Origin of the sequence: Bradyrhizobium sp. 2TAF24, from assembly GCF_052115025.1 — a bacterium.
In the GTDB taxonomy this organism is placed as follows: Bacteria; Pseudomonadota; Alphaproteobacteria; order Rhizobiales; family Xanthobacteraceae; genus Bradyrhizobium_A.
In genome coordinates this window covers 1-57,671 of the sequence record NZ_JBFRFW010000025.1, presented here as the reverse complement: position 1 = coordinate 57,671, position 57,671 = coordinate 1, and the positions used below count along the sequence as shown (strand labels likewise).

General features: G+C 66.5%; 46 protein-coding genes and 1 pseudogene (1 of these 47 running past the window's edge). 30 read left to right on the top strand and 17 right to left on the bottom strand.

Going from position 1 to position 57,671, the window contains the following annotated elements; all coding sequences use genetic code 11:
- The 11 genes from AB4Z37_RS29110 to AB4Z37_RS29060 form a co-directional block, all read left to right on the top strand.
- Positions 1 to 72, top strand: partial view of an EAL domain-containing protein gene (locus tag AB4Z37_RS29110; protein ID WP_441520202.1) — the end only. 1,368 nt of this gene lie to the left of the window's left edge; the window shows 72 of its 1,440 coding nt (coding positions 1,369–1,440); its start codon lies off the left edge, out of view; its stop codon occupies positions 70 to 72.
- A 155-nt stretch (positions 73 to 227) separates the two neighbouring features.
- Positions 228 to 830, top strand: coding sequence for a MarR family winged helix-turn-helix transcriptional regulator (locus AB4Z37_RS29105; RefSeq protein ID WP_441520201.1), 603 nt, complete (start codon positions 228 to 230; stop codon positions 828 to 830).
- A gap of 143 nt (positions 831 to 973) precedes the next feature.
- Positions 974 to 1,489, top strand: coding sequence for a flavin reductase family protein (locus tag AB4Z37_RS29100; protein WP_441520200.1), 516 nt, complete (start codon positions 974 to 976; stop codon positions 1,487 to 1,489).
- 19 nt (positions 1,490 to 1,508) lie between these two features.
- A complete protein-coding gene (locus AB4Z37_RS29095; protein ID WP_441520199.1) occupies positions 1,509 to 2,984 on the top strand; it encodes a 4-hydroxyphenylacetate 3-hydroxylase family protein in 1,476 nt (491 codons plus the stop codon).
- A gap of 23 nt (positions 2,985 to 3,007) precedes the next feature.
- A complete protein-coding gene (locus AB4Z37_RS29090) occupies positions 3,008 to 3,388 on the top strand; it encodes a cupin domain-containing protein (RefSeq protein WP_441520198.1) in 381 nt (126 codons plus the stop codon).
- 103 nt (positions 3,389 to 3,491) lie between these two features.
- Positions 3,492 to 4,364 (top strand): branched-chain amino acid ABC transporter permease, encoded by an 873-nt coding sequence (locus tag AB4Z37_RS29085; protein ID WP_441520197.1) that lies wholly within the window; start codon positions 3,492 to 3,494, stop codon positions 4,362 to 4,364.
- Entirely contained in the window at positions 4,364 to 5,215 is an 852-nt protein-coding gene (locus AB4Z37_RS29080) for a branched-chain amino acid ABC transporter permease (protein WP_441520196.1), read from the top strand. Before AB4Z37_RS29085 ends, AB4Z37_RS29080 begins: the two co-directional genes overlap by 1 nt.
- On the top strand, positions 5,212 to 5,982 hold the full coding sequence (locus tag AB4Z37_RS29075; protein ID WP_441520195.1) for an ABC transporter ATP-binding protein: 771 nt from the start codon (positions 5,212 to 5,214) through the stop codon (positions 5,980 to 5,982). The genes AB4Z37_RS29080 and AB4Z37_RS29075 overlap by 4 nt, the downstream gene beginning before the upstream one ends.
- Positions 5,982 to 6,740, top strand: a complete 759-nt coding sequence (locus tag AB4Z37_RS29070) for an ABC transporter ATP-binding protein (protein ID WP_441520194.1) — start codon at positions 5,982 to 5,984, stop codon at positions 6,738 to 6,740. The genes AB4Z37_RS29075 and AB4Z37_RS29070 overlap by 1 nt, the downstream gene beginning before the upstream one ends.
- A 40-nt stretch (positions 6,741 to 6,780) precedes the next feature.
- Positions 6,781 to 7,953: an ABC transporter substrate-binding protein gene (locus tag AB4Z37_RS29065; RefSeq protein WP_441520193.1), complete on the top strand. Its 1,173-nt coding sequence runs from the start codon at positions 6,781 to 6,783 to the stop codon at positions 7,951 to 7,953.
- A gap of 173 nt (positions 7,954 to 8,126) precedes the next feature.
- A complete protein-coding gene (locus AB4Z37_RS29060; RefSeq protein ID WP_441520192.1) occupies positions 8,127 to 9,014 on the top strand; it encodes a DMT family transporter in 888 nt (295 codons plus the stop codon).
- Between the two features lie 43 nt (positions 9,015 to 9,057).
- Here the strand turns inward: AB4Z37_RS29060 and AB4Z37_RS29055 are convergent, their stop codons facing one another.
- Together AB4Z37_RS29055 and AB4Z37_RS29050 are read right to left on the bottom strand one after the other, a co-directional pair.
- A complete protein-coding gene (locus AB4Z37_RS29055; RefSeq protein ID WP_441520191.1) occupies positions 9,058 to 9,945 on the bottom strand; it encodes a dienelactone hydrolase family protein in 888 nt (295 codons plus the stop codon).
- Between the two features lie 121 nt (positions 9,946 to 10,066).
- The gene (locus AB4Z37_RS29050) at positions 10,067 to 11,062 is read right to left on the bottom strand and encodes a GntR family transcriptional regulator (protein WP_441520190.1); all 996 of its coding nucleotides are present in this window, start codon (positions 11,060 to 11,062) and stop codon (positions 10,067 to 10,069) included.
- 228 nt (positions 11,063 to 11,290) lie between these two features.
- On the opposite strand from AB4Z37_RS29050, the gene AB4Z37_RS29045 reads away from it, so the two are divergent.
- The 7 genes from AB4Z37_RS29045 (at position 11,291) to AB4Z37_RS29015 (ending at position 19,544) form a co-directional block, all read left to right on the top strand.
- Positions 11,291 to 12,436 (top strand): ABC transporter substrate-binding protein, encoded by a 1,146-nt coding sequence (locus tag AB4Z37_RS29045; RefSeq protein ID WP_441520189.1) that lies wholly within the window; start codon positions 11,291 to 11,293, stop codon positions 12,434 to 12,436.
- Positions 12,437 to 12,520: 84 nt separating this feature from the next.
- Positions 12,521 to 13,396: a branched-chain amino acid ABC transporter permease gene (locus AB4Z37_RS29040; protein ID WP_211966930.1), complete on the top strand. Its 876-nt coding sequence runs from the start codon at positions 12,521 to 12,523 to the stop codon at positions 13,394 to 13,396.
- Complete coding sequence (locus tag AB4Z37_RS29035; RefSeq protein ID WP_441520188.1) at positions 13,393 to 15,168, top strand: branched-chain amino acid ABC transporter ATP-binding protein/permease; 1,776 nt, start codon at positions 13,393 to 13,395, stop codon at positions 15,166 to 15,168. The genes AB4Z37_RS29040 and AB4Z37_RS29035 overlap by 4 nt, the downstream gene beginning before the upstream one ends.
- Positions 15,168 to 15,899, top strand: coding sequence for an ABC transporter ATP-binding protein (locus AB4Z37_RS29030; RefSeq protein ID WP_441520187.1), 732 nt, complete (start codon positions 15,168 to 15,170; stop codon positions 15,897 to 15,899). Before AB4Z37_RS29035 ends, AB4Z37_RS29030 begins: the two co-directional genes overlap by 1 nt.
- 32 nt (positions 15,900 to 15,931) lie before the next feature.
- The gene (locus AB4Z37_RS29025) at positions 15,932 to 17,020 is read left to right on the top strand and encodes a malate/lactate/ureidoglycolate dehydrogenase (protein ID WP_441520186.1); all 1,089 of its coding nucleotides are present in this window, start codon (positions 15,932 to 15,934) and stop codon (positions 17,018 to 17,020) included.
- 66 nt (positions 17,021 to 17,086) lie between these two features.
- Positions 17,087 to 17,863 carry an HpcH/HpaI aldolase family protein gene (locus tag AB4Z37_RS29020; RefSeq protein WP_441520185.1) on the top strand — a complete coding sequence of 259 codons (777 nt, stop codon included), beginning with the start codon at positions 17,087 to 17,089 and terminating at the stop codon, positions 17,861 to 17,863.
- A 157-nt stretch (positions 17,864 to 18,020) separates the two neighbouring features.
- Positions 18,021 to 19,544, top strand: a complete 1,524-nt coding sequence (locus tag AB4Z37_RS29015) for a UxaA family hydrolase (protein ID WP_441520184.1) — start codon at positions 18,021 to 18,023, stop codon at positions 19,542 to 19,544.
- Positions 19,545 to 19,597: 53 nt separating this feature from the next.
- Here AB4Z37_RS29015 and AB4Z37_RS29010 read toward each other — a convergent pair whose 3' ends face one another.
- Positions 19,598 to 21,655: a pentapeptide repeat-containing protein gene (locus AB4Z37_RS29010; protein ID WP_441520183.1), complete on the bottom strand. Its 2,058-nt coding sequence runs from the start codon at positions 21,653 to 21,655 to the stop codon at positions 19,598 to 19,600.
- A gap of 224 nt (positions 21,656 to 21,879) precedes the next feature.
- Here AB4Z37_RS29010 and puuE point away from each other — a divergent pair, with 224 nt between their 5' ends.
- Together puuE and uraD are read left to right on the top strand one after the other, a co-directional pair.
- Positions 21,880 to 22,815, top strand: a complete 936-nt coding sequence (gene puuE / locus AB4Z37_RS29005; RefSeq protein WP_441520182.1) for an allantoinase PuuE — start codon at positions 21,880 to 21,882, stop codon at positions 22,813 to 22,815.
- Between the two features lie 11 nt (positions 22,816 to 22,826).
- Positions 22,827 to 23,714, top strand: a complete 888-nt coding sequence (gene uraD, locus AB4Z37_RS29000) for a 2-oxo-4-hydroxy-4-carboxy-5-ureidoimidazoline decarboxylase (protein WP_441520181.1) — start codon at positions 22,827 to 22,829, stop codon at positions 23,712 to 23,714.
- A 230-nt stretch (positions 23,715 to 23,944) separates the two neighbouring features.
- Here uraD and AB4Z37_RS28995 read toward each other — a convergent pair whose 3' ends face one another.
- Positions 23,945 to 25,342 carry a nucleobase:cation symporter-2 family protein gene (locus tag AB4Z37_RS28995; RefSeq protein WP_441520180.1) on the bottom strand — a complete coding sequence of 466 codons (1,398 nt, stop codon included), beginning with the start codon at positions 25,340 to 25,342 and terminating at the stop codon, positions 23,945 to 23,947.
- Between the two features lie 307 nt (positions 25,343 to 25,649).
- Here AB4Z37_RS28995 and AB4Z37_RS28990 point away from each other — a divergent pair, with 307 nt between their 5' ends.
- Both AB4Z37_RS28990 and AB4Z37_RS28985 read left to right on the top strand, forming a co-directional pair.
- On the top strand, positions 25,650 to 26,399 hold the full coding sequence (locus AB4Z37_RS28990; protein WP_441520179.1) for an SDR family oxidoreductase: 750 nt from the start codon (positions 25,650 to 25,652) through the stop codon (positions 26,397 to 26,399).
- 16 nt (positions 26,400 to 26,415) lie between these two features.
- Positions 26,416 to 27,063: a hypothetical protein gene (locus AB4Z37_RS28985; protein WP_441520220.1), complete on the top strand. Its 648-nt coding sequence runs from the start codon at positions 26,416 to 26,418 to the stop codon at positions 27,061 to 27,063.
- A gap of 254 nt (positions 27,064 to 27,317) precedes the next feature.
- Here AB4Z37_RS28985 and AB4Z37_RS28980 read toward each other — a convergent pair whose 3' ends face one another.
- Complete coding sequence (locus AB4Z37_RS28980) at positions 27,318 to 28,367, bottom strand: YcjF family protein (RefSeq protein WP_441520178.1); 1,050 nt, start codon at positions 28,365 to 28,367, stop codon at positions 27,318 to 27,320.
- On the bottom strand, positions 28,364 to 29,860 hold the full coding sequence (locus AB4Z37_RS28975; protein ID WP_441520177.1) for a YcjX family protein: 1,497 nt from the start codon (positions 29,858 to 29,860) through the stop codon (positions 28,364 to 28,366). The genes AB4Z37_RS28980 and AB4Z37_RS28975 overlap by 4 nt, the downstream gene beginning before the upstream one ends.
- A 179-nt stretch (positions 29,861 to 30,039) precedes the next feature.
- Between AB4Z37_RS28975 and trhA the strand changes: the two genes are divergently transcribed.
- Together trhA and AB4Z37_RS28965 are read left to right on the top strand one after the other, a co-directional pair.
- Positions 30,040 to 30,735 carry a PAQR family membrane homeostasis protein TrhA gene (gene trhA, locus AB4Z37_RS28970; RefSeq protein WP_441520176.1) on the top strand — a complete coding sequence of 232 codons (696 nt, stop codon included), beginning with the start codon at positions 30,040 to 30,042 and terminating at the stop codon, positions 30,733 to 30,735.
- A gap of 52 nt (positions 30,736 to 30,787) precedes the next feature.
- Entirely contained in the window at positions 30,788 to 31,582 is a 795-nt protein-coding gene (locus AB4Z37_RS28965; protein ID WP_441520175.1) for an SDR family oxidoreductase, read from the top strand.
- A gap of 251 nt (positions 31,583 to 31,833) precedes the next feature.
- Here AB4Z37_RS28965 and AB4Z37_RS28960 read toward each other — a convergent pair whose 3' ends face one another.
- The 5 genes from AB4Z37_RS28960 to AB4Z37_RS28940 form a co-directional block, all read right to left on the bottom strand.
- Positions 31,834 to 32,688, bottom strand: a complete 855-nt coding sequence (locus AB4Z37_RS28960; protein WP_441520174.1) for an FAS1-like dehydratase domain-containing protein — start codon at positions 32,686 to 32,688, stop codon at positions 31,834 to 31,836.
- A gap of 3 nt (positions 32,689 to 32,691) precedes the next feature.
- Complete coding sequence (locus tag AB4Z37_RS28955) at positions 32,692 to 33,819, bottom strand: CaiB/BaiF CoA transferase family protein (protein WP_441520173.1); 1,128 nt, start codon at positions 33,817 to 33,819, stop codon at positions 32,692 to 32,694.
- A gap of 210 nt (positions 33,820 to 34,029) precedes the next feature.
- On the bottom strand, positions 34,030 to 35,193 hold the full coding sequence (locus AB4Z37_RS28950) for an acyl-CoA dehydrogenase family protein (RefSeq protein ID WP_441520172.1): 1,164 nt from the start codon (positions 35,191 to 35,193) through the stop codon (positions 34,030 to 34,032).
- Positions 35,174 to 35,665 carry a PaaI family thioesterase gene (locus AB4Z37_RS28945; protein WP_441520219.1) on the bottom strand — a complete coding sequence of 164 codons (492 nt, stop codon included), beginning with the start codon at positions 35,663 to 35,665 and terminating at the stop codon, positions 35,174 to 35,176. Before AB4Z37_RS28945 ends, AB4Z37_RS28950 begins: the two co-directional genes overlap by 20 nt.
- Positions 35,634 to 36,902, bottom strand: a complete 1,269-nt coding sequence (locus AB4Z37_RS28940; RefSeq protein WP_441520171.1) for a cytochrome P450 — start codon at positions 36,900 to 36,902, stop codon at positions 35,634 to 35,636. The genes AB4Z37_RS28945 and AB4Z37_RS28940 overlap by 32 nt, the downstream gene beginning before the upstream one ends.
- Before the next feature lie 401 nt (positions 36,903 to 37,303).
- On the opposite strand from AB4Z37_RS28940, the gene AB4Z37_RS28935 reads away from it, so the two are divergent.
- Complete coding sequence (locus tag AB4Z37_RS28935) at positions 37,304 to 38,788, top strand: methyl-accepting chemotaxis protein (RefSeq protein ID WP_441520170.1); 1,485 nt, start codon at positions 37,304 to 37,306, stop codon at positions 38,786 to 38,788.
- Positions 38,789 to 39,029: 241 nt separating this feature from the next.
- Here the strand turns inward: AB4Z37_RS28935 and AB4Z37_RS28930 are convergent, their stop codons facing one another.
- Together AB4Z37_RS28930 and AB4Z37_RS28925 are read right to left on the bottom strand one after the other, a co-directional pair.
- Positions 39,030 to 39,845, bottom strand: a complete 816-nt coding sequence (locus tag AB4Z37_RS28930) for a DUF2927 domain-containing protein (RefSeq protein ID WP_441520169.1) — start codon at positions 39,843 to 39,845, stop codon at positions 39,030 to 39,032.
- 113 nt (positions 39,846 to 39,958) lie between these two features.
- Positions 39,959 to 40,555, bottom strand: coding sequence for a L,D-transpeptidase (locus AB4Z37_RS28925; RefSeq protein ID WP_441520168.1), 597 nt, complete (start codon positions 40,553 to 40,555; stop codon positions 39,959 to 39,961).
- A gap of 368 nt (positions 40,556 to 40,923) precedes the next feature.
- Between AB4Z37_RS28925 and AB4Z37_RS28920 the strand changes: the two genes are divergently transcribed.
- Positions 40,924 to 42,468 carry an acetolactate synthase large subunit gene (locus tag AB4Z37_RS28920; protein ID WP_441520167.1) on the top strand — a complete coding sequence of 515 codons (1,545 nt, stop codon included), beginning with the start codon at positions 40,924 to 40,926 and terminating at the stop codon, positions 42,466 to 42,468.
- Between the two features lie 60 nt (positions 42,469 to 42,528).
- Here the strand turns inward: AB4Z37_RS28920 and AB4Z37_RS28915 are convergent, their stop codons facing one another.
- Positions 42,529 to 43,758: an ABC transporter substrate-binding protein gene (locus AB4Z37_RS28915; protein ID WP_441520166.1), complete on the bottom strand. Its 1,230-nt coding sequence runs from the start codon at positions 43,756 to 43,758 to the stop codon at positions 42,529 to 42,531.
- Between the two features lie 317 nt (positions 43,759 to 44,075).
- Between AB4Z37_RS28915 and AB4Z37_RS28910 the strand changes: the two genes are divergently transcribed.
- Positions 44,076 to 44,237: a Flp family type IVb pilin gene (locus AB4Z37_RS28910; protein WP_441520165.1), complete on the top strand. Its 162-nt coding sequence runs from the start codon at positions 44,076 to 44,078 to the stop codon at positions 44,235 to 44,237.
- A 56-nt stretch (positions 44,238 to 44,293) separates the two neighbouring features.
- Here the strand turns inward: AB4Z37_RS28910 and AB4Z37_RS28905 are convergent, their stop codons facing one another.
- From AB4Z37_RS28905 to AB4Z37_RS28895, 3 genes are all read right to left on the bottom strand, one after another.
- Positions 44,294 to 44,980: a methyltransferase family protein gene (locus AB4Z37_RS28905; protein WP_441520164.1), complete on the bottom strand. Its 687-nt coding sequence runs from the start codon at positions 44,978 to 44,980 to the stop codon at positions 44,294 to 44,296.
- Between the two features lie 886 nt (positions 44,981 to 45,866).
- On the bottom strand, positions 45,867 to 46,595 hold the full coding sequence (locus AB4Z37_RS28900; protein WP_441520163.1) for a LytR/AlgR family response regulator transcription factor: 729 nt from the start codon (positions 46,593 to 46,595) through the stop codon (positions 45,867 to 45,869).
- Positions 46,592 to 47,680, bottom strand: a complete 1,089-nt coding sequence (locus AB4Z37_RS28895) for a sensor histidine kinase (protein WP_441520162.1) — start codon at positions 47,678 to 47,680, stop codon at positions 46,592 to 46,594. The genes AB4Z37_RS28900 and AB4Z37_RS28895 overlap by 4 nt, the downstream gene beginning before the upstream one ends.
- A 636-nt stretch (positions 47,681 to 48,316) precedes the next feature.
- On the opposite strand from AB4Z37_RS28895, the pseudogene AB4Z37_RS28890 reads away from it, so the two are divergent.
- The 3 genes and pseudogenes from AB4Z37_RS28890 to AB4Z37_RS28880 form a co-directional block, all read left to right on the top strand.
- Positions 48,317 to 49,258: pseudogene (locus AB4Z37_RS28890) on the top strand (IPT/TIG domain-containing protein); the annotation flags it as partial.
- Entirely contained in the window at positions 49,259 to 50,893 is a 1,635-nt protein-coding gene (locus AB4Z37_RS28885) for a beta strand repeat-containing protein (RefSeq protein ID WP_441520218.1), read from the top strand. It begins immediately after the preceding pseudogene.
- A 44-nt stretch (positions 50,894 to 50,937) separates the two neighbouring features.
- On the top strand, positions 50,938 to 57,671 hold a 6,734-nt coding region (locus AB4Z37_RS28880; RefSeq protein ID WP_441520161.1), incomplete at its 3' end, for an IPT/TIG domain-containing protein.

Below are 57,671 nucleotides of genomic sequence, written 5' to 3'. Positions count from 1 at the left end.
CTGTTCGGCGCCGCGGTGACGCGCGACAAGCTTGCGCGCTCGCTGCTGCCGCGTCAGGTCGGCGGGGCCTGATCCGGGGCTCTCTCGCCCCCGATGCCCTGTGCCATGAGCGATGGCGCAGGGCGGCGTGCGCAGATCACCCTTGTAAAATCCGGTCCGGCGAGGATTGTAGGATTCGCGCGACAGGGATATGCGTCCCGGCCGTGCCATCAAGGGAGCCGATCGCCGTGCCGCTGTCCACCGTCACGAAGCCGGAGTTGATGCCTGGGGGCGACGACGCCAGGTTCCGCAGCTTCATTCATAATTTTCTGGCCTTCAGCGCGCGGGTGGACCAGTGCCGGACCGGTTTCGGCGAGCGCCTCGGCATTTCCGGCATCGCCTACACCACGCTGATTTCCATCGCCCATCTGCAGGGCGAGGAGGGCGTCGGTGTCAGCCGCATCGCCGAGCATCTGCATCTGTCCGGCGCGTTTGTGACCATTGAGGTGTCGAAACTGGTCAAGGCGGATCTCGTCAAGAAGCGCACCAACAAGAGCGATCGCCGCCGCGTGCTGCTGACCGTCACGCCCAAGGGCCGCAGGCTGCTCGATGGTCTTGTCGAGGTGCAGGCGCCGGTCAACGATGCGCTGTTAGACAGCCTCAGCGCCGAGGAATTCCTGCAGTTTTCCGCGATGATGGCGCGCCTCGTGCCCTGCGGCGACAAGGCGGTGTCGCTGCTCGCCTTCATGTCGCAGCCGACCGCCGCCGCGCCGGTCGTCGCGCCGGCACGGCGCCGGACCGTTGCCAAGACCGCGGCCAAGACCGCGGCCAAGACCGTGCGCCGCGCCTGATCGCACAGGCTTTTTCGATTTCCTTCATCGTTCGTTGAACGTGTTGCGCTGCCGCATAAGTCGGCAGGCGCTGCTGCATGATTGCGCTTGACTACCTTTATGAGATAGCTTTACATCAAAGCTAATTAATCGGGAGGTCGTCCTTGTCCGTCGATCAGCGCAGTTTTCGCAAGGCTTTGTCGCAGTTCGCGACCGGCGTTGCCGTGATCACGGCGCGCGGTGAGGGCGGCGATGCCATCGGCATGACCATGAGTTCCTTCAATTCGGTGTCGCTCGACCCGCCGCTGGTGCTGTTCAGCGTCGATCGTCGCGCGCTCAGCCTGCCGGCGATGATGGCCGCGCAGGGCTATGCGGTGAATATCCTGGCGCGGCAGCAGGAAGCGCTGTCGAACCAGTTCGCCAAGGCGCTCGGCGACAAGTGGAACAACGTTGCGCATTCGGTCGGCCATGCGCAGGCGCCGCTGCTCGATGGTGCGCTGGCGCATTTCGAGTGCGAGCCCTACGCCCATCATGACGGTGGCGACCACGTCATCTTCATCGGCCGTGTCGTGCGCTTCACGGCGGCGGACGAGGGCGAGCCGCTGGTGTTCTTCCGCGGCAAATACCACAGCCTTCACAATCAGAGCGAGCCGGTGTGGCCGCTCCCCATCCACTACTGATTCAACGGAGCAAGCGATCATGAAGACCGGTGAGAAACATATCGCAGGACTGCGCGACGGCCGGACCGTGTTCATCAATGGCGAGCGCGTCGACGACGTGACGCGGCACCCGGCGTTCGCCCGCGCCGTGCAGTCGGTCGGCAAGCTGTTCGACTACGCCAGCGCGCCCGAAAATCAGGAGCTGATGACCTTCAAGACGCCGACCGGCGGTCGCGCCAACCGCATCTGGCAGTTGCCCGAGAGCTATGCCGAGCTGGTCGAGCGCCGCCGCGCGCTCGAAGCGTGGGACGGCCAGCATGCCGGCTTCCTCGGCCGTGCGCCCGACCATGTCGCCTCCTGCATTGCCGGCATGTACATGGGCCTCGAGGTGTTCGAGGCCTATGACAAGGACCGCGCCAAGGCGCTGGCGGACTACTACGCCTACGCCCGCGATCGCGACCTCTACCTCACCTATGTGATCATCAATCCGCAGGCCGACCGCTCCAAGAGCGCGGCGCAGCAGAAGGACGCCTTCCTCACCACCGGCGTGGTCGACCAGGACGCCGAGGGCATCACCGTGCGCGGCGCCAAGATGCTGGCGACCGGCGGCATCATGGCTGACGAAGTGTTCGTCAGCTGCATTCAGCCGTTGCAGCCGGGCGACGAGCCCTATGCGCTGTCGTTCGCCATCCCGATGAACACCAAGGGCCTGACGCTGCTGTCGCGCAAGTCCTATGAGGCGGCCTCGCCGTCGGTGTTCGACAACCCGCTGTCGAGCCGCTTCGACGAGAACGATGCGGTGCTGTATTTCGACGACGTCAAGGTGCCGTGGGACCGCATCTTCGTGTTCAAGAACGTCGAGATGTGCCAGAAGCAGTTCCACGCCACGCCGGCGCACGTCTACCAGAACTACCAGGCGATGATCCGCCTGTCGGTGAAGGTGCGCTTCCTGCTCGGTCTCGCGCGCCGCACCGCCGAGATCAACGGCATTCTCGGCTTCCCGCAGGTTCGTGAGACCCTCGGCCAGCTCGCCGCCGAGGGCGGCATGATCGATGCGCTGGTCGCCGCGATGGAGGCCAAGGGCTATCAGCACGGTCGCTACTATGTGCCGGATCGTCATACGCTGTACGCCGCGCAGACGCTGACCCAGCAGCTCTACCCCAAGATCCTCAACACCCTGCGCGATCTTGCCGGCGGCGGCATGATCATGCTGCCGTCCTCGGTCGCCGACTTCAACAATCCGGAGCTGGCGTCGTTGATCGAGCGCACCCAGCAGTCACCGGCGGCAAGCGCCCTCGACAAGGTCAAGTTCTACAAGCTGGCCTGGGATGCGGTCGGCTCGGAGTTCGCCTCGCGCCACCAGCAGTACGAGATGTTCTACGCCGGTGCGACCTTCGTCACCAAGGGGCATTCGTTCCGCTGCTATGACTGGAATGCCGCCAGCGCCCTTGTGACCCACATTCTCGACGGCTACGACCTCGCCGACGAACTCGGCCGCGCCCAGGCCGCAGCCTAAGCCAGATTGCAGGAGACAGATCCATGCCCGTGAACAAGCTGCACGACGAATTCCGCACCGTCGACATGACGTCCGGATGGGAGGTGCCCGCCGGCTATCCCGCCGGCATCCAGCAGAAGATCCTCGCCGGCGCGCTCGACGAGGACAACCGCCGCGGCACCCGCAGCCGCCTGCTGCGCTTCGAGCCCGGCGTCTACACCACCAAGCCGTTCGTGCACGAGTACTGGGAAGAGGTGTTCCTGGTGTCGGGAGACCTGACCGTCGGCAATGACGAGAACGGCAATGGCGGCGAGAGCTTCCAGCCCTTCACTTATGCCTGCCGCCCGCCCGGCGCCTTCCATGGGCCGTTCAAGTCGGAAAAGGGCTGTCTGCTGTTCGAGCTCCACTACTTCGATCCGGTCTGATCCAGGATTTGCCGATGCCGCTCGTCTCTCCTCTCCCTGATCCAGCCCATGGCAATGGCGGCTTCGCCGCCGCCGCTGCCGCGTCCCGGAATGGGAGGGCCGCATGATCGCGCAGCAGCTCATCAACGGCGTCATGCTCGGCGCCATCTATGTGCTGGTCGGCGTGTCGTTCACGCTGGCGATCGGCATCCTCAACTTTCTCAACTTCTCCATCCCCGGCCTGTTCATGGTCGGCGGCATGGTGACCTGGGTGATGCTCAAGGGCGGCTGGCACTGGAGCCTCGCCAAGGGCGCGGCGCTGTTCGGCGCCGCGCTGATCGCGCTGCTGGTCGAGCGGCTGTCGTATCGCCGCAGCCGCAACAGCGATCCCGAGGTGCCGCTGGTATCCTCGCTCGGCTTCCTGGTGCTGCTCGAGAACCTGGCGCTGGTGACGGTCGGCTCCGACCAGCAGGCGTTTCCGTCGCTGATCGCCGACTTCAACATCCGCATCGGTGACCTCGTCATCGGCACCGCGCAGATCATCAGCCTCGTGGTGGCGCTGTCGCTGGTGGTGTGGCTGTCGGTGATGCTGCACAAGACCAATCTTGGTCGGCAGATCCGCAGCATCGCCGAGAACCGCGACACCTCGATCCTGCTCGGCATCGACGTCGACCGCATCATTCCGCAGATCTTCGTGTTCAGCGCGCTGTTCACCGCGCTCGGCGGCATCCTGTTCGCGCTCAACTACCTGCAGGTGTCGCCGTTCATGGGCGAGGGCGTCGGCTTCAAGGGCATCGCCGCCATGATCATCGGCGGCATGGGCAGCGTGTGGGGGGCGGTGCTCGGCGGCCTGCTGATCGGCCTCGCCGAAGTGCTGTCGATCCGCTTCCTCGGCGCCGACATGGTCAATATCGCCGTCTACGGCCTGTTGCTGGCGTTGCTGATCGTGCGGCCGCAGGGCCTGTTCGGCCGGCCGCCGGCCCGGGAGAAGCTGTGATGAGCGGCTATCAGGTCGGCCTCCTGGTCATTCTCTGCTTCAACGTCATCGCGGCTTACGCGGTCTACCTGCCGCTGGCGGCGGGCCAGCTCAATCTCGGCATCGCCGGCTTCATGGCGGTCGGCGCTTATACGGCGGCTTATCTCACCAACGAGATGGCGTGGCCGCTGGCGTCGGCGGTTGTCGCCGGCGGCGCCGCATCGGGTGTGCTGGCGATGATTGTCGCCATCCCGATCCTGCGCACCCACGGCATTTATCTGGCGCTCGCGACCTTCGCGCTGGGCCAGGTGATTTCCGCCGTGTTCCTCAATCTCGAGGTGGTCGGCGCCGCCGCCGGCTACCAGGTGATCGCCTATGCCAAGCCCTGGATGGTGTTCGCCACCACGGCCGGGGTGGTGCTGTTCGTGTTCCTGCTGTCGCGGACGCGCTTTGCGCTCTACCTCACGGCGATCAAGAACGACACCGTGGTGTCGGACCTGCTCGGCCTCAATGTGCGGGCGCTGCAGGTCGCGGCCTTCGCCATCGGCGCCGCCATTGCGGGTGTCGGCGGTGGGCTCTACGGCCACCACTTCAGCTTCGTCGAGGCGCAGCACTTCAGCGTCGCGCTCAGCGTCTACACCGTGCTCTATGTGCTGCTCGGCGGCACCCAGACGGTGTGGGGGCCGCTGGTCGGCGCCGCGTTCTTCACCCTGATCCCCGAACTGCTGCGCGCCGGCGGCGGCTGGCGCTATGTGCTGTTCGCGCTGTTCATCATCGGCTTCATGGCGTTGCGCCCGCAGGGCCTGGTCACGCCGGCGCTCGGCCGCTGGCTCTCCGGCCGGCGGCGCTCGACCGAACAGGTGACGTCATGACCTCCGCATCGACCATCCTGACCCTCGATCACCTCAGCAAGGCTTTCGGCGGCCTGCAGGTCATCCGCGACCTCAGCTTTTCGGTGCGGCGCGGCGAGGCCACCGCGCTGATCGGCCCGAACGGGGCGGGCAAGACCACGGTGTTCAATGTCATCAGCGGCGTCTACGCGCCGACCTCGGGCCGCATCGTGCTCGATGGCCGGGATATCACCGCGGTGCCGTCGCGCCGCCGCATCGGCCACGGCATCGCCCGCAGCTTCCAGAACGTGCGGCTGATGCCCCATCTCACGGTGTGCGAGAACCTGATCGTCGGCCAGCACGTCCGCGCCGGCGGCCTTATGAACCTGCTGACCCCGTTTCGCCTGTGGCCGAACCATCGCTGGCGCCGCCAGGCGATCGAGGCGCTCGACGAAGCCGGGCTTGCGGCCCACGCCGATTCCACCGTCAGCGAACTGCCCTATGGCGTGCGCAAGCGAATCGATCTGGTGCGCGCGACGCTCGCGGGCGCCTCGCTGCTGATGCTCGACGAGCCGGCGGCGGGTCTCAACCCGACCGAGACCGAGGCGCTGCGTGGACATCTCGAGCTGCTCAAGCAGCGCGGCGTGACGCTGCTGGTGGTCGAGCACGACATGCACTTCATCGGCAATGTCTGCGAACACGTGGTGGTGCTGAACTTCGGCGAGAAGATCGCCGAAGGTACGCTCAGCGCCGTGCAGAGCGACGCGCAGGTGCGCGCCGCCTATCTCGGTTTCGACGAGGCCGCCTGATGACGCTGCTGTCCGTTTCCGACTTGACGGTGACCTACGGGCGCGTCACCGCGCTCGACAAGGTGTCGCTGACCATCGGCGAGGGCGAGATCGCCACCGTGCTCGGCGCCAACGGCGCCGGCAAGTCGACGCTGCTCAGCGCCATCGTCGGCGCGGTCAGGGCGCGCAGCGGCACGATCCGCTTCGCCGGTCGCGAGGTCGGCGGCGATGCGGTGAGCGCCCGTCTTGCGCAGGGCCTCGTGCTGGTGCCGGAAGGCCGTCGCATCCTGATCTCGCTGACCATCGAGGAGAACCTCCTGGTCGGCGCTCATCTGCGGCGGGATCCCGCCGGTGTGCGCGCCGATATCGCCGGAATCTACGAGCGCTTCCCGAATCTTGCGAGCCGTCGCCACATGGCGGCGTCATGCCTGTCGGGTGGCGAGCAGCAGATGCTGGCGATCGGCCGCGCCATGGTGGCGCGCCCGCGCCTGATGATGCTCGACGAGCCCTCGCTCGGCCTGTCGCCGCTGTTCGTGTCGCGCCTGTTCGATCTCATCAAGGAGCTCAACCGCGACGGTCTCGCCATACTGCTGGTTGAGCAGAACACCGGCAAGGCGCTGTCGGTGGCGCACAGCGCCACCGTGATCGAGCTCGGCCGCGTGGTGATGGCCGGCGATCCGCAGGTGCTGCAGGCCGATCCGCGCCTGCAGGAAGCCTATCTCGGCCGCAGCGCCGAGCCGTCCGCAGAACAGCGGCCGGCGCTGCGGGCGATGTCCTGAAGTCGCAATCTCTCTAAAACCAAAACGAAGGAGTGGGGATATGATACGACGTGGTAAGGTACTGGCCGGGGTCGCGGCCCTCGCCCTGGTTTCCGGCGCGGCGCGCGCCGACGATCTCATCATCGGCTTCTCCATGGCCAAGACCGGCCCCTATGTCAGCCTCGCCAACACCAACGAGGTCGCGGTGGACCTCGCTGTCGACGAGATCAACGCCAAGGGCGGCATCGACGGCAAGAAGGTCAAGCTGGTCAAGTTCGACACCGGTGGCGATCCGAAGCAGGCGGCACTCGCGGTGCGCCAGTTCGCCGAGGACAACAAGGCGCTGGCGGTGATCGGCCCGTTCTCGTCGGGCGAAGTGCGTGTCGCATTCCCGGCCGGAGAGCGCCTCGGCATCGTGCAGATGTCGATGTCGTCGTCGGCGCCGGCGCTGACCAAGGACTTCTCCTACGCCTTCCGCAACACCCGCGACGAGCGCATGGTGATCGACCAGGTGCTGGCGGCGCTGCGCGACAAGAAGCTGCCGATGGCCAACGGCGCCACCGCCTACGCCACCGACGATACCGTGTCGAAGTCGGTCGGCACCACGGTGCTGCCGGGACTGTTCAACAAGTATGGCATCAACCCCAAGGGCGCCGTCGACTTCCAGTACAACGCCTTCGACCTGTCGCCGCAGGTGTCGCAGCTCGCGCAGATGAAGCCTGATATCATCGGCCTCGGCGCGCCGCCGGAAGCGGCCGTCAACATCGCCAAGGAGCTCAAGCGCCAGGGCGTGGTCGCCCGCGTTATCGGTGGCACCACGGTGGCCGATCCCGACCTGCCGCAGCGCATGGAAGGCGCCGGCGACGGCATGACCATCGGCACCACCTTCTTCGCCGACCTCAATGACCGCACCCGCGCCTTCGCCAAGGAGTTCGGCGTGCGTACCACCAAGGCCGGCATCTCGCGCCACGAGCCGAACCAGCAGGACGCCTCCGCCTACGACATCGTCTATCTCTATGCCGAGGCGATCAAGCGCGCCGGCGTCACCGGCGCGGCGGACAAGGTCGTTGCCGAGCGCACCGCCATCCGCGACGCGCTGGCCAAGCTCAGGGGATACGCGGCGCTCGAGGGCGAGATCTCGTTCGGTGAGGACCGCGACTCGATCAAGCCGATCTATGTGGTCGAGGCCAAGGGCGGCCGTTGGACCTTGCTCGACACCCGCCACGGCGAGTGACACTCTATATGTAGACTGACATCGCGAGCACGACCGACCGCCGCGGCGCACCGAAGGGAGCGCCGCGGCGGTTCTCGTTGCGGGGCTGCCCTGAGCCAAGCGGCATAGCTGTCGCCGGCTTTTTGTGCGTATGTGCCGTCGACCGCGACCACAAACGAGACGGCGCCGTTCCGATGTCGGTTTCTCCCGTTCAGCAATCTTATCTCAAGGCCGCCCTGTGGATGGTCGGCTGGCACGCCGCCATGCTGATGCTGGTGGTCGCCGGCCGCGAGACCACGCGTGAGCTGAATGTGTTTGAGATCATGGAGCTGCGCTCGCTGATCGGGCTGGTGCTGTTTTACCCGCTGGTGCACCGCCATGGCGGACTCCGCGCGATGCGTTCGGCGCGGCCGTGGCTGCTGGTCGGCCGCAATGCCTTCCACTACGCCGCGCAGTATCTCTGGTTTCTGGCGCTGACGCTGATTCCGGTGGCGCAGGTGGTCTCGATCGAGTTCACCATGCCGATCTGGACCGCGATCATGGCGGCGATCTTCCTTGGCGAGACCATCACCTGGCGCAAGTGTCTTGCCATTGTGCTCGGCATTGCCGGTGTCGCTGTTATCGTGCGGCCGGGCGTGGGCGCGAGCAACATCGGTCACCTCGTGATGCTGGTGGCGGCCTTCGGCTTCGGCACCGCGATCGTGATGATGAAATCGCTGACGCGGACCGACGCCGTGGTGGTGATCATCTTCTGGATGCTGGTGATCCAGTCCGCCATCGGCGTCGCCCCGGCGCTGTACTACTGGTCATGGCCATCGCTCCATGTCTGGCCGTGGATCGTGGTGGTGGCGTTCTGCGGCACCTTCTCCCACTACTGCTTCACCAATGCGATGCGCTATGCGGATGCGACCATCGTGGTGCCGATGGACTTCCTGCGCGTGCCGCTCAGCGCCATGGCCGGCTGGCTGGTGTATTCGGAGAACATCGACGTGCTGACCATCGTCGGCGCGGCCATCATTCTTGCCGGCAACCTGCTCAACCTGGCGCGGCCGGCGGCCGTGCCGGCCAAGGCCGCGGCCTGATCGGCGCGCCGGCGGCAGCGCGCCGCCGGCGACGGCCGTTGTTTCAGCCGAGCACGTGATACTTCCTGAACCAGGCCTGCATCTGTGCCCAGGCGTCCTCGGCGGCATCCTTGCGATAGCTTGCGCGATAGTCGGCATGAAAGCCGTGCGGGGCGCCGGGATAGAGCTTGAAGTCCGCGGGCTTGTGCGCGGCCGCCAGCGCCGCCTTCAATGCCTCGACCTGGGCGACCGGAATGCCCTGGTCGGCTTCGCCATAGAGACCGAGCACCGGCGCCTTCATGTCGGGCGCGAGCTGGGTCGGGCTCTTGGGCCATAGCGGGTTGGGCGCATCGACCGGAGGCCCGTAGAAGGCGACGCCAACCTTGAGCTCGCTGCTGTGGGCGGCATATTCCCACACCGCCCGGCCGCCGCGGCAGAAGCCGACCATGCCGAGCCGGCCGGTGTCGCCGCCCTGGGACTTCGCCCAGGCCACCGTGCTGTCGAGATCGGACAGCAGTTCGGCATCCGGCTTGGAGTTGACCAGCGGCAGGAGCTGCGACATCTCGCTGATCTTGGTCAGGTCGGCGCCGTTGCGAAAGTAGTAGTCGGGAGCGATGGCGAAGGCGCCGAGCTTGGCGAGGCGCCGCGTCACGTCCTTGATGTATTCGTGCAGGCCGAAGATCTCCATCGCCACCAGCACGATGGGTGGATTCTTCACGCCGGCCGGCCGTGCGAAGTACACCGGCATGTCGCCGTTGGCGACCCTGGCCTTGGCATCGCCGGCCTCGAGGCCCACGGTGTCGGTCTTGATGGTGTCGGCGCGCACCGGGCCTGCCGCCAGCGTATAGCCTGCGGCGGTTGCAGCTGTGGCGGTCATGAAAGTTCGCCGCGACAGCGGCGGCGTGCGCGTCAAGCCGATGACATCGGCGGTCAACTGAAGCTCTGCAGACATGTGATCTCTCTGGTACGGGGAGGGAACAGCGGCGTGGATCGGGAAGGGGGCAGGTGGTCAGCGGCGGCAGGGTACAGGCGATTCAGCGGTGCCTGCATTCAAAAGGGCGAGAGATGAAAGCCTAGACGATATAAGGCACCTGCGACATCAGATCGAGTGCGCGAAACGCCTCGAACCAGCGGGCGAGCTTCTCCTGGGTCAGGTCGAGATGCCGGCGCAACGCGGCGGCGGCGGCGCGGCCGTCGTCCCGGCGCAGCGCTTCGATGATCGGCAGATGCTCGTCCATGAACGGGTCGATCTGCGGCTGTTGCGCCAGTGCCACCTGGATGTGCTTGCCGATCACGAAGCTGCAGTGGGTGCGCTTGAGCGCCTCCACCATCTCGCGGTTCTTGCCGAAGCTGAGACAGCGGATATGCAGGTCGCTCTCGAGCTCGTCGAGTTCGGCGATGCTGACATCAGGCCGCGCCGTCATCGCCGCGCGCAGCCTTGATGCCATGGCGTCGAGCACGTCCGGCGGAATCTTGCCGGCCGCGCTCGCGATCAGAGGCGGCTCCAGGCTCTGGCGCAGCTCGAAAATGTCGCGCACGCGGCTGTCGTCGAGCGCCACCACATACCAGTGCGCCTTGGCGCCCTTTTCGAGCAGGCCCGCCGCCTGGGCCCGCAGCAGCAGGTTGCGCGCCACCGTGCGGCCGACGCGGAAGTGGCGCGCCAGCGCCAGTTCGTTGACGCGGAAGCGGCCGAACACCGAGCGATAGATGATGTCGCGTTCAAGCTCGTAGTACAGCGCATCCCAGCCATCGCCGCGCAGGGTCTCCGGCGCCCCTTCGGCAAGGCCGAGCATCTGCGGCGTCACCGCGGTGCGCTTGGGCTCGGCGCGCCGCCGCCCGGCGATCACACCGCGGCCGTCGAAGCGGCGCACGAGACCAAGGTCCTCCAGGCGCTCGAACGCCTGTCGCACCGGCGAGCGGCTGGAGCCGAACAGGCCGGCAATCGCCGGTTCTGACAGCACCGTGCCCGCGGGTACGTCACCGGTGCGGATACGCCGGGCGAGCGTCTCGGTGATCAGGGCGTAGGCCGGCTGCCTGCGCCGGGGCTTGGGTGACGTGATCCTGGCCATTGGAGGTGCGTTGTGTCTATTGCATGCAATGTACGGTCGTGATTAGCTCGCCGCAAGCGAAGGGATTGGCGGCGTCGCAGGGGCAACAGCACTGTCCACAATGTGGGTCGGCAGTCGCAGCGCCGATCCGACGTGCGTGGCAACACGCGCTCCGTGTACCGGGTTGGCTCGCGTCCCGTTCGTTTCAACAAGCCGGCATCAAACGTTCGGCGCACGAGGGAGGACTGAATGAAGCTGACGAGACGTCACTTTTCCGTCGGGCTGGCGGCGGGCGTCGCCGCGCCCGCCTTGCTGCGCACCGCCTGGGCTCAAGGAGCCACGATCAAGATCGGGATGTGCGCGCCGGTCACCGGCCCCGCAGCGGAATCCGGCAAATACGCCATCAATGGCGCCAGGCTGGCATTTGAGGCCGTCAACAAGGCCGGCGGCATCCTCGGCAAGCAGGCCGAGCTGATCATCGAGGACGACCAGACCACCAATCCTGGCATCGTGCTGGCGTTCTCCAAGCTCGCGGCGCAGTCCGACATCGTCGCGTTCCTCGGTTCGATCCGCTCGACCCAGGTGCATGCGATGCAGCCGGACGTGCTCAAGCTCGGCAAGCCGGTGATGATCGGCGGCACCGATCCGACGCTGACCCATCTCGGCAATCCCTGGCTGTTCCGCTTCCGCCCCAACGACAGCTACTCCGGCCGCGTCATCGCCGATTACGGCGTCAAGACCCTCGGCAAGAAGAAATGGGCGATCGTGCATTCGACCGACGCATTCGGCACCGCCGGCGGCAAGGCGCTGACCGAGGCGCTGGGCAAGCTCGATGCGCCGCCGGTGCTCGACCAGGGCTACGCCAACCAGAGCCAGGACTTCACGCCGGTGGTGCTCGCCATCAAGCAGTCCGGCGCCGATGTCCTGGGATCGTACTTCACCTTCGAGAACGACCTCGGCATCTTCGCCCGCCAGTTGCGCCAGCTCGGCGTCAACATCCCGTGGGTCGGCTCGCCCTCGATCGTCAATGTCACCGCGCTCAAGCTCGCCGGCCCCGCGCTCTACAACACCTACGGCGTCGCCGACTATGCCGAGGACTCGAGCGAAGGCTCGAAGGCGTACGGCAAGGCCTATCGCGATGCCTACAAGGTCGTTCCGGACAACCAGAGTTCCTGGACGTTCGACGCGGTGACGGTGCTGAGCGCCGCGATCAACAAGGCGGGATCGACAGCGCCGGACAAGATCCGCGAGGCGATCCTCGCCACCAGGAAGTTCCCCGGCGCCGAGGGCGAATACAACTTCGACAAGAACGGCGACGGCCTGCACGGCTACAACATCGTCCGGAACGACAAGGGCAACATCGTCTTCGACAAGCATATCGAATTCGAAGACTGACGCCTCACCGTGGCCCCTCGCGGAGGCCGCGTTCATCGCCCGGCGCAGCGCCGCCGGGCGTTCCCCTCGAAACGCGAGCGTCCCATGGATCTCGTCCTGCAACTGCTGTTCACCGGCATCGGCATCGGCGCGGTCTACGCGCTGGTCGCCCTCGGTTTCGTGCTGATCTTCCGCGCCACCAATGTCGTCAACTTCGCCCAGGGCGAGTTCTCCATGGTGGCGGCCTATCTGATGGTGGTGTTCGCGGTCGATCTCGGCTGGCCGTACTGGATCTCGTTCCTGGCGGCGCTCGCCGGCATGGCGCTGCTCGGCGTGATCTTCAATCTCGGCGTCTACTATCCGCTGCGCAACCGCAGCTTCCTGCCGGTGATCATCGCCACCATCGGTGCCTCGATCCTGCTCGCCAACTCGGTACTCGCGATCTACGGCCCGCAGCCCCAGGTACTGGCGCCGTGGTTCGACACGCCCGGCATCCAGCTCGGCCCGGTGTATCTTGACAGCCAGTACCTGCTGATCATCGCGGTTGCCATCGCCATGGTCGCGATCCAGTACTGGTTCTTCGAGCACACGTTGCTCGGCAAGAAGCTGCAGGCGACCTCGCAGGACAAGGAGATGGCCTCGCTGCTCGGCATCTCCGTGTCGACCATGATCATGATCACTTTCGTCTATTCCGCCGTGCTCGGCGGCATCGCCGGCATCCTGGTGGCGCCGGTGCTGTTCGTGTCGATCCAGATGGGCTCGACCATCGCGCTCAAGGCGTTCGCCGCCACCATCATCGGCGGCTTCGGCGACGTCGCAGGCGCCATTATCGGCGGCTTCGCGCTCGGCATCATCGAGACCTTTGGCGCCGCCTATATCTCGGTGCCCTACAAGGATGGCTTCGCCTTCCTGGTGCTGGTGGTGTTCCTGGTGTTCCGGCCGCAAGGCATCTTCGGTGAACGCGTCGCGGAGAAAGCATGAGCTCGTCCAGCGATAATCTCGCCATCGCCGCCGCGCGCCCCGTCCCGACGCTGGTGCGCCATCTGCCTTATTTCCTGCTGGCCATCGCCGCGGTGATCGCCGCCGGCGTGTTGCCGTTCGACGGCTACATCCTCAACATCCTGATGCAGGCCTCGACCTTCGCCATCGCGGTGTTCGGGCTGTCGGTGGTGCTCGGCCTGTGCGGCCAGATCAACCTCGCCCAGGCCGCATTCTTCGGCTTCGGCGCCTACGCGGTCGGTCTCGGCACGACCGACTATCATCTCAGCTTCTGGATCTGCCTTGTCGTCGGCTCGGTGGTTGCGCTCGGCGCCGGCGCGGTGCTGGGCATGTCGACGCTGCGGCTCGGCGGCCACTATCTCGCCATGGTGACGATCTCGTTCCAGCAGATCGTGACGCTGGTGATGATCAACGCCATCGGCCTGACCCACGGGCCGGACGGCGTCGGCAACATCGGCCGGCCGGCGTTGCTGACCTCGTCGCAATCCTATCTGGCTTTCTGCGTCGCCGCGCTGGCGCTGGTCGGCTACGTGGTGTGGCAGCTGCCGGACACGCGGATCGGTCGCGCCATGCGCGCGGTGCGTGACAATGAGCTTGCCGCCAGCATCGCCGGCATCGACGTCTACCGCACCAAGGTCGCCGCGTTCGCGCTGTCGGCGCTGCTCGGCGGGCTCGCCGGCGGCCTGTTCGCCGGCGGCTTTGCCTATGTCAGTCCCGACCAGTTCTCTTTTGCCGAATCGATCGTGTTCATGACCATGGCGCTGCTCGGCGGCGTGGCGTCGCCGATCGGCGCGGTGATCGGCACGGCGCTGCTGATCCTGATCCCGGAATGGCTGCGCTTCCTCAAGAGCCTGCCGGGCCTTTATCTCGCGATCTACGGCCTGTCGGTGATCCTGATCGTGCGCTTCATGCCTGACGGCATCTGGGGCTTCGTGCAGACGATGGCCGATCGCTGGCGGCGCAAGGCCGAGCCGGCGGTGGCGCGCAGCGCGCTGCAGCTCGCGCCGGCGTCCACCGGCGGCGACGTCGTGCTGCAGGTGCGCGGCCTGTCGAAATACTTCGGCGGCCTCAAGGCGGTCGATGGCGTCGATTTCGATGTGCGCCGTGGCGGCGTTCATGCGCTGATCGGCCCCAACGGCTCGGGCAAGACGACGACGCTCAACGTGCTGTCGGGCCTCTACAAGGCGACCGCCGGCCAGGTGATGCTCGACGGCGCCGACATCACGACACTGTCGCCGCATGCCCGCACCATCGCCGGCCTCGGGCGCACCTTCCAGAACATCCGTCTGTTCCGCTCAATGACCGCCCTTGAAAACGTCGTGATCGGCGCGGAGCGGCCGGGCAACGCGCTTGCGGCCGGAGCGAACCATGCCGCGCTCACCGAACGCGCACTGGCGGCGCTGACCTTCGTCGGCCTCGGCGATCGTGCCAATGAACTGGTGACCAGCTTTTCCTATGGACACCAGCGCCTGATCGAGATCGCCCGCGCGCTGGCCGGCAATCCGACGCTGCTGCTGCTCGACGAGCCGGCCGCCGGCCTGAACTCGAGCGAGAAGGTCGATCTGCATGACCTGCTCAAGCGCATCGCCGCCCACGGCCTCACCATCCTGATCATCGACCATGACATGACGCTGGTGCGTGAGGCGGCGCAGCACATCACGGTGCTGAATTTCGGCAAGCGTATCGCTGATGGCGAGTCGCTCGCGGTGCTGCAGCACCCCGACGTCATTTCCGCCTACCTCGGGAGCGAATGATGGCCCTGCTGGAGGTCAAGGATCTCAACGTCCGCTATGGCGAGATCGAGGCGTTGCGCGGCATCTCGTTCAGCGTCGAGGCCGGGCAGGTGGTGACCCTGCTCGGCAGCAACGGCGCCGGCAAGTCGACCACGCTGCGCGCGATCTCGGGCCTGAGCAAGCCCGCGAGCGGCGACATCCTGTTCGACGGCCAGTCGATCGCCGGCCGCCATCCGGAAGACATCGTGCGCATGGGCATCGCCCATGTGCCTGAGGGCCGGCGGGTGTTTCCCGGCCTCACCGTGCGGGAGAACATCATGCTCGGCGGCTCCAACCGCCGGGCCGGCAAGGCCGAGCTCGCGCGCGAGGCCGACGCGATGTTCGACCTGTTTCCGGATATCCGCAAATTCGCCGATGCGCTGGGCTGGACGCTGTCCGGCGGCCAGTTGCAGATGGTGGCGGTGGCGCGCGGCCTGATGGCGAAGCCGCGCCTGCTGCTGCTGGACGAGCCGTCGCTCGGCCTTGCGCCGGTGATCGTGCAGGCGGTGTTCCGCATCATTGCCGAGATCCAGCGCCGCGGCACCACGGTGCTGCTGGTCGAGCAGAACGCGCGCATGGGCCTGTCGGTCGCCGACCAGGGCTATGTGCTCGAGACCGGGCGGCTCGTGCTCGGCGGCAAGCCGGACGAGCTGTGGAGCAATGAAGCAATCCGTGCCGCCTATCTCGGCGGTCACGCCAAAGTGGCGGTCTAGCAACCGCCGGAGAACGTCAAGGCAGCCTGTCCATGGTTACGATTCCCTACCAGCCCCTGATCGATTTCGTCGCCGAGATTTTCGGCCGTGCCGGCTCCTCCGTGGCCGAGGCCGAGCGCATCGGCCGCTATCTCGTCACCGCCAATCTCACCGGCCATGACAGCCATGGCGTCATCCGCGTGCCGGTCTACATGCGCTGGCTGAGAAGCGGCGACATCGTCCCGGACCGGACGGTGAAGCTGCTGGTCGACACGCCGTCGCTGGCGGTGATCGACGGCTGCTTTGGCTATGGCCAGACGGTGGGACCACAGGCGGTGGCGATCGGGATCGAGAAGTGCAAGGCGGCGGGGCTTGCGGCCATCACGCTGCGCAACTCCGGGCATATCGGCCGGATCGGCGACTGGGCGGAGATGGCCGCGGCCGAGGGGCTGGTGTCGATCTATTTCGTCACGGCGGCCGGGTCGATTCTCGTGGCGCCCTATGGCGGCGTCGACCGCCGGCTGTCGACCGCGCCGTACTGCGTCGGCATCCCGCGCGGCCATGGCCAGCCACCGGTCGTGCTCGATTTCGCGACTTCGCTGGTGGCGGAAGGCAAGGTGCTGGTGGCGAGCCGCGGTGGCAAGAAGCTGCCGAAGGGAGCGCTGATCGGCCCGGATGGCTCGCTGAGCGAGGATCCCGCGCTGCTCTATGGCCCCTATGAGGCACACGGCACGCGCGACCATTCCAAAGGCATCGGCGCCATTCGCGCGTTCGGCGAGCACAAGGGCTCTGGCCTTGCGCTGATCTGCGAGCTGCTCGGCGGTGCGCTCACCGGCAACGGCGCGACCAGCGCGCCGCGGCGTTTCGCCAACGGCATGTTCGCGATCTTCCTCGATCCCAAGCGGGTCGACGTCGGCGAGTTCTTCGACGGCGAGATCACCCGCTATGTCGATTTCTTCAAGGCCAGCCGACCGGCGGCTGGCCATGACGAGGTGCTGGTTCCCGGCGAACCCGAAGCGCGCCTGCGCGCCGAGCGGATGGCGAATGGGGTGCCGCTGCCGGATGACACCTGGGCCGCGATCGTGGCCACCGCCCGCGATGTCGGCATAGGTGACGAGATGATCACGCGCGTGACGGCATAGCTCACGCGCGGGAAATCGCTATGCTGCGGCAGCAGCGAAGCAACGAGCCAACAACAGGACAGGATGATGGCAAACAGGGTCAAGGAAATCTGGGCGTCGGGCAAGGCAGTGGTCAACGGATGGCTTGCGATCCCGTCCGGCTTTTCTGCGGAAGTGATGGCGCAGTGCGGCTTCGACAGCATCACGGTCGACCTGCAGCATGGCGTGCAGGACTATCTCTCCATGGTGCAGTGTTTCCAGGCGATGAACGGCCACCCGGTGACGCCGATGGTGCGGGTGCCGTGGAACGAGCCCGGCATCATCGGCAAGGTGCTCGACGGCGGCGCCTATGGCGTGATCTGCCCGATGATCAACACCAGAGAAGAGGCGGAAGCGTTCGTCGCGGCCTGCAAGTATCCGCCGCGCGGCAATCGCAGCAACGGCCCGATCCGCTCCGGCCTCTATGGCGACGCGGGCGCCTATCAGCAGACGGCCAACCAGGAGACGCTCTGCTTGCCGATGATCGAGACCCGCACCGCGGTCGAGAACATGGAGGCGATCCTCGACGTCGAGGGCATCGCCGGCGTCTATATCGGCCCGTCCGATCTCGGTTTTTCCTACGGCCTCGTGCCCAAGCTCGACCGCGACGAGCCGGAGATTCTCAAGATCTACGACAAGCTGCTCAAGGAATGCGACAAGCGCGGCATCTATCCGGGAATCCACTGCAGCGGTGCGGCCGGCGCGGCGCGCAACATCAACATGGGCTTCAAGCTGGTGACGCTGCTCAACGACAGCGGTCTCCTTGCCCAGTTCGCCAAGACGTCGGTGCAGCAGACCCGCAAGGATTCCGGCGGCCGCGCGTAGCGCTATTCCCTCATGGTCAGGAGCGCGGCCACGCCGCGCGTCTCGAACCATGAGGCCCCCGTCGCAGCCTCATCCCCGCGAGACGCGACCTCTGGTCGCTCCTCAGGATGAGGAGCGGCGATCGATGTGTTTGAGAGAGGACCTCAAGAGGACCGCCATGACCCCCGCTCCCGTCATCCGCCTGCATCCCGACGACAACGTCGTCATCGCCCGCGCCACGCTGCTGCCCGGAACCGTCGTCGCCGATGGGGTTGCCGCGCGGGATCGCGTGCCGGCGGGCCACAAGGTGGCGGTGCGGCCGATCGTGGTCGGCGAACCGGTGCGGCGCTATGGCCAGATCATCGGCTTCGCCACGATGCCGATCGAGCCGGGCCAGCATGTCCACACCCAGAATTGCGGTATGGGCGATTTCGCCAAGGACTATGCTTATGGCGTCGACGCGAAGCCGGTCGAGCCGGTCGACGTGCCCGCGACGTTCATGGGCATTCGCCGGCCCGACGGCCGCGTTGCCACCCGCAACTACATCGGCCTGCTTACCAGCGTGAACTGCAGCGCCCATGTCGCAGGGATGGTCGCAGACATGTTCCGCAAGAACCCGTTCACCGGCGACAATCCGCTGGCGGATTTTCCCAACGTCGACGGCGTGGTGGCGCTGACCCACAAGACCGGCTGCGGCATGACCCAGGACGAGCCGCTCAAGCTGCTGCGGCGCACGCTCGGCGGCTATGCCCGCCATGTCAATTTCTCGGCGGTCGTGGTGCTGGGCCTCGGCTGCGAGGTCAACCAGATCGGCGGCCTGATGCAGGAGCAGAAGCTCGCCGGCCGGCTGCGCGAGCTCGAGATCCAGAGCCTCGGCGGCACCCGCAAGTCGGTCGAGGCCGGTGTCGCCTTCGTGCGTGAGGCGCTCACCGACGCCAACAAGGTGACGCGCGAGACGGTGCCGGCGAGCGAGCTGACCGTCGCCCTGCAATGCGGCGGCTCCGATGGTTATTCCGGCGTCTCCGCCAATCCGGCGCTCGGCGCGGCGAGCGATCTCGTGGTGCGCCATGGCGGCACCGTGATCCTGTCGGAAACCCCGGAGACCTACGGCGCCGAGCACCTGCTCACGCGCCGCGCCGTCAGCCGCGAGGTCGGCGAAAAGCTCGTCGGCCTGATGCGCTGGTGGGACGAGTACACCGCGCGCGAGGGCGCGGAGATGAATGCCAATCCGAGCCCCGGCAACAAGGCCGGCGGCCTTACCACCATCCTGGAGAAGTCGCTGGGGGCGATGGCCAAGGCCGGCTCGACCAATCTCGTCGATGTGCTCAACTACGCCGAGCAGATCACGAAGAAGGGCTTCGTGTTCATGGATACCCCCGGCTACGACCCGGTGGCGGCCACGGGACAGGTCGCCGGCGGCGCCAACCTCGTGTGCTTCACCACCGGCCGCGGCAGCGTGTTCGGCTGCAAGCCGTCGCCTTCGATCAAGCTCGCCACCAACACGCCGATGTACAGGCGCATGGAAGACGACATGGACGTCAACTGCGGCACCATCCTCGATGGCGACGAGAACGTGCAGCAGTGCGGCCAGCGCATCTTCGAGCTGATGCTGCGGGTCGCGTCCGGCGAGCCGACCAAGAGCGAGAGCTTCGATTTCGGTGGCGCCGAGTTCGCGCCCTGGGTGCTTGGGGCGACGATGTGATCCGAGAACCAGACCTCTTGGGAAATCCGCTGCGGTCGGAGTGAGGCGTCCTCTTACCTCGATGCGGTGGCCGTCGCGGTCTTGTCGGTCGCACAATCAGCGCAGGGGCCGATTGCCGCACTGATCGTCGGCGCTGCAATTCCCGCGAGCGGTGCGTTTCTCCAGATTTCATGGAATAAATCGCGATATTCCAACAGCGGTGCGGGCTTGCGAATACCAGTCAGGACGTGAGCACATTCGGGCAGGCTGAACACCTGACGATAGAATTCGTGGATGAGTTGCTGGCGTACCGGAGTACCCCAATCACTCAATGAGAAGCGGCCGACGTAGTCTTGGCTCGGCCAGGCGGCAATGCTGTCGCCATCCACCTCCATTTCGGCGGAGCAGATCCGCCGTACATATTGCGTAGCGAGATCGGCATCCTGCTTCACGGGATCATAGGCAGTGCAGGAGGCGAGCCAGCTCGGCAGGTCCGAAATCTTGAATCCGTCAATGGAGCCGGGTTTATCCGGGTCCATCAGCGGATAGTTCCAGAGCGGTCGATCGATCGTCTCCGGGATCTTACGCATCTCGTCGAGAAAGGAATTGTATTCCGTTCGCGTAAATGTCGAGAGCTTGACATCACGACAGTCAGTGATAGCGAGTTCGTTGCCATTCTCCAACCTCGGGGAGCCGACGAGGCGCCACGGACGCGTCTTGGAGAGATCGGTGCCGATGAGTTGGGCGTCCGTGAAATCGCTCCCCACCAAGCGTCCTCTGGACAGGTCCGCATAGGACAAGTCGGCATTGGTGAAGTCAACGCCCATCAGCACGCTGGGAAGATAAGCGGCGACAAGATTAGCGTTGCGGAAGCTTGCACCGGATAGGTCGCCATGAAACGCGGCTCCTGTCAGCTTGGCGACGAAGAAATTCGCGCGTTGGAGCTGGGCGCCATGGCTTTCCCACGACGAGAAGATTGCACCTTGTGCCTCGACAGAGCTGAAGTCCGCTCCTTGCATGAAGGCATCGCTGAGATCCGCGAACTGAAGGTTCGCGCATTTGTAAGCGCTCGGGTCGCGGAAGCAGCCAAATTGGGCTTCGCGCAAATCGGCGTCACGCAGGCTCGCACCGCGCAGGTTCGCGCCGCGAAAGTCAGCCTTGTAGAAGCGGCCGCCCTGCAGCTCGGCACCTTCGAGATCCCTGAGCCGGAACGAGATGCTGTAGGGAAGGTCCGTCAGCTTGTCGGCGGGGTCCATGACAGCCCGGCTCGCGGGCGCGTGGAGGTCGCGATAGAGCAGCGATGAACGGGCTTCGAGGTTTGGCCAGACCACACGTTCGAATACGGATTTGACGACGCACGGCGTCGGTCCGCAGCGCGGGAGCGGATTCCAGCGCTGATCCTGGCGATGCTGAAACACGAACAGCGACAGAAAGCACACGCCGGCGAGGACGACAGCGCCCGGCGCGAAACGAAGGGTGCTGCGGCGCAGGCGTTGACCGCGTGTCCAGGGCTGCCGCTTGGCAAGGTAACGCGCGGCGGCGATCGCCGCGATCGCGATGCACAGGACGTCCAGCAGCAGAACCGCGCGATGCACCCAGGTGATCGACGTGTTGTGATAGGGCAGGAAGCGCAACTGGCAGAACAGCAGGGTGATTGGCGGGGCCAGCCACACGGTGATCGCTTCGAGCAGCCATTGCGCCGCGCGCAGCAGAGCGGGGACGGGCAAGCCAGGCCCGCGAATGAAGATCCCCGACGCGATCCGATTCCATGATGCGGACCTCGCCTTGCTGCTGCCCGTCGCAGCGAGCGCGCCGCAATAGTCGCCGAGCGCGTCCTTGACGTAGAGAACGTTGACCAGGGCCATGATGTGGACCAGCAGCAGCAGGACCGGTCCGATGAGTGCAAAGCCGTCCAGCGGCAGTTCGATCTGCAGCAGCGGCAGCTTTTGCCGGCTCTGCAGCAGCATGTCCTCGTGCGAGGTGGCGAGAAACGCGACGAAAACGTAAGCCGTCAGGGACGTGAGCGTGAACCACACCAGGCGGACGCGCGCTTCGGCGGAATTCACAGCGTGTTCGAAGGGCGCGAGGCGCTTTTCGTCGTCCGGACGGCTCGGGCCTTGGGCGGTAACCATCGGAAAATACCTTAAAAGATGAGCAGCAGCTGAAATCAGGTCGCGAATATGGGCATCATGTAACCACAGCTTCCGCCGCGGAGAAAGCCGCCGGGGGGGCGAGCCCGATCGTCATGGGATTGCAATGACTGGACCAGCCCGGCTTGCATAAACAAAGGCTTGGCTCCAATGTGACGGACATGTCGCGACATGTGGCGCGACCGATCCACCAGCGACGAGCATTCATGTCGACACCAGCCTATCCCCGTGACCTCCGCGGCTACGGCCGCAATCCGCCCCATCCGCAATGGCCGGAGCGTGCCCGCGTCGCGGTGCAGTTCGTGCTCAATTTCGAGGAGGGCGGCGAGAACAACATCCTGCACGGCGATCCGGCATCGGAGGCGTTCCTGTCGGATGTGCTGGGCGCGCAGCCGTGGCCCGGCGAGCGTCATGCCAATATCGAATCGATGTTCGAGTACGGCTCGCGCGCCGGGTTCTGGCGGCTGTGGCGGATGCTGACCGCGCGCAACATCGGCGTGACCGTGTTCGGGGTCGCGACCGCGCTGGCGCGCAACCCGGACGTGGTCGCGGCGATGCGCGAGGCCAACTGGGACATCGCCTGCCACGGCCTGAAATGGGTCGAGCACAAGACGATGACCGAGGATGAAGAGCGCGCCGCGATCGCGGAGGCGATCCGTGTCCACACCGCAGCGACCGGTGAGCGCCCCGTCGGCTGGTACACCGGACGCTCGTCGATCAGCACGCTGCGCCTGGTCGCGGAGGCGGGCGGCATGCTCTACCTGTCGGATTCCTATGCCGACGACCTGCCGTACTGGCTGAACGGGCCGACCCAGCCGCATCTCGTCATTCCCTACACTCTCGACAACAACGACATGCGGTTCATCAACCCGCAGGGCTTTGCGACCGGCGAGGACTTCTTCACCTACCTGAAGGACGGCTTCGACCTGCTCTATGCCGAGGGCGAGACCGCGCCGAAGATGATGTCGATCGGCCTGCACTGTCGCCTCGTCGGCCGGCCCGGCCGCGCCATGGCCCTGCAACGCTTCCTCGATTATATCGCGCGCCATGACCGGGTGTGGACGCCGACCCGCCGCGCCATCGCCCAGCACTGGCACGACCATCACCGCGGGCTCGCCGCCTCCGCCGCGCCGCTGACCTGAGGAGCCTCGCCATGCAGCCCCTGACCCTCGATGCGCTCAACACCATGCCGACGGCGGAGTTCGCCGCCGCGCTCGGCAACATTTTTGAGCATTCGCCCTGGATCGCCGAACTTGCCGCGGAGCGGCGGCCGTTTGCCCGCCTCGCCGATCTGATGGCGGCGATGACGACCGCGGTGGAACAGGCGTCATCCGAGCGGCGGATGGCGCTGATCAAGGCGCACCCCGATCTCGCCGACAAGACCCAGCGCGCCGCGGGGCTGACCGCGGAATCGAATGCCGAGCAGACCAGCGTCGGGCTCGACCGGTTGTCGGACGCCGAATATGCCGCCTTCGAGCGCGTCAACAGCGCCTATCGCGGCAAGTTCGGTTTCCCCTACATCGTCTGCGTGCGGCGGCACACCAAGGACTCGATCCTCAGAGATTTCGAACGGCGGCTGCCGAACGACACCGCGACCGAGGTCGCGACCTCGATCCGCGAGATTTGCCGGATCGCGGCACTGCGGCTCGATCAGCTGGTCAGCGCCGGCGAGCGTCTCGCCGTCAACGGGCGTCTGTCGACCCATGTGCTCGACACCCATGGCGGGACCCCCGCGGCCGGCATCGCCATCGAGCTGTTCGAGCTGTGCGGGCTCGGCGACAACCGGCTGATCGCGCGGGCGGTGACCAATGCCGATGGCCGCACCGACCAGCCGCTGATCCACGGCCGGCCACTGCCGATGGGCCACTATGAGCTGGTGTTTCACACCGGCGCGTATTTCGCCGACCGCAAGGCCCAGCGGTCCGATCCGCCGTTTCTCGACATCATCCCCATCCGCTTCGCCATCGCCGAGGCGGAAGGCCACCTCCACGTGCCGCTGCTGGTGACGCCGTGGAGCTATGCGACGTATCGGGGGAGCTGAGGCGTTTCTCTCAGCCTTCTCTCTGATCGGCAAGTTTGTTGCTGAGCCGGGCCACACCCACTCTGTCATTGCCGGACTTGATCCGGCAATCCAGCTTCGTCGCTGCGTGACGGGGCCTTCAAGCGGGATCACCGGGGCACAGCGCGGAGCCTGTCATCGGTCCGCGCTTCGCGCGGACCCGTTGGCGCCGGCCCGGTGATGACGCTTGAAAGCGTGGAGACGCCGCGCCGCTACACGTGCTCCGCCGCCGTCGCCGCGCTCGCGGCGTCCGCGTGGGCCCGTTCGCCGCTGTTGATGCCGTTGAAGAAGGCGTTGAGCAGCACCGCCACCAGCGCCGCCAGCAGGATGCCGGATTCCAGCAGCGGGTGCAGGTCATGCGGCAGCTGCTTGAAGAAGTTCGGCGCCACCAGCGGGATCATGCCGAAGCCGACCGAGATCGCGACGGTGAACAGGTTGAAGCGGTTGGTACGGAAGTCGACCGCGGTCAGGATGCGCGCGCCGGTCGCCGCGACCATGCCGAACATCACGAGGCCGGCGCCGCCCAGCACCACCTGCGGCACGGCTTCCACCAGCGCCGACATCTTCGGCACGAGGCCGAGCACCAGCATGATGACGCCGCCTGCGACGGTGACCCAGCGCGACTTGACGCCGGTGACGCCGACGAGGCCGACATTCTGCGAGAACGAGGTGTAGGGGAAGGTGTTGAAGATGCCGCCGAGCAGGGTGCCGACGCCATCGGCGCGCAGGCCGCGCGCCAGCGCCTCGCGGTCGACCTTCCTGTCGGTCATGTCGCCGAGCGCCAGGAACATGCCGAGCGATTCGATCATCACCACGACCATGACGACGCACATGGTGATGCACGGCACCAGATAGAACTTCGGCATGCCGAAGTGGAAGGGAACGACGAGGTCGGCCCAGCTCGCCGCTGCGACCTTCTCGAAGTGCATCACGCCGAGCGCGCTCGACAGCACGGCGCCGGCGATGATGCCGAGCAGCACCGCGACATTGGCGATGAAGCCGGTGCCCCAGCGGATCAGGGCCAGGATCACCAGCAGCACGAACAGCGCGATGCCGAGGCCCTGCAACTGGCCGTAGGCCGGATTGGGAAATGCGCCGGGCACGCCGTCGACCACCTTGGTCAGGGTCGGCAGGCCGCCACCGGCCCAGTTGATGCCGACCCGCATCAGCGAGATGCCGATCACCATGATAATGGTGCCGGTGACCACCGGCGGAAACAGCGGCAGCAGCCGGCTGATGAAAGGTGCGGCAACGATGCTGAAAATACCGGCAACGATCACCGCGCCGTAGATGCCGAGCAGGCCGATGTCGGGACTGCCGGCCATCGCCAGCATCGGCCCGACCGCGGCGAAGGTGACGCCCATCATCACCGGCAGGCGGATGCCGACGCCGGGAAAGCCGATGCACTGCACGAGGGTGGCAAGGCCGCACGCGAACAGGTCGGCGCTGATCAGGAATGCGACATCCTCCGGCGGCAGCTTCAGGGCGCGGCCGATGATCAGCGGCACCGCCACGGCGCCGGCGTACATGACGAGAACGTGCTGCAAGCCCAGCGCGAACAGGCGCGGATAAGGAAGTACCTGGTCGACCGGATGGATATCACTGCTCATATTTGCCCCTCTTGTCCTCACTGCCCCCCGCAGTGGGCATGAATTTAATCGCAGATTCAAACCATGTGCCAGATGGATCGGATGACGATCCCCTTGAATGCATTGCAGCATTTCGGGGATTGGCGGCAGCGCTGCTCGAGCCGGCGGCTTTCGGACGGCAAATTTCAGCAGATGGAATGGGGATGACATGTTTGACCGGGCCCGCCGCAGGCCCGCAACGCAGATGTGAACAGGCCGAACTGCTTGGTTGCATTGAAACATGCGACAACGGCATGTGAAGCTTCAACCACAGGCGGGAATGGCAACGATGGCGGCACCGAACAAGATCGCATGGATCACCGGCGGCGGCAGCGGCATTGGGTTCGGCGGCGCCCAGGCGCTGGCGGCGGAGGGCTGGCGCGTGGTGATTTCCGGGCGCCGCGCCGAGGTGCTGGACGAGGCGGTGCGGACGATCCGCGCCGCGGGCGGTGATGTTTCGGCCGCGCCGATGGACGTCGGCAAGGCGGCCGATGCCGAGCGGGTGGCGCAGGCGATTCTCGCCGAGCACGGCCGCATCGATCTCCTGGTCAACAGTGCCGGTGTCAATGTGCCCAAGCGCAGCTGGGCGGAAATCTCCGTCGAGAACTGGGACCACGTGGTCGATATCAACCTCAACGGCCTGCTGTACTGCATCCGTGCGGTGCTGCCGGCGATGCGGGCGCAGCAGGACGGCTGCATCATCAACGTCGCGTCCTGGGCGGGGCGCATCGTCTCCAAGCTCACGGGCCCGGCCTACACCGCCACCAAGCATGCGGTGGTCGCGCTCACCCATTCGCTCAACATGGAGGAGTACCGCCACGGCATCCGCGCCTGTGCGCTGTCGCCGGGCGAGGTGGCGACGCCGATCATGAAGCTGCGGCCGGTGCCGCCGAGCGATGCCGACATGGCGCGGATGCTGCAGGTCGACGATCTCGGCCGCACCATCGCCTTCGTCGCGAACATGCCGCCGCATGTCTGCGTCAACGAGGTTCTCATCAGTCCCACCTGGAACCGCAGCTTCGTCGGGACGGGTCCGTGAGGCCGGCATGGTGATGATGGCTCTCAGCGGGCGCGTCGCGCGCCACGTTTTCTCCGCTTGTTTCATTGTGGCAGGTTTGCTCGCACAGCCGCTGGTGTCGCCGGCGTCCGCGATGGAGGTCAGCCGCGCGGTCAATCAGCTCTATACGGACGTGTCGGCCTATCCGCCGAAGTCCGGTGCGTTCACGCTGTGCTACGGCTTTCAGTGCCGCCGCCGCCTGGAATACGCGTTCACCGCGACCGACCGCTCCGCGCTGGCGTCGATCATGGCGGGCGGCAAGGGGTCGGCGGCGGCCGAGCGGGCCGCGGCCCAGCGCGCGGTGGTGTGGTTCGACAAGCATGTCGGGCCGATGATCGGCACCAACAAGCGCGTTGCGCGTGCCGACTTCCGTGCCGGTTCCGACGCCACCAACTATGACTGCTGGGACACGACGCGCAACACCACGGCGCTGCTGCTGGTCCTGCAGGACTGGGGCCTGTTCAGGTATCACACCGTCGGCGATCCGCGGTACCGCGGCAATGCGCTGGTCGGCCAGACGCCGCACAACACCGCGATCCTGATCGACAAGGCGACGCGGGTGGAGTGGGTTGTCGACCTGTGGACGCGCGGCTATGGCCAGACGCCGGAAGTGATGCCGGCGGATGAGTGGGTAAAGCTCGACTGACGCGATACGAGCTCGGTGGCGTCCCCCGGATGAGCGCAGCGATATCTGGGGCCGGCGCGTGGTGACATCCCGAGTGTCGCTGCGCTCACCCCATCCATGCGCTGAGAGCCTGACTGGAAAGTGTACGCGTTACGTTGGGCCATCGTAACAAGACTGCGCTGCCCGGCGACGACAAACACGAAGGTCGGTGGTTGCTTTTCTGGCCAGACGCTCAGGATGACGGATAATCCAGCGCGCTTTGGCGGCACGTCGGCTCACCCTTTGACGTCCGGCGCCTCCGCCTCCTCGCGCTTGCGCAAGAGGTCGGTGGCGAGATCGGACAGCGCCGGCCGCGGCAGCGCCGTGAACGGCAGCGGCCGCGTCACGTCGATGGCCGCGAGGCCGAGGCGGGCGGTGAGCAGGCCATTGAGCAGGCCTTCCCCGAGGCGCGACGACAGCTTGGCGGCGAGGCCATGGCCCAGGACCTGCTGGATCAGGCTGTCGCTGGCGGCAAGGCCGCCGGTGATGGCGAGGTGGGCGATCACCTGGCGCGTCAGCTTGATCATGCCGAGCGCGCCCGGGCGGCCGCCATAGAGGCGGGCGAGCTGGCGGATCAGGCGCACCGCGGCGGCGAACACGAACAGCACGTCGACCACGGCGCGCGGGCTCACGGCGGTGACGATCGACACCCGCTGCGCGGCGAGCGAGATCAGCCGGCGAGCCTCCTGGTCGAGCGGGTTCATCAATTCGCGCTCGGCGAGCCGCAGCATGTCGGCGCCGTCGATGATGTCGCCGGCATGGCTTTGCAGCATGCCGCGGGCATGGGCGAGGCGGGGATTGCCATGGGCGATCTTGAGGAGGTCGCGAACGATCGCCTGCGCCTCGGCGCGGTCGTCGCTTGCCAGCGTCGCCTCGGCACGGGCATGCAGCTTCTCGATGGTGGCGAGGCGCGCAAGACCAATCAGTTCGCGGCCGACGATGGCGATCAGCGCCACCACGAACACCAGCGTCACCGCAAGGCCGAGGAAGCCGAGGCCCTGGCTGCGGTTGAACAGGTCCTCGACGAGGTTGGTGAGGCCAAGGCCCGCGCCGAGCAGCACGAGGCCACCGAGCGAGCTCCAGAACAGCGTGCCCCAGCGAAAGCCGCGTGGCGGCGCCAAGAGGCCGTCGTCACGCGGCACCGGCAGCGCGGCGGGCTCCGGCTCGGGTACCACCTGCACCGTGCCGCGCACAGCGCGGCTGTCGTCGTCCGGCGACATCACCACCACATGCGGATCGTCCAGCTTGAACGTCGCCGGCCGGCGGTGGGTGGGGCGGTCGTTCATGTCAGTCGGTCTCCGATCAGGAACTGGAGCGCGCGGTCGAGCCGGATATGGGGCAGATATGGGGTGTCGCCCCCGTCGTTGTCGAGCTGCGGCGGCCGGAAACGCAGGAAGCGGTAGTCGGCCTGGTCCGCGCTGCCATGACTCAGTCCCTTGAAATGGCTCAGTCCCTTGAACGAGCCGCTGTCTGCCGGCACGCTGAACAGGCCGTCGGGCTGTGTCGGCAGGTCGCCGGGAAAGGTCGCGACCTCGGTCGAGCCGTCGAAGGCCTCGCCATTGGCGACCTCGCCGGCGAGCGGCGTGCCGACAATGGAGGGCAGCTGCTCGTGGCCGCGCCGCATCCGCACCTCGCGGGTGGCGCGCACGGCGGCGAGCGCCACCACGTCGACCTCGGCGCCGGCGAACGCGGCCTGCGTCACCGCACGATCGACCATGCGCTTGAGGATCGCCTCGAGGCGGTCGTGGCTCGCATGGTGCAGGTGATCGGCTTTGGTCGCGGCGAACAGGATGCGATCGATGCGTGGCCGCAGCAGCGAGGCGAAGAAGGTACGGCGGCCGACGCGAAAGCAGTCGAGGATGCCGGCGAGCGCGGCCTGCAGGTCGTGCAGCGCCTCGGGGCCGGCATTGAACGCGGCAAGCGCGTCCACCAGCACGATCTGGCGATCGAGCCGGGCGAAGTGATCGCGAAAGAACGGCCGCACCACCACGTCCTTGTAGGCCTCATAGCGCCGCGCCATCATCGCCCACAGCGAGCCGTCCGGCGCGCTGCCGTCGGCCGGTACATCGAGTGGCGCGAAGGTCAGCGCCGGCGAGCCGGCGAGGCCGCCCGGCATCAGGAAACGGCCCGGCGGCAGCAGGCTCATGGCGAAGCGTTCGTCACGGCAGGCGCGCAGATAGTCGGTGAACAGCCCTGCCGCGGTCAGCGTCTCCTGCTCGTCGGCGCGGCCGCGCGGATCGAGGGTGGCGAGATGGGCGTGCCAGGCGGCCGCGAGCGGCAGCCTTGGTCCCTGGCGCGACAGCTTGAGGCTTTCCGCCGACCATTCCTGATAGCTCTTCGCCAGCAGCGGCAGGTCGAGCAGCCATTCGCCGGGATAATCGACGATATCGAGGGTCAGCGTGCGATCGGCGCCGTTCGGCCGCTGGTAATCGATGACGAGGCGCAGCTCGCTGATATCCACCGTGGAGTGCGGCCACTGCCGCTCCTCGACCAGCGTGCGCACATGGCTCTCGTAGGCGAAGCGCGGCACCGCATCGTCCGGCTGCGGCGCGAGCCGGGCGCGGGCGATCCGCCCTGTCGCAAAAGCTTCAAACACCGGAAAGCGGCCACCGCGCAGCAGCCCATGGATCAGCGCGGTGATGAACACCGTCTTGCCGGCGCGTGACAGGCCGGTGACGCCGAGGCGGACGGTGGGGTTGAACAGCTGGTCGCCATAGTCGACGAGGGCCTGCAGCGACAGGCGGGCCTCCTCGACGAGATCTGAGAAATTCGGAGCCATCGAACCGATCAAACGTGGATATTGGAAGAAAATCAACACATCGGCGTCAACATGGTGACGAGGGGCGCGGTGTGCGATGTCTTCGCCGGCTGCGCTTGAATGACGCACCATGCCACCCGATCTCTGGGGGCGAGGGGGACATACTTTCGCCGCCTCACCGATGGATGTGACGTGGCGACATGACGATTTTTCGATTGAAGCAGCTGGCCTCGACGGCGCTGATCGGCGCCCCCAAGGGGGTGCGGTGGAATTACGACCGCGCCGAGCTGTGGGCCGACGGCATCGTGCACGTCGTCGGGGTGTGCTGCGGCATGGTCGCCGCCGTCGTGCTGATCGTGCTCGCCAGCCATTATCTCACCGGCTCCCAGGTCGCCGCGGTGGCGATCTATGCCACGGGACTCCTGGCGATGCTCGGCATCTCGGCCACCTACAACATGCTGCCGGTGTCGCGCTGGAAATGGTGGTTGCGCCGGTTCGACCACTCGGCGATCTATCTGCTGATCGCCGCGACCTATACGCCGTTCATCATGCAGATGAAGGACAGCCCGTTCGCGCTTGGATTGCTTGGCGCTGTGTGGGCAGTCGCCGTGATCGGCATGGTGCTCAAGATCGCGCTGCCGGGCCGCTTCGACCGGCTGTCGATCGCGCTCTACCTCGCCATGGGCTGGAGCGGCGTGATGGTCTACGACACCGTGGTGTCGTCGCTCTCAGCGCTCACCCTCGGCCTGATCGCGGCCGGCGGCCTGCTGTATTCGGCCGGCGTGATTTTCCATGTCTGGGAACGGCTGCGGTTTCAGAACGCGATCTGGCACGCTTTCGTTTTACTCGGTGCGGCCTGCCACTATACTGCGGTGCTCGATCTGGTCCTCGCCTGAGGGCTCAAGGGCTCGAAGCGGCCGCCAAGGCCGGAAACCGCAGGGTTGAAACATGCAGGTGCAGGGCAAGGTCGTCGTCGTCACCGGCGGCGGCAACGGAATCGGCAAGGCACTGGCCGAAGTCTTTCATCGCGAAGGTGCCGCCAAGGTTGTGGTCGCCGATCTCGACATGCCCGCCGCGGAGGCGGTCGCCGCATCGCTCGGCGGAGCCGCGTTCCGCACCGATGTCGGCAAGGAGAGCGAGGTCGTTCATCTCATCGCCGAGACCGAGCGCCGTTTCGGTCCGATCGCGCTGTTCTGCGGTAACGCCGGCATCGGCGGCGGCTTCGACCCGCTGTCGGTCAACGCCGGCGGCACCAGCGACGATCCCTGGATGAAGAGCTGGGCTGTCAACGTCATGGCCCATGTCTACGCCGCGCGGCATCTCGTGCCGCTGATGAAGGAACGCGGCGGCGGCTACTTCCTCAACACCGTGTCGGCGGCGGGCCTGCTGTCGCAGGTCGGCAGCGCGGCCTATTCCACCACCAAGCATGCCGCTGTGGGTTTTGCCGAAAACCTCGCCATCTCCCACAGGGCGCACGGCATCCGCGTCTCCATCCTCTGCCCGCAGGGCGTCGACACCAACATGCTGCGCGGCCTGCCCAAGGGGCCGCAGTCGGCCGACGGCAACCTGTCGCCGGAAGCGGTCGCGGAGGCGGCGCTGCAGGGCATCGCGCGCGACCAGTTCCTGATCCTGCCGCACCCCCAGGTCGCGACCTACATGCGCGCCAAGCTCGACAACTACGACCGCTGGATCGGCGGCATGGCCAAGATCCAGGCCAAGCTGCGCGAGGGGCAGGAAGGCTGAGGCATCTGTGATTGTTCTTCCTCATGGTGAGGAGGCGCGAAGCGCCGTCTCGAACCATGAGGCCGAGGCGCTTCCGTTGCGGGGCTCATCCTTCGAGACGCGGCCAAGAGGCCGCTCCTCAGGATGAGGAGCTTGGCAGCAAGCACCTTAACGCTGCTGCGCATACAGAAACGGCGCCGCGCCGTCGACCATCACCTCGACGAAACTGACGCCGTCATGCGTCAGGCCCTGCGCCGTGGCGCCGGCGGACATCACCAGGCGGCCGTCGCCTTCATGGTCGGCACGCCGGCGGCGTTGGCGGTCCACACCGCGAGCCCGGCCGGCGTCTCGTTGGCATTGAGGCTGAACTCGGCGCCGTCGAACAGCGGGCTGACGCCGCGATAGTCGAACGTCTTCGGCCCGGTGTCGCGGTGGAGCGTCGCCGCGAATTCGATGAGCAGCGCTGCCTGCAGCGGCCCGTGGAACACGAGGCCGGGATAGCCTTCGACCTCCGTGACATAGTCACGGTCATAGTGGATGCGATGGCCGTTGAAGGTCAGCGCCGAATAGCGGAACAGCAGTACCGGATCGGCGAAGTGCGTGCGGCGATGCTGCCCCGGCGCCGCGCTGGCTGGGGGCGCGGGCGGTGCCGCGGACGAGGGCGTTGCCGCTTCGCGATAGACGATGTCCTGGCGTTCGCGGATGGCGACGCCGCGCGCGGTCGCGGTGACATGCTCGACGGTGACGAAGCACAGCGGCCCGGTGCTGCCGCTCTTGAGCGTGACGTCGGTGATTGTCGAGGTGCGCGTGACCTCGTCGCCGACCCGCAGGCGATCGTGGAACTGGAGCTGGCCGCCGGCCCACATCCGCCGCGGCAGCGGCACTGGCGGCAGGAAGCCGCCGCGCGCCGGATGGCCGTCGGGACCGAGCGCAGCCATCGGCGCGACCGGTTGGGCGAGGCACCAGTGCACGGTCAGCGGCGCGAGGTCGCCGCGCTGCGGCGTGCCCGGATCCATGAACAGCGTTGCGCGCAGGCCGCGCACGAGCTGCGCGGTGACGACGTCGGATGCGGCTTCGCTGCGGCCGATCCAGCCGCGCAGATGATCGAGATCGAGCGCCGCGGTCATGGCTCAGGCTCCCTTGTTGGGCAGGCTATGCTGGATGGCATCCGTGTCGGCGCCCACTGCCGGGACCGCCGTATAGCGCCGTTCCGCGTCGACAAAGATCGGTGCCGGCGCCGGATAGGCCACCGGGCCGGCCGGCGTGTCCACGGTGATGCGGCGCAGGTGGGGGTGGGTGGTGAGATCCGCCATGGTGTTGACCTCGGCGAAGGCGATGTCGGCGTCGGCGAGCCGCTGCAGCAGCGCGTCACGCGCCAGCGTGCCGAACACCTCGCCCACCACCTGGTCGGTGAGCGCGCGGTTGCGCACCCGCTCCACCATGTTGGCGAAGCGCGGATCGTTCGGCAGGTCCGGGCGCCCAAGCACGTCGGCGCACAGCTTCTTCCACTCGCGCTCGCTCTGGATCGAGATCAGGATGTCCTTGCCGTCGCTGGAGCGGAACACGCCATAGGGCGCGATCGAAGGATGTGCGAGGCCCATGCGCTGCGGCGGGTTGCCGGCTTCGGCATTGAGCAGCGGCACGGTCAGCCAGTCGGCCATGACATCGAACATCGAGATGCGGATGTCGGCGCCCTGGCCGGTGCGCGCGCGGGCGATCAGCGCCTCGAGCACCGCCGCATGGGCGGTCGCGCCGGTGGCGACGTCGACGATGGAGACGCCGACACGCGAGGGGCCGTCGGGACCGCCGGTGATCGAGGCGAGGCCGCTTTCGGCCTGGATCAGGAGGTCATAGGCCTTGCGGTGGGCATAGGGGCCGTCGTCGCCGTAGCCGGAGATGGTGCAGCACACCAGCGACGGATAATCCGTGCGCAGCCGCGCGAGGGAAAAGCCGAGCTTGTCCATGGCGCCGGGCTTGAGGTTCTGCACCAGAACGTCGGCGCGGGCGATCAGGCCTTCCAGCGTGCGCCGGCCCTCGGGCGTGGCGAGATCGATCACCACCGACTTCTTGCCGCGGTTGAGCCAGACGAAGTAGCTGCTCTGCCCCTTCGCCGCGGCGTCGTAGCCGCGGGCGAAATCGCCCTCGGGGCGCTCGACCTTGATCACGGTGGCCCCGGCGTCGGCGAGCCGCGAGGTGCAGAACGGAGCAGCGACGGCCTGCTCGACAGCGATGACGGTGAGACCTTCGAGCGGCAACATTCTAGAACAGTGTCCCTTGTGGTGCAGGCATGATCGCACGCTTCATCGTTGTCGCCCTATTCGACTATGCCAGGGCCTCATGGTTCGAGACGCGCGGCGAAGCCGCGCTCCTCACCATGAGGAGTAATTCTCGTCCGAGGGACAATCCTCATCCTGAGGAGGCGCGCAGCGCCGTCTCGAAGGATGAGGCCCCCAGCGCCGTTCCTTAAGTCAATACGACCGCGGCATGCCCAGCACATGCTCGGCGAGATACGACAGGATCAGGTTGGTCGAGATCGGCGCCACCTGATAGAGCCGCGTCTCGCGGAACTTGCGCTCGACATCGTACTCTTCGGCGAAGCCGAAGCCGCCATGGGTCTGGATGCAGGCGTTGGCCGTTTCCCACGACGCATCGGCCGCGAGCATCTTCGCCATGTTGGCCTCGGCGCCGCAGTCGAGGCCAGCCTCGTACTTGCGCGCCGCCTCGCGCACCATCAGTTCGGCGGCACGCATCGAGGCATAGGCCTTGGCGATCGGGAACTGGATGCCTTGGTTCTGGCCGATCGGGCGGCCGAACACCACGCGCTCGCGGGCATAGTTGGTCGTCTTGGCGATGAACCACTTGGCGTCGCCGACGCACTCGGCAGCGATCAGGATGCGCTCGGCGTTCATGCCCGAGAGAATATAGCGGAAGCCCTTGCCTTCCTCGCCGATGAGGTTCTCCGCCGGCACCTTCATGTTGTCGAAGAACACTTCGGTGGTGGCGTGGTTCATCATGGTGCGGATGGGGCGGATGGTCAGGCCGTTGTCCTTCGCCGCCTTCATGTCGACAATGAACACCGACAGGCCGTCGGTGCGTTTCGTCACCTGGTCCTTGGGCGTGGTGCGCGCCAAAAGGATCATGAGATCGGAGTGCTCGGCGCGGCTGGTCCAGATCTTCTGACCGTTGACCACGTAATGGTCGCCGTCGCGCCGCGCGAAGGTCTTCAGCGATGAGGTGTCGGTGCCGCTGGTCGGCTCGGTGACGCCGAACGCCTGCAGGCGCAATTCGCCGCTGGCGATGCGCGGCAGCCACTGCTGCTTCTGCGCCGTGTTGCCATGCCGCAGCAGCGTACCCATGGTGTACATCTGCGCGTGGGTGGCGCCGCCATTGCAACCGGAGCGCTGGATCTCTTCCAGGATCGCTGCCGCCGCGGAAATCTTCAGCCCGGCGCCGCCATATTCCTCGGGGATCAGGACCGACAGGTAGCCCGATTGGGTCAGCGCGTCGACGAAGGCGGAGGGGTAGGCCATCTCGCGGTCGAGCTTGCGCCAGTACTCGCCGGGAAACTGCTCGCACAGCTTGGCGACGGCGTCGCGGATGTCACGATAATCGTCAATCTCGGTCTGGGTCATTGATCTTCGCTGGGAGGTCGACCGCACGCATGGTGGCGATGCCGAACGCGCACATGCGCTCGACCCCTTTGTTCTGGGAGATCACCTCGATCTTTGCAACGCCAATCGTATTCCCGGCCTGCATAGCTTCCGCGCGGGCTATGATCTCCTCGCCGTCGGCCGGCGTCAGGTAATTCACCTTGAGCTCCACGGTCACCGCAATGCGGCCCTTCGGCAGCATGCTGGACACGGCGGCGCCGGCCGCCTGGTCGGCGAGGCCGGTGATCACGCCGCCATGAAAATGGCCCGCAAACTGCAGCAACTCCGGCCGTTTCGAGAGTGCCAGCGTCACGCGGCCAGGTTCGGCCAAGACGACGCGCATGCCGGAGGCGCGTGGATATCCCGGCATAGCCATGATGGTGTCGATCAGCGACAGAGGATTGGTCGTCACAGCAAATTCCTCAAGACGAAATACGTACCGGCAGTTCCTCATAGCCACGCACGAAGCTCGAGTAGACGCGCTTCGGCTCTCCCACCACCTCGATATGGCGGAAGCGCTTGAGAATCTCTTCCCAGATGATCTTGAGCTGCAGCTCGGCGAGCCGCATGCCGACGCAGCGGTGGATGCCGAAACCGAACGACATGTGCTGGCGCGGCCGGGCGCGGTCGATGATGAAGCTGTCGGGATTCTCGATGGCGCGCTCGTCGCGATTGCCGGAGACGTACCACATCACCACGCGGTCGCCCTTGCGGATCAGCTTGCCGCCGAGCTCGGTGTCGACGAGTGCGGTGCGGCGCATGTGGGCGAGCGGGGTCTGCCAGCGGATCACCTCCGGCACGAAGCTGTCGATCAGCGCCGGGTTGTCGCGCAGCTTGTCGTACTCATCGGGATTCTCGTTCAGCGCCAGCACCGATCCGCTCATGGTGTTGCGCGTGGTGTCGTTGCCGCCGACGATCAGCAGGATGAGGTTGCCGAGCAGCGTGTTCTTGTCCATGTAGCGCGTGGCGTCGCTGTGCGCCATCATCGAGATCAGGTCGCTGCGCGGCTCGACATTGACGCGCTCGTTCCACAGCCGCGTGAAGTAATCGGCGCATTCGCCGAGCTCGGCGAGGCGCTGTTCCTCGCTGTCGTAGATCATGCTCTTGGGGAGAGCGGTGGCGAGATCCGACCAGCGCGTCAGCTTGCGGCGGTCCTCCCAGGGGAAGTCGAACAGCGTCGCCAGCATCTGGGTGGTGAGCTCGACCGAGACCCGGTCGACCCAGTTGAAGGTCTCGTTGCGCGGCAGGTTGTCGAGGATGAGGCTCGCGCGCTCACGGATCAGGATGGCGAGCTTGTCGAGATGCACCGGGGTGAACAGCGGCTGCACCGTCTTGCGCTGCGGTGCATGCTGCGGCTCGTCCATCGCGATGAAGCTCGGCCAGGCATAGTCCGGCTCGACGTCGCGCAGCATGATGCCGCCGAGCCTGACGTCGGACGAGAAGATCGCCGCATTGGTGTCGACATGCATGATGTCGTGGTAGCGCGTCACCGACCAGTAGTTGCCGACCGGGCTTGTACTGCAGAAGTGTACCGGCTCCTCGTTGCGCAGCCGCTCGAAATACGGCCACAGCGTATCGGAGCGGAAAAGCTCCGGGGCACCGGGATGAAACTCGGCGAGCGGCGTCGCATAGGCCTTGTCGCGGGCCTCCTCGCGGGCGCGGTGGCGGGCGTCGTCGATCGTTCCGTGCATGGGGGTCCCTCACTGTCGTCCGGCCGGGCATCTGCTCCGGCCGCTGTTGTGTCAGAAGTCGTGCGCCGCTGGCATCTGTGGCCCGGACATCCCGCTGGCAGCGTCAGGTGGCGCCCATGGGATGGTCCGAAGCGCTGGCTTCATGGCGTTCTGTCTCCCGGCGCATGTGTTCGTGACGCGCGCTTGCGCGTGATTACAGCCGTTCGCTCGCACGAGGGCAAGCCGCCGAACGACGCATCGATGGCATGGGCGCGCGAGGCCAAAACAGCCGCCAATACCACCGATGTCGTTGTTTGTACGTAATAAAAATTCGCGATATGGGTAATAACTTTAATAAAATTTCTCAAAAAATTAAGCCCTGGCTGGCAGAAATGGGACATTCGCTGCTGGAGGGCGCAGTCATGCGACTTTTCAATTCGTCGTCACAGGAAGTGAAAGCGAAGCTCGATGCCATCGGCCGGTCGCAGGCCATCATCGAATTCAATCTCGACGGCACGGTGATTACCGCCAACGAGAATTTTCTGAATGCTCTGGGCTATCGGCTGGATGAGATCGAGGGCAAGCATCACAGCATGTTCGTCGACGACGCCACCCGCGTCAGTCCGGAATACCGCGAGTTCTGGGAATCCCTGCGCCGCGGTGAGTTTCAGGCGCGGGCCTACAAGCGCATCACCAAGAGCGGCCGTCCGATCTGGATCCAGGCCTCCTACAACCCGCTGATCGCCGCCAACGGCAAGCCGTTCAAGGTGGTGAAGTTCGCGAGCGACATCACGGCCGCGCGGCTGCAGGCCGCCGATCATGAGGGCCAGATCCATGCGATCCATCGCTCGCAGGCGGTGATCGAGTTCAATCTCGACGGCACGATCATCGGCGCCAACGAGAATTTCCTGAAGACGATGGGATACCGGCTCGATGAGATTCGCGGCAAGCATCACAGCATGTTCGCGACGCAGGCCTATCGCGACAGCGCGGCCTATCGCGAGTTCTGGGATGCGCTGCGCCGTGGCGAGTACCAGTCCGGCGAGTTCGAGCGGGTCGGCAAAGGCGGCAGGACGGTCTGGATTCAGGCGTCCTACAATCCGGTGTTCGATGCCGACGGCAAGATCTGCAAGGTCGTCAAGTTCGCCGTCGATACCAGCCAGCAGGTCCAGGATCGCCTCCGCCGCGGCGAGGTGCAGAAGACGATCGATGCCGACCTGCAGCAGATCGCCCGCGCCGTCGCTACCACCTCCGAGCGGGTGACGACGGCGGTGTCGACGTCGACCCAGGCGTCCTCGAACATGCAGGCGGTCGCCACCGGCGCGGAAGAGCTGGCGGCGTCGGTCAGCGAGATCAGCCGCCAGGCGGCAAATGCGCTCGGCATCTCCAAGCAGGCGGTCGACCAGGCCAACGAGACCGGCGCCATCGTCGCCGGGCTGGCATCGGCGGCGCAGAAGATCGGCGACGTGGTCAAGCTGATCAACAACATCGCCGATCAGACCAACCTGCTGGCGCTCAACGCGACCATCGAGGCCGCACGCGCCGGCGAGGCGGGGCGGGGCTTTGCGGTGGTGGCGGCCGAGGTCAAGAGTCTGGCGACCCAGACCTCCAAGGCGACCGACGAGATCAGCGGTCAGATCGCCGAGATCCAGGGCACCACGACCAACGCGGTCGGGGTGATCGAAGCGATCACGCAGACGATTTCGCGGATCAACGAAATCTCCGCGGCGATCGCCGCCTCGGTGGAAGAACAGGCTGCCGTGACCCAGTCGATCTCCTCCAACATGCAGGACGCGGCGAAGGGTGTGACCGACATCAGCGCCAACATGAACGAGATCGCCGGCGAGACCCGCTCCGTCGACGGTGCCACGCGCAAGGTTGCGGAAGCGGCGCGGGCGCTCGCGTGAGCGCGCGCCGGCATTCGTTTGCTTTCTCAATCGCCGGCCCGTGGCCATGTCACGGGCCGGCGTTTCTGCCCTCGTCCTGACGAGCGGGCGTAGCCCGCGTCTTGAAGGATGAGGCCCCGGCCTCGCCACAAGGCGGAAGACGCCTCGGCCTCATGGTTCGAGACGGCGCCAGGCGCCTCCTCATCATGAGGATGGAGTGCGGCTGACGCAGCCACGGCTTGCCATGACATTCGATAGTCAGCTACGGCGACAGCCCATTCACCTGCGCCACCCACGCCCGCACGCTCGTGATCACCTCAGGCAGCACCGCGCGGACCTCGTCCACGGTCATGCCGGCCTTGATGCGCGGGTCGTAGAGGATGTTGAGGATATACTGGTCGTAGACGTCGAAAAATCCCATCTGGACGTCGTCGTTGAACATCGTCCAGGGCACGGCGGTGGTGTCGTTGATGGGGCCGAGCGACTGCAGCAGCTCCTCATAGGCGCAGTCGAAGAACACGAAGTCGCCGTTGTCGACGGTGAGGAGAACATCCGAATTGATGATCTCGAAGCTGTCGCTCTTGCGAAAGCCGGACAGGCATTGCGGATCGAGCGAGGAGCGGATCTCACGCGCCCGGTCGGCGCCGTACAGCGCGGTGATGGTGCGGTAGAGGTCGCGGTCGCGCACCAGCTTGGCCACCACGCTGGCCTGGTCGCGCCGCTCCGTCACGGCGATGTCGAGATGCTGCACATGGCGTGCGATGTCGGCGACGACGGCGGCGAGCTGGGCACGGCGGTCGGAGCGTCCGGCGGCGTCGATGAACACCCGGACGGGCTTGTCGTACTTGCGGATGCGGTCGACGCGTCCGGCGAGATGGTACTCGGCGCCGAACGCGGTGCGCAGGAAGCCATCGGTGATCTCGCCGTCGGTGAAGGTCTTGCGCTCGGCGCGCTGGCGCTGGGCGATCGCCGGCACCTCGGGCGGTGTCCGCGGCGCACCGGCGTCGCTGACGCTCGTTCCGGCGACAACAAGGGCAAGGCCGACCAGCGCTCGGCCCGATCGAAAATAACCGTGCATCGCGGGCACGTTGCCGGATGCCGCACGGTGGCGCAAGGGCGAGGCGCAGGGGGCGGCGCCGCTGCGAGAGCGGACGGCCGCGAAGCGCGGATCGGCTTCGCGGCCGGGAGGCGTCAGTTCTTGACGATCACGGTCGCGCCGACCGAGGCGCGGTTGTAGAGATCGATGACGTCGTCGTTGACCATGCGGAAGCAGCCCGAGGACACGGCCTGGCCGATGGTTTCCGGCTCGTTGGAGCCGTGGATGCGATAGAGCGTCGATCCCAGATAGAGCGCGCGGGCGCCGAGCGGGTTCTCCTCGCCGCCCTTCATGTGGCGCGGCAGGTCGGGACGGCGGCGCAGCATCTGGGAGGGCGGGGTCCAGTCCGGCCATTCCTTCTTGGCGGAGATCTTGTGCACGCCGCCCCAGCGGAAGCCGTCGCGGCCGACCCCGATGCCGTAGCGGATGGCCTGGCCATTGCCGGTGACGAAGTACAGCCGGCGCTCGGCAGTGTTCACCACGATGGTGCCGGGGCTGTAATTGCCGGCGAAGCTTACGGTGGTGCGGGGAATCGGCCCGCTGCCGCTGGAGCTGCCGAAGCCGAAGTTGTGGCGGCGGTTCAGCGGCGCACCGCCGGAGATGAAGTCTTCATAAAAGCTCTGGGCCATCACCGAGGTCGAGGTGGCGACGATGGTCAGGGCGGCAAAGGTCAGGGCGGCAAGACGAGTCATAAAATTCCTCGCAAAATGTCCGATCTGTCGGGGAGCCCGAAACGGAGCCAGACGGCACGGGGACTCCCTCACCGGCGGCTCACCGACCGTTCCAAGAAAGGCCACAATTGTTGCGCCCGCGCAAGCGGCTGCGACCACGGACCTGGCGATTGACGGTAGGACGTTGCCCAAAAGCGTCGATCCTGCTGGCGGACCGCGTGGCCGGCGGGCAAGGCGTGCCCGGCGGATGGTGCAACCCTCCATGTTCCTGCCGCACGGCGCCAGGCCGCGGAGGCTTTGACGAATGCGGCGAAGGGTGGTTGTTCTAGGAGAGACGTCCGCCAAGGGCGCCTTCGGAGGCCGGCAAGGCCCGCAACAAGGATGGAACGATGAACGGAGCGGAAAGTCTGGTGCGGACGCTGGTCGCGGGCGGGGTCAACGTCTGCTTCGCCAATCCCGGCACCTCGGAGATGCATTTCGTGGCGGCGCTGGACCGGACCGAGGGCATGCGCTGCGTGCTCGGCCTGTTCGAGGGCATCGTCACCGGTGCGGCCGATGGCTACTTCCGGATGACCGGCACGCCGGCGTCGACGCTGCTCCATCTCGGACCCGGACTCGCCAATGGCCTCGCCAACCTGCACAACGCCAAGAAGGCGCATTCCGGCATCGTCAACATCGTCGGCCAGCACGCCACCTATCACATCGGCTACAACGCGCCGCTGACCTCCGACGTCGAGGGGCTGGCGCGACCGATGTCGGGCTGGGTGAAGACCTCGCCGGACGCGCAGTCGGTGGCGCGTGACGGCGCCGAGGCGATCGCTGCGGCCAAAGGGCACCCGCCGAAGATCGCGACCCTGATCCTCCCCGCCGACACCGCCTGGAACGAGGCCGACGGCATCGCGCAGGTGCCGGCGGCGACGCAGCACGCCGGCTATTCGCCCCAGGCTGTGGCGGAGGCGGTGCGGGTGCTGCGCGGCGGCCAGCCGACGCTGCTGCTGCTCACCGGCCAGGCGCTGACCGAAAAGGGTCTGGCGCTGGCGGCCCGCATCGCCGGCAAGACCGGCTGCAAGGTGATGGGCCAGACCTACAACCCGCGCATGGCGCGCGGTCGCGGCCGCTATTTCATCGAGCGCATTCCCTATCCGGTCGACCAGGCGCTGCCGGTGCTCAGGGATTTCCGTCACATCGTGCTGGTCGAGGCGGCCGACCCGGTGGCGTTCTTCGCCTATCCCAACAAGCCGAGCCGGCTGCGCCCCGAGGGCTGCGAGGTGCACCGCATGACCGAGACCGGCGAGAATTCGGTCGCCGCGCTCGAGGCGCTGGCGGACGCGCTCGGTGCCAGGGCGGCGGATGCTCCGCAGCAACCCAAGGTGGAGCTGGTCAAGCCGACCGGCGCGCTCAGCTATGCCAATGTCGCGATGGCGATCGCCTGCGCGATCCCCGACAATGCCATCGTGGTCGACGAATCGCTCACCACCGGGCGCGGCTTCTTCCCGCCGACCGGGTCGGCGGCGCCGCACGACTGGCTGCAGAACATGGGCGGCTCGATCGGCTTCAGCACGCCGGTGTCGACCGGGGCGGCGGTCGCCTGTCCCGACCGCAAGGTGATCTGCATGGTCGGCGACGGCAGCGCGATGTACACGTTGCAGTCGCTGTGGACCCAGGCGCGCGAGAAACTCGACGTCACCACCATCGTGTTCGCCAATCGCACCTACCAGATCCTGCGCGGCGAGTTTACCGGCGTCGACGCCGGCGAGCCCGGCCAGCGCGCGCTCGACATGCTCAACATCGACCGCCCGGCGCTCGACTGGGTGGCGCTCGCCAAGGGCATGGGGGTGGAGGGCCGTGCGGTGCGCACCGCGGAGGAGTTCAACGCAGCCCTCGCCGACGCCAACGCCCAGAACGGACCGCGCCTGATCGAGGTGGTGCTCTGACATGCGAACGGCGCAGCGCGGTGATCGCGCTGCGCCGCTTTCGATGCGATGGATGGCGGTTCAGTCGTCGTCGTTGATGATCGGGCCGAAGCTTTCCCAGCGCTCGCCCTTGAAGCGGATCATCTGCAGCTGCTTGATGACGCGAAAGTCGGTCGGGCTGGTGGTGATGATGATGCCTGGCAGCGACAGGTCGTAGCTGAGGTCCTTCAGGTTGGCGGCCTGCCGCATCACATTCTCGCGGGTGAGGTCGTCGCCGCACTGGCGCAGCACTGTCTCCAGCGTCTGCGCGACGCCATAGCCATAGGTGTTGAAGCTGCTGTTCTTGTCACCTTCGGGATAATACTTGTCCATGAAGGCGCGCCACTTCTTCATGCCGGGGTCGTTATCCCAGGTCGGATCGCCCGGATCCTTGCCGTAGTTGACGCTGACGACGCCCTGCGCATTCTCGAAGCCCGCGGGTTTCATGACGCCGCCGACCGACTGCGAGTTGATGTCGAGGATGTGGACCGGATGCCAGTCGAGCTCGGCGATCTTGCGGATCGCCTGCGCCGAGAATTTCGGCGTGGTGATATCGTAGACCAGGTCGACGCCGAGCGATTTCAATCGGACGATCTGGGAATCGATGGTGGGATCGGTGACCTCATAGGGAATCTCGGCCACGATCATCGCCGCGGCCTTGGCGCCGAGCCCTGCCTTCAGTCCGATCACGTAGTCCTTGCCGAAGTCGTCGTTCTGGTAAAGTACGCCGATCTTGGCATTGGGATGATTGGTGAGAATGTAGCGCGCGTAGATCCGGCCTTCGGTCTGGTAGTTGGGGTTGTAGCCCATGGTCCAGGGGAAATTCTTCGGGTCGGTGAAGCGCGCGGCGCCGGTCGAGGTGAACAGCTGCGGCACCTTCTTGCCGTTGAGATACTTCTGCACGGCGGCGTTCGGCGCGGTGCCGAGGATCTGGAAGGTCAGCAAGACCTCGTCGCTTTCCACCAGCTTGCGCACCTGCTCGACTGTCTTGGGCGGGTTGTAGGCGTCGTCATACTGGATCAGGTTGATCTTGCGGCCGTTGATGCCGCCCTGGTCGTTGATCATCTTGAAGTAGGCGGCCTGCACCTTGGCGATGGTGCTGTAGGCGGACGCGGGGCCCGAGAACGGCATGGTCTGGCCGATCTTGATCTCGGTGTCGGTGGCGCCCGGATCATAGCGCTTCTGGGCGAATGCCCCGCTGCTGGCGAAGGCGAGGGCGAACGCCGCCGCGCAGGCCGCTCCCCTGGTGACGGTGCTGGTGAACAGGGACATTGGGCTTTCTCCCGAGATGCGCCGTTGGCGTCTGTTGGCCCGAGGACACAAGGGCCAGGGTTATTTTTGAGTGAAGCAAGACTGCGGCATTCGCGACCGGCCGACAAGCCGTCGTTTCGATGGTGCAACGCAGGATTTTCCGGCAGGCGCAACAACATAGCGCGGGTCATGCGATGCGCCGGCGCGCAATTCGATTCAAACGCACGCGGCGAAATTCATCGCCGGGTAGTATCATCGGCCCGCCGTTTTAAGCTTTCCGCAGCACATTGCCGCCTAGATTGCTGCCCGGTCCAGGCACGAGGGGGCGGTCGATGAACATGCTGGCACGATTTTGGCGTTGCGAGGCCGGTGCGACGTCGATCGAATATGCCCTGATCGCATCGGGCGTCTCGATCGTGATCGCGGTCATCGTGACCCAGATGGGCACCTCGCTTGGCACCAAGTACAATTCCGTGACGACTGCTGTCTCGTCGCAGTAAACGCGACGTCCTGTCGCGCGACGCGCCGGACGATCCGGCGGCCTTCTCCGCTCAGCTCAGAACACGCCCGGCAGCAGCCGGTAGCGCACGCGCGCGGCCATCTCGCGGTATTCCGCGGCTTCGTTCAGCACGCGCTCCTCGCGCAGGATGCGCACCACCTGGAACGTCAGCGCCACCGCATAGAACAGCGCGTTGCGCAGCGACGGCATGGTGAGCAGGAAGCCGATGTGGGTGATGGTGTAGCCGGCATACATCGGGTGGCGCACGAAGCGGTAGGGGCCGCCGACCTTGACGCCGCGGTTGGCGGCGATGATGCCGAAGCTGCGGCCGAGCGCGACCTTGGCCGCGATCTGCAGGTAGATGCCGGCGATGATGACGGCGAAGCACAGCGCTTCCGGCAGCAGCGGCGCCACCGGCGCGGGCTTGACCAGCAGCGGGGCGATGGTGCCGGCCACGCCGAACAGCCAGTCGGCCGGCCGGATCGACAGCGTCGCCGACAGCGGCCGGATGATGATGAGCACGAACGCCAGGAGTTCCGAGACGAACATCAGTGCGGCACCGATGTTGGCGGTGTCGGAGACGTTCTGCAGCATCAGGTAGGCGAAGCGGCAGAACACCGCGCTGACGATCGCCCGTTCGACGAGGTCGAGCACCACGATCTTGCGCGGCACGGCGGTGCCCGTCGCGCTCGTTCCGGTCGGGGGCAGGGCCGTCGCTTCCATCGCCATCGCAGGACTGTCCATCGGTTCGGCCGCCCGGTTCCGGCGGCGATGCGGCCCACCATAGGGGGCGAAGCTGAGTTTGGAGTTAATCGGTCCGGGCAAAGTCGAGCTGGCGGCGGTGGTCTTGCGCCGCCCGGGAAGGAGACGTGCACGTCCGGCGGGAGGCTCGCGGCGCCGCGCTCGGGCGACGACGATGTTCAGATATCCCGCGCGGTCCTTGCGTGTGCGAAGGTGCCCGGCGGCGCCGAGCTTCGTCCGTTTTGCGCACCTTACTTTCGCAAGTCTCGCGGTGAGTGAAATAGGCCCGGTATCCCGGGTCCATTCCTCCGCGAACGCGGTGCAGGGCCCATTCAAGAAGGCCGGTCCGCTCGATCTTGATTAGCGATTTCGGGTCATTGGATGGTGGGTGCACAACGGATCGAACCTTGGACCTCTCCCGTATGGACCACAATCTGTAGATCCCATCGGGCCGCATGTGTCGAAATAATTCGTTTTATTACAGTTCATTATGCCTTTTAAAGCCTCAGTTGGCCATGAGCGGCCATACTTCATTTTGTGTTTCCTTGTTGTGCCCCCTCAGATTTTTCCCTTGGGGCACAAAAAAGAGGAGGGTCCGAGCGACGGTCTCTCAGTCTTGGGCACACAGTGGAGCTTGAGGGCTGGGTTCTGATAGGGCGCGATTTTCCCCTCGCGGGGTACACCGGGGGACAAAAGGCGGGGAATGAGCTGCTGCCGCTTTGATGGACACCGGGTTGGAGGATGGCCAGCTCGGCGCCGCGGGACCTCTCTGATGAGCGGTGAACATCAAGCTCAACGGGGATGCGAGTCCCTTCCTCTCCGCCAACAGGTCGCCAAGACCAACCTTCGGGATGAGGCGGTGCCAGTTGTGGACTTGCGGCGCTTCAATTCAAGGGACCGAGATAATCTTCTTCACGATCGAATGCGCGGCGCGCCCGACCTCGAGCGTGGCCAGGTTCTTCGCGAAGCGGAGATGGCCGCGCCCATTGTCGAGCGGATCGATCCGGTCGATCCGGCTGCAATTGACGATCATCGAGCGACCGAGGCGCACGAAGGGCGGATTTGGCAATCGCTCCTCCATCCGTCCGATCGACAATGTTGCAAAGCAGTTCTCGCCGGATGCCAGCAGCAGGCGGCTGAAATCCTTCTCGGCCTCGACCGCGAGAATCTGGTCGAGCTGGATCAGCCGGTAGCCGGTATGATCAGCGATCCGGAGCGGCAGCGACGCCTTGTTGTCGGGGCGACCGCCGGCCCGCGCCTTGCGTTGCTCGATTGCCTGTGCCAATCGACCAATGACCTGGGAGAACCGGTTCGGCTCGACCGGCTTCAGGAGAAAATCGAACGCTTCGGCCTCGAATGCCTCGAGCGCGCGGCCGGCGTGTCCGGAATAGATGATGATGGGAAGCTGCGCGTCGATCGCGCGGAACAGGCTGAAGCCTTCCTCGCCCGGCATCACGACGTCGAGAATGATCGCGTCCGGCTGGACCGATTTGATGAGCGGGACTGCCGTCTCGACCGACGCCGCCTCACCGGCGACCGTGACGCCGCCATGGTCGAGGCAGGCCTGATGGATGGCACGCCGTGCGTGGGATTCGTCGTCGACAACGAACAGCCTCACGCCGGTTCTCCCGACAGTTCGACGGTCGCAGCGACCATCCGGTCGAGTTGCTTCAACTCGAACGAAGCGCGCGCGCCGTAATGCATGGCCAATCGGCTGCGCAGATTTCGCAGCCCCACGCCGGTGCCGTTCCCGCCGCGCGGAGACTGCAGCAGGACGCCCGAGTTCTCGACCGAGATGTTCACCGTGTCGTCCTGCGCCGTGATGTGGACCGCGATCTGGAGCACGCCCGATGCGTCGGCGACGCCGAATTTCAACGCGTTCTCGATCAGGGGTTGCAGCAGGAGTGTCGGGATGATGCGGTTCTGAGCCTCGGGCGCCACGTCGATGCGCGAGGCAAGCTTCGATCCGAACCGCATGTCCTGCACGCGCAGATAGGCGCGGATTGCGCCGGCTTCGGCCGCGATCGGCGCAAATTCCTGATCTCCGATGCTCAGCGTGTAGCGCAGGTACGCGCTCAGTTCGCGCAGCAACGCGGCCGCCTGGCGAGGGTCATCGTAGACCTCGGTGATGATCGCATTGAGGCTGTTGAAGATGAAGTGCGGATCGAGCTGCTGCCGCAACCGGCGCAGCTCCGACAGGATTGCGAGTTGCTCGGCATCGTTGCGGGCATTGATGGCCGTGATCTCGTTCTTGATCGAAGCGCGGATATTCATCGTCCAAAGCAGCGTGACCGACCATATGATCGCAATCATCGCGTAGTAGACGCTCACCGTCGCCCAAGCGTACGTCATGATGGTGCCGGGCGGAAACAGCAGTTTAAGCAACGGCTGCAGAACGAATGGAATGATGAAGATCGCGAAGAAGACGCCCAGCGCCATGGAAAACAGCAGGATCGACAGCGTCGCGGCGATCGAGACCTTGATCTCGTAGCCATCGAAAAGAAGATTGATCGAATACAGGACGATGACGAAAATGCCGTCGAGCAGTGTGGTTTGGGCCGTTGCAACGAGGAGGCTCTTGTGCAGATCGAATCTGATGAGCATCCCCATGAGGAAGATGAGCGCGGCGTAGACGACGAAAATATATTTTGTATTGACGATCTCCGAGCTGACGATCGGTTTGTTTCCAACTGTGTCCGACATGCTCTTCAATGACGGTTGTTTGTTATGATTTGGAATACGTGAGCGAAATATGTGTAGGTCCGGCGGCCGCAATGGTCGTCGTTATCAGTGGTCCGGCCGGCGACCTGCCGCGGGGCCCGTGATCCGCGGCAGTTGGAACCTTTCGTTTGTACGCCAGATGGCGCGGGTGGAGCAACGGACGATCAACGTGGTCGCACGGACTGGTTAAGCGCGGCGCGGGCGACGCGCCGTCCGGGACCGGAATCTCCGCTACCGACGAGATCCATGCAGAGGTTGCGGCGCCGGGCGTTCGCAGGGGGCGGGGGGCCGATGAGGCGCCGGAGGCTGCGAGATCGCGCGCATGAGGCGGGTTTCGGATGCCGAATTTGTCATCGAACTCCGGCAATGGGCATCGCGTCCGCAGCCCGGCCGGCACCCCTCGCACATGGTTAACACGCCGTTTCGTCGACGTTTTTGTCGATTGGTCGAAAACGCGTTGTGCGCTGATTTAGGTATTTTTAACGAATGGCCGGGGCGGCATTGGATGCGACGCCATTCGTTTAATGGCCAGCCCTGCCGGTCAAGACTTGCGAATGGGTTGCTTCAGACGGTCCCGCAGCAATCGGCGTCGTTGCCTGCAGTCGTTTGGGGTGGAGTATGTTCGGCGGGGCTTGGCGTAAGCGGATCGGGTTTGGTCCCGCCTCGTCCGGGCAGACGGTGCCGGCCGGCGGCGTTTCGCGGCCCGCGCGGGGGGAAAAGCCCCCCGGAGCAGGAGCCCGGCTCCTCGTCCCGGTCGCCAGGAGTGGACGCCTCCGTATCGTCCTGGTTGCACTGATCGGCGCGCTGCTCGGTCTTTGCGCGACCGCGGGCAACGCCCAGGCCGATCCGGCGATCACGAGTGTGTCTCCTCTGGCAAGCCCGGTTTCTGGCGGCACCTTCGTGACGATCACCGGCACGGGCTTCGTCTCGGGTCACGGCTATACGGTGCAATTTGGGACAGGCGGGGCATCCGCGACCGCGACCTACGTCAATTCGACAACGCTGACGATGACCACGCCTGCCCAGGCCGCGGGCAATATCGACTTGCTGCTGACGGACACAACGACCTCGACCACCGTCACGACTTCAATCCAATTCGCTTTTGATACACCGCCTTCGATCACCTCGATCTCACCAAGCTCCGGATTGCCGGCTGGTGGCACCGACGTAATCATCACCGGCAGCTTTGATCAGAATGGTAAATCCTTCGTCGACATCACCATCTGCGGGGCGGCGGCCAATACTTTTAAGTCGATTAGCGGGACCAGCATAGAGATCATCACGCCATCGCATTCCGCCGCGGTCTGCGACGTGGTCGTGACGACGCTGGGCGGGACCACGACGTTGTCGGGTGGTTACACTTATGCTCCGGCGATCTCAACGATTTCGCCGGGGGCGGGGCTGATCGCTGGCGGTACATCGGTGACGATCACCGGTTCAGGATTCGTGTCAGGCGACAGCTTCACCGCCGCTTTCGGCTCGAGCACGGTCGCGGCGACATACGTCGATGCGACAACCTTGAGGGCAACGGCGCCCCCCGGCCCGGCGGGCGCATCCACAGTGACAGTCACGGACACGACGGCCGGCGTTGTCGCCACCGGAAACGCGACCTTTACCTATGTGGTGACACCGACCGTAGCCTCGATCTCGCCGTCGAGCGGCTCGACGGCAGGCGGCACCAGCGTGACCATCACCGGCACGGGCTTTGTCCCGGGCGAGAGCTATTCGGCGACCTTCGGCTCGTCGAGCGTGACGGCGACTTATGCCAGTGCGACGACGCTGACAGCGACGACGCCGGCGGGCTCGGCGGGCGCGGTCACGGTGACGGTGACGGATACCAAGGCTTCGCTCAATGCCACCGGCAGCGCGACCTTCACCTACTTTACACCGGCCACGGTCTCGTCGATCTCGCCCGTGTCGGGTACGACATCGGGCGGCACGTCGATAACGATCACGGGCTCGGGCTTCGTCTCCGGCCGCAGCTACACCGCGAGCTTCGGCGGAAGTTCGGTGACGGCGACCTATGTCAGCGCCACGACGCTGACGGCGACGAGCCCATCCGGTTCGGCGGGTGCATCCACGGTGACGGTCAAGGACATGACGGCCGGCGTTGTCGCCACCGGAAGCGCGACCTTTACCTACGTGGGGACACCGACCGTAGCCTCGATCTCGCCGTCGAGCGGCTCGACGGCAGGCGGCACCAGCGTGACCATCACCGGCACGGGCTTTGTCCCGGGCGAGAGCTATTCGGCGACCTTCGGCTCGTCGACCGTGACGGCTAGCTATGCCAGCTCGACGACGCTGACGGCAACCACGCCTGCGGGCTCGGCGGGCGCGTCGACGGTGACGGTGAAGGATACCACGGTGTCGATCACCGCCACCGGCAGCACGACCTTCACTTACCTGACGCCGGCCACGATCTCGTCGATCTCGCCCGTGTCGGGTACGACATCGGGCGGCACGTCGGTAACGATCACGGGCTCGGGCTTCGTCTCCGGCCACAGCTATACCGCAAGCTTCGGCGGGAGTTCGGTGGCGGCGACCTATGTCAGCGCCACGACGCTGACGGCGACAACGCCCTCAGGTTTGGCAGGCGCAGTCGCGGTAACGGTGACGGACACGACGATCGGAATTCCCGCTACGGGGACCCCGACCTACACCTATGTCGCGACGCCGACCGTAACGTCGATCTCGCCAGCAGCGGGCGCAATGTCAGGCGGCACATCCGTCACGATCACGGGCACGGGCTTCGTGTCCGGCGAGAGCTACACCGCGAGCTTCGGCGGGAATTCAGTGGCCGCGACCTATGCCAGCGCGACCACCCTGACCGCAACGACACCCGCCGGCGCGGCGGGATCGGTGACAGTGACCGTGACCGACACCACGGCCTCCATCGCCGCCACCGGCAGCGCGACATTCAAATACAGGCCCGCATTGACCTCGATTTCGCCCGTTGCGGGGCCGACCGCGGGTGGCACCGTGGTGACCCTGACGGGCGGGGCGTTCATCGCCGGCGATAACTATACGGTCAGCTTCGGCGGGACCCAGGTGACGGGGACCTACGTCGACGCGTCGACCTTGACGGCGACGGCGCCGGCCAAGTCGGCGGGCGCGGTCACGGTGATTTCGCGGACCTCACCGCGTCGATCGGCCTGGTCGGCAGCGCAACCTTCACCTACGTCGCACCGACGGTGACGGCGGTTTCGCCGGCCACCGGTCCGCCGTCGGGCGGGACCTCCGTGACGATCACCGGCACGGGCTTCGTCGCGGGCGACAGCTACACGGCGACCTTCGGCTCGTCGACCGTGACGGCGACCTATGCGAGCGCGACGACGCTGACGGCGACGACGCCGGCCGGTACGCTCGGCGCCGCCACCGTGACCGTGACCGACACTACCGCCTCCGTGGCCGCCACCGGCAGCACGACGTTCACCTATGCCAATCTGCCGACCGTCACCGCCATCTCGCCCAGCGCCGGTCCAACGGCGGGCGGCACCTCGGTCACGATCACCGGCACCAACTTCACGGGCGCGACCGGAGTCACGATCGGCGGCGCGGCGGCGACCTCGGTCACGGTGGTGTCGGCGACCTCGATCACCGCGGTGACGCCGGCCCGAACAGCGGGGGCTGCGAGCGTCCTGGTCACGACGCCTGTCGGAACGAATGCTGCGAACACGCTCTACACCTATGCCGCGGCGCCGACGGTGACTGCGATCTCGCCCAGTGCCGGTCCCAAGGCGGGCGGCACCAGCGTCACCATCACTGGCACCGGCTTCACCGGCGCGACGGCGGTCACGATCGGCGGCACGGCCGCGAGTTCGGTCACCGTCGTCTCCGATACCTCGATCACCGCGGTCACGCCGTCCCGCGTATTCGCGGGCGCCACGAGTGTCCTGGTCACGACACCAGGCGGCACGAACGCCGCCAATACGCTTTACACCTATGTCGCGGCGCCGACGGTGAGCGCGATCTCGCCTAACACGGGGCCGATCGCGGGCGGCACCAGCGTCACCATCTCCGGCACCGGCTTCACCGGCGCGACGGCGGTCACGATCGGTGGCGCGGCGGCGACCTCGGTCACGGTCGTGTCCTCCACGTCGATCACGGCTGTAACGCCGGCCGGCACGGCGGGGAGCGCGAGCGTCCTGGTGACGACATCAGGCGGAACGAACGCGGCGAACACGCTCTTCACCTATGTCGGGGCGCCGACCGTGACGGCGATCTCGCCCAACTCCGGTCCCACGACCGGCGGCACCAGTGTCACCATCACCGGAACGGACTTCACCGGCGCGACGAGCGTCACGATCGGCGGCGCCGCGGCCACCTCAGTCACCGTGGTGTCGTCCACGTCGATCACGGCGGTGACGCCGGCCGGAACGGCGGGCGCTGCGAGCGTGCTGGTCACGACATCGGCCGGAACCAACACCGCGAACACGCTCTACACCTATGTCGCGGCGCCGACGGTGACGGCGATCTCCCCCAATTCCGGTTCGACGGCGGGTGGCACCAGCGTCACCATCACCGGCACCAACTTCACCGGCGCCACCGGTGTGACGATCGGCGGTACGGCCGCGACCTCGGTCACCGTGGTGTCCGCGACATCGATCACCGCCGTGACGCCGGCCGGCGCTGCGGGCAGCGCGAGCGTCCTGGTCACGACATCAGGCGGCACCAACGCCGCGAACGCGCTGTACACCTATGTCGCGGCGCCGACGGTGACGGCGATCTCACCCAATTCCGGTCCGACGGCGGGTGGCACCAGCGTCACCATCACCGGCACCGGCTTCACCGGTGTGACAGGGGTGACGATTGGCGGAACGGCTGCAACCTCGGTGACTGTCGTCTCTGCCACCTCGATCACGGCGGTGACGCCGGCCGGCACGGCGGGAAGCGCAAGCGTCCTGGTGACGGCGGTTGGCGGGACGAATGCCGCCAACACACTCTACACTTACGTCGCAGCGCCGACGGTGACGGCGATCTCCCCCAATTCTGGTCCGACGGCGGGTGGCACCAGCGTCACCATCACCGGCACCAACTTCACCGGTGTGACAGGGGTCACGATTGGTGGGACGGCTGCAACCTCGGTGACTGTCGTCTCTGCCACCTCGATCACGGCGGTGACGCCGGCCGGCACGGCGGGAAGCGCAAGCGTCCTGGTGACGGCGGCTGGCGGGACGAATGCCGCCAACACACTCTACACTTACGTCGCAGCGCCGACGGTGACGGCGATCTCCCCCAGCACAGGTCCGACGGCAGGCGGGACTTCCGTCACCATCACCGGCACGAACTTTACCGGCGCGACCGGTGTGACGATCGGTGGCACGGCGGCAACCTCGGTTACCGTGGTATCCGCGACATCGATCACGGCGGTGACGCCGGCCGGCGCTGCGGGCAGCGCGAGCGTCCTGGTCACGACGGTGGGCGGCACAAGCGCTGCCAACACGCTCTACACTTACGTCGCAGCCCCGACGGTGACGGCGATCTCGCCCAGCACAGGTCCGACGGCAGGCGGCACCCCCGTCACCATCACCGGCACGGACTTCACCGGCGCGACCGGTGTGACGATCGGTGGCACGGCGGCAACCTCGGTTACCGTGGTGTCCGCGACATCGATCACGGCGGTGACGCCGGCCGGCGCGGCGGGCAGCGCGAGCGTCCTGGTCACGACGGTGGGCGGCACCAACGCCGCCAACACGCTCTACACCTATGTTGCGGCGCCGACGGTGACGGCGATCTCACCCAATGCGGGTCCCACAACAGGCAGCACCAGCGTCACCATCACCGGCACGGACTTCACCGGCGCGACCGGTGTGACGATCGGTGGCACGGCGGCAACCTCGGTTACCGTGGTATCCGCGACATCGATCACGGCGGTGACGCCGGCCGGCACGGCGGGCAGCGCAAGCGTCCTGGTGACGGCGGCTGGTGGGACGAATGCCGCCAACACGCTCTACACCTATGTTGCGGCGCCGACGGTGACGGCGATCTCACCCAATGCGGGTCCCACAACAGGCGGCACCAGCGTTACGATCACCGGCACCAACTTCACCGGCGCGACCGGCGTCACGATCGGCGGTGCAGCCGCGACATCGGTCACCGTCGTCTCATCGACCTCGATCACTGCTGTTACGCCGGTTGGAACGGCGGGAACTGCAAGCGTGCTGGTGACGACGCCCGGTGGCACCAACGCCGCGAACACGCTCTACACTTATGTTGCTCCCCCCACGGTCACGGCAATCTCGCCCAGCGCCGGTCCCACGACGGGCAGCACCAGCGTCACGATCACCGGCACCAACTTCACCGGTGCGACCGGCGTCACCATCGGCGGCGCCGCGGCAACCTCGGTCACCGTCGTGTCCGCGACCTCGATCACGGCGGTGACGCCAGCGGGGGCGGCGGGCGGCGCGAGTGTCCTGGTCACGACATCAGGCGGAACGAACGCTGCCAATACGCTCTACACCTATGTCGCGGCGCCGACCGTCAGCGCGATCTCGCCGAGCGCCGGCCCGACCATAGGTGGCACCAGCGTCACCATTACCGGCACCAACTTCACCGGCGCGACGGGCGTGACCATCGGCGGCACGGCCGCGACATCGGTCACGGTGGTGTCCGCGACCTCGATCACGGCGGTAACGCCGGCCGGCGCCGCGGGGACCGCGAGCGTCCTGGTTACCACCGCTGGCGGCACCAACGCCGCCAACACGCTCTACAGCTATGTCGCGGCGCCGACGGTGACGGCGATCTCGCCGGGCACCGGCCCAACATCTGGCGGCACCAGCGTCACCATCACCGGTACCAACTTCACCGGCGCGACCGCCGTGACGATCGGTGGCGCGGCGGCGACGTCGGTCACGGTGGTGTCGGCGACCTCGATCACGGCGGTGACGCCGGCTGGCACGGCGGGGACTGCGAGCGTGCTGGTGACGACGGCTGGCGGCACCAACGCCGCCAACACGCTCTACAGCTACGTGACGGCCCCGACGGTCACAGCCATCTCGCCCAGCGCTGGTCCCGCGGCGGGCGGCGCGAGCGTCACCATCACGGGGACCAACTTCACCGGCGCGACCGGTGTCACCATCGGTGGCGCGGCGGCGACGTCGGTCACGGTGGTGTCCGCGACCTCGATCACGGCGGTGACGCCAGCGGGGTCGGCCGGCACCGCGAGCGTCCTGGTCACGACGGCAGGCGGCACGAACGCCCCCAACACGCTCTACAGCTATGTCGCGGCGCCGACGGTCACGGCCATCTCGCCCAACACGGGACCGACGGGAGGTGGGACCTCCGTCACCATCACCGGCACCGGCTTCACCGGCGCGACTGGAGTCACGATTGGCGGCACGGCCGCGACGTCGGTTACGGTCGTGTCGGCGACCTCGATCACGGCGGTGACGCCGGCTGGCACTGCGGGCAGCGCGAGCGTCCTGGTGAGCACGACAGGCGGGACGAACGCGCCCAACACGTTCTTCACCTATGTCGCTCCGCCGGCGATCACGGCCATCTCACCGAATTCCGGATCCACGACAGGCGGCACCTCCGTCACCATCACGGGTACGGGCTTCACCGGCGCGACCGGCGTGACGATCGGCGGCGCGGCGGCGACGTCGGTCACCGTGGTGTCGGCGACCTCGATCACCGCGGTAACGCCGGCCGGCACGGCGGGGGCCGCAAGCGTCCTGGTCACCACCCCTTACGGCACCAACAGCGCCAACAGCCTCTTCACCTATGGCACGTCCCCGACTGTGGCGTCGATCTCACCGAGCGCAGGTCCAATTTCGGGTGGCACCAGCGTCACCATCTCCGGCGCCAATTTCACCGGCGCCACGGCCGTCACGATCGGTGGTGCGGCCGCGACCGCCGTCACCATCGTCTCCGCGACCACGATCACCGCCGTGACACCGGCGGGCTCGGCGGGGACCGCAAGCGTTCTTGTCACGACGCCTGACGGAACGAACGCGGCGAACACGCTCTTCACCTATGCGGCCGCGCCGACGGTGACGGCGATCTCGCCCAATTCCGGCCCGGCGGCAGGCGGCGCCTCGGTCACCATCACTGGCACCGGCTTCACCGGCGCGACGAGCGTGACGATCGGCGGCACGGCCGCGACCTCGGTCACGGTGGTGTCCTCCACGTCGATCACGGCCGTGACACCAGCGGGTTCGGCCGGGACCGCGAGTGTGCTGGTGACGACACCAGGCGGCACCAGCGCCGCCAACACGCTCTACACCTATGTCACAGCGCCGACGGTGACGGCGATCTCGCCGAATACGGGTCCAACGGCCGGCGGCACCAGCGTCACCATCACCGGCACGGACTTCACCGGCGCGACCGGCGTCACGATCGGCGGCACGGCCGCGACATCGGTCACGGTGGTGTCCTCCACGTCGATCACGGCCGTGACACCAGCGGGTTCGGCGGGGAGCGCGAGCGTCCTGGTCACGACGGCGGGCGGGACGAACGCCGCCAACACGCTCTACAGCTATGTCGCGGCGCCGACGGTGACGGCGATCTCGCCCAGCACTGGCCCAACATCTGGCGGCACCAGCGTCACCATCACCGGCACCAATTTCACCGGCGCGACCGGTGTGACGATCGGCGGCGCGGCCGCGACATCGGTCACCGTGGTGTCCGCGACCTCGATCACGGTGGTGACGCCGGCTGGTGCTGCGGGGACCGCAAGCGTCCTGGTCACGACGCCCTACGGGACCAACGCCGCCAACACGCTCTACAGCTATGTCGCGGCGCCGACAGTGATCGCGATCTCGCCCGCCAACGGCCCTACGGTCGGCGGTGCCAGCATCACCATCACCGGCACCAACCTCACCGGTGCGACCGGTGTGACGATCGGCGGCACGGCCGCGACATCGGTCACGGTCGTCTCCGCGACCTCGATCACCGCGGTGACACCGGCCGGTACGGCCGGGACCGCGAGCGTCCTCGTGACAACGGTCGGCGGCACGAACGCCGCTAACACGCTCTACAGCTATGTCGCGGCGCCGACGGTGACGGCGATATCGCCGAGCACCGGCCCAACATCTGGCGGCACCAGCGTCACCATCACCGGCACCAATTTGACCGGCGCGACAGGTGTGACGATCGGCGGTACGGCCGCGACATCGGTCACGGTCGTGTCCTCCACGTCGATCACAGCTGTAACGCCGGCCGGCGCTGCGGGGAGCGCGAGCGTCCTCGTGACGACGGCGGGCGGGACGAACGCCGCCAACACGCTCTACAGCTATGTCGCGGCGCCGACGGTGACGGCGATCTCGCCGAGCACCGGCCCAACATCTGGCGGCACCAGCGTCGCCATCACCGGCACCAATTTCACCGGCGCGACGGGCGTCACGATCGGCGGCACGGCCGCGACCTCGGTCACGGTCGTGTCCTCTACGTCGATCACGGCGGTAACGCCGGCCGGCGCTGCGGGGAGCGCGAGCGTCCTTGTGACGACGGCGGGCGGGACGAACGCCGCCAACACGCTCTTCAGCTATGTCGCGGCGCCGACGGTGACGGCGATCTTGCCGAGCACCGGGCCAACATCTGGCGGCACCAGCGTCACCATCACCGGCACCAACTTCACCGGCGCGACAGGTGTGACGATTGGCGGTACGGCCGCGACATCGGTCACGGTCGTGTCCTCCACGTCGATCACGGCGGTGACGCCGGCCGGCGCTGCGGGGAGCGCGAGCGTCCTCGTGACGACGGCGGGCGGGACGAACGCCGCCAACACGCTCTACAGCTATGTTGCGGCGCCGACGGTGACGGCGATCTCGCCGAGCGCCGGTCCGACGGTGGGCGGCACCAGCGTCACCATCACCGGCACCAATTTCACCGGCGCGACGGGCGTCACGATCGGCGGTACGGCAGCGACGTCGGTCACGGTCGTGTCCTCCACGTCGATCACGGCGGTAACGCCGGCCGGCACGGCGGGGAGCGCGAGCGTCCTCGTGACGACGGCGGGCGGGACGAACGCCGC

Excerpts from the sequence above, each read along its gene's own strand:
- AB4Z37_RS29095 (WP_441520199.1), top strand. The coding sequence starts at position 1,509 with ATGAAGACCGGTGAGAAACATATCGCAGGACTGCGCGACGGCCGGACC.
- AB4Z37_RS29090 (WP_441520198.1), top strand. The coding sequence starts at position 3,008 with ATGCCCGTGAACAAGCTGCACGACGAATTCCGCACCGTCGACATGACG.
- AB4Z37_RS29085 (WP_441520197.1), top strand. The coding sequence starts at position 3,492 with ATGATCGCGCAGCAGCTCATCAACGGCGTCATGCTCGGCGCCATCTAT.
- AB4Z37_RS29080 (WP_441520196.1), top strand. The coding sequence starts at position 4,364 with ATGAGCGGCTATCAGGTCGGCCTCCTGGTCATTCTCTGCTTCAACGTC.
- AB4Z37_RS29075 (WP_441520195.1), top strand. The coding sequence starts at position 5,212 with ATGACCTCCGCATCGACCATCCTGACCCTCGATCACCTCAGCAAGGCT.
- AB4Z37_RS29070 (WP_441520194.1), top strand. The coding sequence starts at position 5,982 with ATGACGCTGCTGTCCGTTTCCGACTTGACGGTGACCTACGGGCGCGTC.
- AB4Z37_RS29065 (WP_441520193.1), top strand. The coding sequence starts at position 6,781 with ATGATACGACGTGGTAAGGTACTGGCCGGGGTCGCGGCCCTCGCCCTG.
- AB4Z37_RS29060 (WP_441520192.1), top strand. The coding sequence starts at position 8,127 with ATGTCGGTTTCTCCCGTTCAGCAATCTTATCTCAAGGCCGCCCTGTGG.
- AB4Z37_RS29055 (WP_441520191.1), bottom strand. The coding sequence starts at position 9,945 with ATGTCTGCAGAGCTTCAGTTGACCGCCGATGTCATCGGCTTGACGCGC.
- AB4Z37_RS29050 (WP_441520190.1), bottom strand. The coding sequence starts at position 11,062 with ATGGCCAGGATCACGTCACCCAAGCCCCGGCGCAGGCAGCCGGCCTAC.
- AB4Z37_RS29045 (WP_441520189.1), top strand. The coding sequence starts at position 11,291 with ATGAAGCTGACGAGACGTCACTTTTCCGTCGGGCTGGCGGCGGGCGTC.
- AB4Z37_RS29040 (WP_211966930.1), top strand. The coding sequence starts at position 12,521 with ATGGATCTCGTCCTGCAACTGCTGTTCACCGGCATCGGCATCGGCGCG.
- AB4Z37_RS29035 (WP_441520188.1), top strand. The coding sequence starts at position 13,393 with ATGAGCTCGTCCAGCGATAATCTCGCCATCGCCGCCGCGCGCCCCGTC.
- AB4Z37_RS29030 (WP_441520187.1), top strand. The coding sequence starts at position 15,168 with ATGGCCCTGCTGGAGGTCAAGGATCTCAACGTCCGCTATGGCGAGATC.
- AB4Z37_RS29025 (WP_441520186.1), top strand. The coding sequence starts at position 15,932 with ATGGTTACGATTCCCTACCAGCCCCTGATCGATTTCGTCGCCGAGATT.
- AB4Z37_RS29020 (WP_441520185.1), top strand. The coding sequence starts at position 17,087 with ATGGCAAACAGGGTCAAGGAAATCTGGGCGTCGGGCAAGGCAGTGGTC.
- AB4Z37_RS29015 (WP_441520184.1), top strand. The coding sequence starts at position 18,021 with ATGACCCCCGCTCCCGTCATCCGCCTGCATCCCGACGACAACGTCGTC.
- AB4Z37_RS29010 (WP_441520183.1), bottom strand. The coding sequence starts at position 21,655 with ATGGTTACCGCCCAAGGCCCGAGCCGTCCGGACGACGAAAAGCGCCTC.
- puuE (WP_441520182.1), top strand. The coding sequence starts at position 21,880 with ATGTCGACACCAGCCTATCCCCGTGACCTCCGCGGCTACGGCCGCAAT.
- uraD (WP_441520181.1), top strand. The coding sequence starts at position 22,827 with ATGCAGCCCCTGACCCTCGATGCGCTCAACACCATGCCGACGGCGGAG.
- AB4Z37_RS28995 (WP_441520180.1), bottom strand. The coding sequence starts at position 25,342 with ATGAGCAGTGATATCCATCCGGTCGACCAGGTACTTCCTTATCCGCGC.
- AB4Z37_RS28990 (WP_441520179.1), top strand. The coding sequence starts at position 25,650 with ATGGCGGCACCGAACAAGATCGCATGGATCACCGGCGGCGGCAGCGGC.
- AB4Z37_RS28985 (WP_441520220.1), top strand. The coding sequence starts at position 26,416 with ATGGCTCTCAGCGGGCGCGTCGCGCGCCACGTTTTCTCCGCTTGTTTC.
- AB4Z37_RS28980 (WP_441520178.1), bottom strand. The coding sequence starts at position 28,367 with ATGAACGACCGCCCCACCCACCGCCGGCCGGCGACGTTCAAGCTGGAC.
- AB4Z37_RS28975 (WP_441520177.1), bottom strand. The coding sequence starts at position 29,860 with ATGGCTCCGAATTTCTCAGATCTCGTCGAGGAGGCCCGCCTGTCGCTG.
- trhA (WP_441520176.1), top strand. The coding sequence starts at position 30,040 with ATGACGATTTTTCGATTGAAGCAGCTGGCCTCGACGGCGCTGATCGGC.
- AB4Z37_RS28965 (WP_441520175.1), top strand. The coding sequence starts at position 30,788 with ATGCAGGTGCAGGGCAAGGTCGTCGTCGTCACCGGCGGCGGCAACGGA.
- AB4Z37_RS28960 (WP_441520174.1), bottom strand. The coding sequence starts at position 32,688 with ATGACCGCGGCGCTCGATCTCGATCATCTGCGCGGCTGGATCGGCCGC.
- AB4Z37_RS28955 (WP_441520173.1), bottom strand. The coding sequence starts at position 33,819 with ATGTTGCCGCTCGAAGGTCTCACCGTCATCGCTGTCGAGCAGGCCGTC.
- AB4Z37_RS28950 (WP_441520172.1), bottom strand. The coding sequence starts at position 35,193 with ATGACCCAGACCGAGATTGACGATTATCGTGACATCCGCGACGCCGTC.
- AB4Z37_RS28945 (WP_441520219.1), bottom strand. The coding sequence starts at position 35,665 with ATGAGGAACTGCCGGTACGTATTTCGTCTTGAGGAATTTGCTGTGACG.
- AB4Z37_RS28940 (WP_441520171.1), bottom strand. The coding sequence starts at position 36,902 with ATGCACGGAACGATCGACGACGCCCGCCACCGCGCCCGCGAGGAGGCC.
- AB4Z37_RS28935 (WP_441520170.1), top strand. The coding sequence starts at position 37,304 with ATGCGACTTTTCAATTCGTCGTCACAGGAAGTGAAAGCGAAGCTCGAT.
- AB4Z37_RS28930 (WP_441520169.1), bottom strand. The coding sequence starts at position 39,845 with ATGCACGGTTATTTTCGATCGGGCCGAGCGCTGGTCGGCCTTGCCCTT.
- AB4Z37_RS28925 (WP_441520168.1), bottom strand. The coding sequence starts at position 40,555 with ATGACTCGTCTTGCCGCCCTGACCTTTGCCGCCCTGACCATCGTCGCC.
- AB4Z37_RS28920 (WP_441520167.1), top strand. The coding sequence starts at position 40,924 with ATGAACGGAGCGGAAAGTCTGGTGCGGACGCTGGTCGCGGGCGGGGTC.
- AB4Z37_RS28915 (WP_441520166.1), bottom strand. The coding sequence starts at position 43,758 with ATGTCCCTGTTCACCAGCACCGTCACCAGGGGAGCGGCCTGCGCGGCG.
- AB4Z37_RS28910 (WP_441520165.1), top strand. The coding sequence starts at position 44,076 with ATGCTGGCACGATTTTGGCGTTGCGAGGCCGGTGCGACGTCGATCGAA.
- AB4Z37_RS28905 (WP_441520164.1), bottom strand. The coding sequence starts at position 44,980 with ATGGACAGTCCTGCGATGGCGATGGAAGCGACGGCCCTGCCCCCGACC.
- AB4Z37_RS28895 (WP_441520162.1), bottom strand. The coding sequence starts at position 47,680 with ATGTCGGACACAGTTGGAAACAAACCGATCGTCAGCTCGGAGATCGTC.